At 56.4% G+C, this 45279-nt stretch carries 40 protein-coding genes and 1 tRNA gene; 28 read left to right on the top strand and 13 right to left on the bottom strand.

All coding sequences use genetic code 11. The features are described 5' to 3' along the window. The 6 genes from rsxG to metG form a co-directional block, all read right to left on the bottom strand. Positions 1–581: electron transport complex subunit RsxG (gene rsxG / locus AC222A_RS09665; protein WP_372759018.1), on the bottom strand; the 581-nt coding region annotated here is incomplete at its 3' end. Then, positions 581–1624 (bottom strand): electron transport complex subunit RsxD, encoded by a 1044-nt coding sequence (gene rsxD, locus AC222A_RS09660; RefSeq protein WP_372750300.1) that lies wholly within the window; start codon positions 1622–1624, stop codon positions 581–583. The genes rsxD and rsxG, both read right to left, overlap by 1 nt. 83 nt (positions 1625–1707) lie before the next feature. Then, a complete protein-coding gene (gene rsxC / locus AC222A_RS09655; protein WP_486774906.1) occupies positions 1708–3999 on the bottom strand; it encodes an electron transport complex subunit RsxC in 2292 nt (763 codons plus the stop codon). Then, a complete protein-coding gene (gene rsxB / locus AC222A_RS09650) occupies positions 3996–4625 on the bottom strand; it encodes an electron transport complex subunit RsxB (protein WP_486774905.1) in 630 nt (209 codons plus the stop codon). Before rsxB ends, rsxC begins: the two co-directional genes overlap by 4 nt. 10 nt (positions 4626–4635) lie before the next feature. Further along, positions 4636–5214, bottom strand: a complete 579-nt coding sequence (gene rsxA, locus AC222A_RS09645; protein WP_372750134.1) for an electron transport complex subunit RsxA — start codon at positions 5212–5214, stop codon at positions 4636–4638. Positions 5215–5402: 188 nt separating this feature from the next. Next, entirely contained in the window at positions 5403–7445 is a 2043-nt protein-coding gene (gene metG / locus AC222A_RS09640; RefSeq protein ID WP_486774904.1) for a methionine--tRNA ligase, read from the bottom strand. Positions 7446–7645: 200 nt separating this feature from the next. On the opposite strand from metG, the gene apbC reads away from it, so the two are divergent. Continuing rightward, on the top strand, positions 7646–8743 hold the full coding sequence (apbC, locus tag AC222A_RS09635) for an iron-sulfur cluster carrier protein ApbC (protein ID WP_372764582.1): 1098 nt from the start codon (positions 7646–7648) through the stop codon (positions 8741–8743). A gap of 57 nt (positions 8744–8800) precedes the next feature. Then, complete coding sequence (gene dcd / locus AC222A_RS09630; protein WP_372750629.1) at positions 8801–9367, top strand: dCTP deaminase; 567 nt, start codon at positions 8801–8803, stop codon at positions 9365–9367. Here dcd and AC222A_RS09625 read toward each other — a convergent pair. From AC222A_RS09625 to purM, 3 genes are read right to left on the bottom strand one after another with little or no spacing between them, the layout of a single operon-like run. Continuing rightward, positions 9364–10098 (bottom strand): DUF3108 domain-containing protein, encoded by a 735-nt coding sequence (locus tag AC222A_RS09625; protein WP_372764580.1) that lies wholly within the window; start codon positions 10096–10098, stop codon positions 9364–9366. The two genes, dcd and AC222A_RS09625, sit on opposite strands and share 4 nt — an antisense overlap. Further along, entirely contained in the window at positions 10043–10699 is a 657-nt protein-coding gene (gene purN / locus AC222A_RS09620) for a phosphoribosylglycinamide formyltransferase (RefSeq protein ID WP_486774903.1), read from the bottom strand. Before purN ends, AC222A_RS09625 begins: the two co-directional genes overlap by 56 nt. Next, positions 10700–11746 carry a phosphoribosylformylglycinamidine cyclo-ligase gene (purM, locus tag AC222A_RS09615; protein WP_486774902.1) on the bottom strand — a complete coding sequence of 349 codons (1047 nt, stop codon included), beginning with the start codon at positions 11744–11746 and terminating at the stop codon, positions 10700–10702. Between the two features lie 144 nt (positions 11747–11890). Between purM and AC222A_RS09610 the strand changes: the two genes are divergently transcribed. The 6 genes from AC222A_RS09610 (at position 11891) to AC222A_RS09585 (ending at position 20477) form a co-directional block, all read left to right on the top strand. Further along, the gene (locus tag AC222A_RS09610; RefSeq protein WP_486774901.1) at positions 11891–12964 is read left to right on the top strand and encodes a DUF2066 domain-containing protein; all 1074 of its coding nucleotides are present in this window, start codon (positions 11891–11893) and stop codon (positions 12962–12964) included. Beyond that, positions 12961–14034, top strand: coding sequence for an AI-2E family transporter (locus AC222A_RS09605; RefSeq protein ID WP_486774900.1), 1074 nt, complete (start codon positions 12961–12963; stop codon positions 14032–14034). The genes AC222A_RS09610 and AC222A_RS09605 overlap by 4 nt, the downstream gene beginning before the upstream one ends. Continuing rightward, a complete protein-coding gene (gene hda, locus AC222A_RS09600) occupies positions 14027–14725 on the top strand; it encodes a DnaA regulatory inactivator Hda (protein ID WP_372758802.1) in 699 nt (232 codons plus the stop codon). Before AC222A_RS09605 ends, hda begins: the two co-directional genes overlap by 8 nt. Before the next feature lie 196 nt (positions 14726–14921). Further along, complete coding sequence (locus tag AC222A_RS09595; protein WP_372749964.1) at positions 14922–16046, top strand: OmpA family protein; 1125 nt, start codon at positions 14922–14924, stop codon at positions 16044–16046. 376 nt (positions 16047–16422) lie between these two features. Then, positions 16423–18606 (top strand): molybdopterin oxidoreductase family protein, encoded by a 2184-nt coding sequence (locus tag AC222A_RS09590; RefSeq protein WP_372749717.1) that lies wholly within the window; start codon positions 16423–16425, stop codon positions 18604–18606. A gap of 17 nt (positions 18607–18623) precedes the next feature. Beyond that, positions 18624–20477: a DmsC/YnfH family molybdoenzyme membrane anchor subunit gene (locus tag AC222A_RS09585; RefSeq protein ID WP_372749716.1), complete on the top strand. Its 1854-nt coding sequence runs from the start codon at positions 18624–18626 to the stop codon at positions 20475–20477. A 140-nt stretch (positions 20478–20617) separates the two neighbouring features. Here the strand turns inward: AC222A_RS09585 and AC222A_RS09580 are convergent, their stop codons facing one another. Together AC222A_RS09580 and AC222A_RS09575 are read right to left on the bottom strand one after the other, a co-directional pair. Then, complete coding sequence (locus tag AC222A_RS09580) at positions 20618–20866, bottom strand: hypothetical protein (RefSeq protein WP_486774899.1); 249 nt, start codon at positions 20864–20866, stop codon at positions 20618–20620. A gap of 196 nt (positions 20867–21062) precedes the next feature. Continuing rightward, complete coding sequence (locus tag AC222A_RS09575; protein WP_372749936.1) at positions 21063–21704, bottom strand: urate hydroxylase PuuD; 642 nt, start codon at positions 21702–21704, stop codon at positions 21063–21065. 226 nt (positions 21705–21930) lie between these two features. Between AC222A_RS09575 and AC222A_RS09570 the strand changes: the two genes are divergently transcribed. The 13 genes from AC222A_RS09570 (at position 21931) to ispH (ending at position 36849) form a co-directional block, all read left to right on the top strand. Beyond that, positions 21931–22695 (top strand): hypothetical protein, encoded by a 765-nt coding sequence (locus AC222A_RS09570; protein ID WP_486774898.1) that lies wholly within the window; start codon positions 21931–21933, stop codon positions 22693–22695. Positions 22696–22815: 120 nt separating this feature from the next. After that, complete coding sequence (locus tag AC222A_RS09565; protein WP_372763672.1) at positions 22816–24333, top strand: fumarate hydratase; 1518 nt, start codon at positions 22816–22818, stop codon at positions 24331–24333. 95 nt (positions 24334–24428) lie between these two features. Further along, positions 24429–25853 carry an exodeoxyribonuclease I gene (sbcB, locus tag AC222A_RS09560; protein WP_372750381.1) on the top strand — a complete coding sequence of 475 codons (1425 nt, stop codon included), beginning with the start codon at positions 24429–24431 and terminating at the stop codon, positions 25851–25853. A gap of 32 nt (positions 25854–25885) precedes the next feature. Continuing rightward, positions 25886–26140, top strand: a complete 255-nt coding sequence (locus tag AC222A_RS09555) for a GIY-YIG nuclease family protein (protein WP_372750382.1) — start codon at positions 25886–25888, stop codon at positions 26138–26140. A 49-nt stretch (positions 26141–26189) separates the two neighbouring features. Further along, entirely contained in the window at positions 26190–27965 is a 1776-nt protein-coding gene (locus AC222A_RS09550; protein WP_372758227.1) for an ABC transporter transmembrane domain-containing protein, read from the top strand. Further along, positions 27962–28978 carry an aspartate carbamoyltransferase gene (locus AC222A_RS09545; protein WP_372747297.1) on the top strand — a complete coding sequence of 339 codons (1017 nt, stop codon included), beginning with the start codon at positions 27962–27964 and terminating at the stop codon, positions 28976–28978. Before AC222A_RS09550 ends, AC222A_RS09545 begins: the two co-directional genes overlap by 4 nt. Continuing rightward, positions 28978–29583, top strand: coding sequence for an NUDIX domain-containing protein (locus AC222A_RS09540; protein ID WP_372747296.1), 606 nt, complete (start codon positions 28978–28980; stop codon positions 29581–29583). Before AC222A_RS09545 ends, AC222A_RS09540 begins: the two co-directional genes overlap by 1 nt. Continuing rightward, entirely contained in the window at positions 29583–31172 is a 1590-nt protein-coding gene (murJ, locus tag AC222A_RS09535; RefSeq protein ID WP_372747295.1) for a murein biosynthesis integral membrane protein MurJ, read from the top strand. The genes AC222A_RS09540 and murJ overlap by 1 nt, the downstream gene beginning before the upstream one ends. Positions 31173–31202: 30 nt before the next feature. Next, positions 31203–32144, top strand: a complete 942-nt coding sequence (ribF, locus tag AC222A_RS09530) for a bifunctional riboflavin kinase/FAD synthetase (protein ID WP_372747294.1) — start codon at positions 31203–31205, stop codon at positions 32142–32144. Positions 32145–32156: 12 nt separating this feature from the next. Continuing rightward, positions 32157–34952: an isoleucine--tRNA ligase gene (gene ileS / locus AC222A_RS09525; RefSeq protein ID WP_372747293.1), complete on the top strand. Its 2796-nt coding sequence runs from the start codon at positions 32157–32159 to the stop codon at positions 34950–34952. Further along, positions 34945–35451, top strand: coding sequence for a signal peptidase II (gene lspA / locus AC222A_RS09520; RefSeq protein ID WP_372747292.1), 507 nt, complete (start codon positions 34945–34947; stop codon positions 35449–35451). Before ileS ends, lspA begins: the two co-directional genes overlap by 8 nt. Before the next feature lies 1 nt (position 35452). Continuing rightward, on the top strand, positions 35453–35890 hold the full coding sequence (fkpB, locus tag AC222A_RS09515; RefSeq protein ID WP_372747291.1) for an FKBP-type peptidyl-prolyl cis-trans isomerase: 438 nt from the start codon (positions 35453–35455) through the stop codon (positions 35888–35890). 5 nt (positions 35891–35895) lie between these two features. Continuing rightward, the gene (ispH, locus tag AC222A_RS09510) at positions 35896–36849 is read left to right on the top strand and encodes a 4-hydroxy-3-methylbut-2-enyl diphosphate reductase (RefSeq protein WP_372796559.1); all 954 of its coding nucleotides are present in this window, start codon (positions 35896–35898) and stop codon (positions 36847–36849) included. Positions 36850–36900: 51 nt separating this feature from the next. Here the strand turns inward: ispH and AC222A_RS09505 are convergent, their stop codons facing one another. Beyond that, positions 36901–38184 carry a DEAD/DEAH box helicase gene (locus AC222A_RS09505; RefSeq protein WP_486774897.1) on the bottom strand — a complete coding sequence of 428 codons (1284 nt, stop codon included), beginning with the start codon at positions 38182–38184 and terminating at the stop codon, positions 36901–36903. Positions 38185–38255: 71 nt separating this feature from the next. Further along, positions 38256–38342: transfer RNA gene (locus AC222A_RS09500), tRNA-Leu, on the bottom strand. Positions 38343–38472: 130 nt separating this feature from the next. Between AC222A_RS09500 and rnr the strand changes: the two genes are divergently transcribed. The 7 genes from rnr to dnaB form a co-directional block, all read left to right on the top strand. Further along, entirely contained in the window at positions 38473–40863 is a 2391-nt protein-coding gene (rnr, locus tag AC222A_RS09495; RefSeq protein WP_486774896.1) for a ribonuclease R, read from the top strand. A gap of 18 nt (positions 40864–40881) precedes the next feature. Beyond that, positions 40882–41625 carry a 23S rRNA (guanosine(2251)-2'-O)-methyltransferase RlmB gene (rlmB, locus tag AC222A_RS09490; protein ID WP_372747288.1) on the top strand — a complete coding sequence of 248 codons (744 nt, stop codon included), beginning with the start codon at positions 40882–40884 and terminating at the stop codon, positions 41623–41625. 164 nt (positions 41626–41789) lie between these two features. Further along, positions 41790–42239, top strand: a complete 450-nt coding sequence (gene rpsF, locus AC222A_RS09485) for a 30S ribosomal protein S6 (protein ID WP_372747287.1) — start codon at positions 41790–41792, stop codon at positions 42237–42239. 26 nt (positions 42240–42265) lie between these two features. Then, entirely contained in the window at positions 42266–42493 is a 228-nt protein-coding gene (rpsR, locus tag AC222A_RS09480) for a 30S ribosomal protein S18 (RefSeq protein WP_372747286.1), read from the top strand. Positions 42494–42539: 46 nt separating this feature from the next. Then, positions 42540–43364 (top strand): hypothetical protein, encoded by an 825-nt coding sequence (locus AC222A_RS09475; protein WP_372747285.1) that lies wholly within the window; start codon positions 42540–42542, stop codon positions 43362–43364. A 21-nt stretch (positions 43365–43385) separates the two neighbouring features. Further along, positions 43386–43838, top strand: coding sequence for a 50S ribosomal protein L9 (gene rplI, locus AC222A_RS09470; RefSeq protein ID WP_372747284.1), 453 nt, complete (start codon positions 43386–43388; stop codon positions 43836–43838). Positions 43839–43965: 127 nt separating this feature from the next. Next, the coding region (gene dnaB, locus AC222A_RS09465; protein ID WP_486774895.1) for a replicative DNA helicase at positions 43966–45279 on the top strand (1314 nt) is incomplete at its 3' end.

Raw genomic sequence — 45279 nt, 5'->3', positions numbered from 1 at the left:
AAGTATTGCAGTGCCTTGTGTACCGCGCTGGTGACTGCGCGCGGCGTTATTGTGGCGCCGGTAAACTGGTCAAATACGCCGCCGTCTTTTTTGACGCGCCATTGAGCCGGTTCAGGGTCGGCCAGACTCTTGCCGAGAAATCCGTCGACCCAGTCGCTTTTCTTGCGCTCAACCGCATCGCCAAGCCCGGGAGTTTCGCGGTGAGACAGTACCCGAACACCCGCGATACTGCCATTGCGATTGACCCCTACAATCAGATCGATATCGCCGGTGTAACCTTCCCGCGAGGTGGCAGGAATGATGGCGCCGATGAACTTTCCATTGCGGGTGGCCAGGTAGATAGCCTTGGATTCCCTGAGCCCGAGCAGACTTTCATCGTCGGTGACGAGCGTGGTATCGAGCATCGAATTGTCATGGCGCTCGGCGGGGATTATCTGCAACAAGGCCTTTTCTTCGGCGGCGCGGATATTCGCCTTGATCAAATCGCGGCTCCCCAGATACGTGCCGGCGATGATGGCAGCGGTGATGGCCGCAAAAATGCCGAGCAGAATACTGTTCCGGCTAACAGACTGGCTTAGCATTAGTCAGCCTCCTTTTGCAGCGTTTTTTTCTTGTGGCCGTAGGTTCGCGGCTGAGTGTAATGGTCCAGTAGGGGCGCGGCGAAGTTCATCAGCAGTACCGAGAACGCTACGGCATCTGGGTAGTTGCCCCACACACGTATCAGGTAAACCAATACGCCAATACAAGCCCCATAAATGATACGTCCCCGGTTGGATACCGCCGAGGTTACCGGGTCGGTGACGATAAAAAACGCGCCGAGCATGGTGGCGCCACTGAACAGGTGGAACATGGGCGAACCGCCGGAGGCGGAACTGCCACCGTCGTAGAACAGCGCTGATAGCACAACCAGGGCGATCAGCATGCTGATGGGTGCATGCCAAGTAAAAACGCGTTTGTAGAGCAGGAACAGGCCTCCGAGGAGAAAGCCCACATTGGCCCATTCCCAGCCCACGCCAGCCAGCGTACCGAACTGCGCACTGGAGGCCCACAAGTCTTCCACCAGCAGCGAATCATTCTGTTTTAATACGTCAAGTGGGGTCGCCATAGTGACCGCGTCCACGGCACCGACGCTGAAGGTGCGCACCAGTGCCTCAATGGGGCCCAGTAGATTTCCGTCGAACGTGCCGGCCGGCGCCACCCAGGTAGTGAGCTGTACCGGGAAGGAAATCAACACCACCACATAGCCAATCATCGCCGGGTTAAAAGGGTTGTAGCCCATGCCGCCGTAGAGGTGTTTGGCAAACACGATGGCAAACAGAATGCCGACAGCGATCACCCACCACGGCGAGGCCGGTGGCAGGGCAATACCGAGCAGCACGGCGGTTACCAGTGCGCTGCCGTCATTCAGGTAGAAACCGATGGGGCGTTTTCGCAGCTTCAGGATGGCCGCTTCCATACCGACGGCGAGAATCGAGGCCCACAGGATATTGGTCAGGGTGCCGAAGCCGAAGAAGTAAGTGAGCGCAAACACGCCGGGGACGGTCGCTGCCAGCACCAGCCGCATAACGGTGGCGGTGCTCATGGGACCGTGGGCGTGGGGGGAGCTGACAGTTAATAGGGCCATGCTGAAGGCTCTTTGCAAAGGGTGTGTTCTGCATCTGTGGGGGCTCGCTCCCACAGGGAATGTGCGAAGGAATTGATCATGGCTTAAGGTTCAACTCCTGCTTCTTGGCGCGCCTGCGCCAGTTTGTCTTCGAGTTTGGCCAGGGTGTCGCGCAGCACATCCATGGTATCGGCGCCGCTTTCTTCTGCTTCTGCCAGTTTCTGTCGGGTTTTTTCAACCCGCGCTTCCAGTGATTCCAGGGCTTTTTTGGCCTTGTCTTCCGGGCTGAGTTTGGCGGCGGCTTCGCGGGCGGCCATCGCTTTTTCGATAGCCAGCTGGGCCGGGTCGTTGGTAGAGGCCGCTGCAGCAACGGGCGCTTCGCTCTCGGATAGCTGTGCCAGCTCGCCTCGCGCCGCTTCCAGCTTGTCGCGCAGTTTCGCGGTGGATTGTTCCAGTACCGGAGCGGTATCCGAGCCGCTGTCTCTGGCTTCCGCCAGTTTCTGTTCGGACTTGTGCAGCCGTTTTTCCAGCGAGGCAACCTGGTCCTGCGCTTTTTCCAGGGGGGATTTGTCATCGGCTTTGGCGCGGGCGGCTTGGGCACGCGCGATGGCGGCTGCTGCGGGGTCGTCGGAATTTTCTTGCTCGAACTGCTGTAGTTCGTCTTTCGCCGCCGAGAGCTTTTCCGTCATACGCTGATGGGCAGTCTGCAGCGCGCCGAGATTAGGCGCTTCGGCAGCTTCGGCTTCTTTGAGCTTGCCGGCAGCACTCTCAAGGCGTTTTTCTGCAGTTTCCACCGCCTTCTTCAAGCGCGCCAGTTTTTCGTCTTTTGTTTCTGCAGGCGCTGTACCGCTGCGTTTGGCCATGGCTTTTTCGATGGCGGCCTGGGCGGGATCGACTGCCGACGTTGTCGCTTTTTCCTGTGCGGCTTTGACCGGATCTTTGCCTGCGGCCGCCTTTTTCTTGGCGGCTTCCTGGCGGGCCTTGCGACGAGCCTCTTTCTCGGCCTCCTCGCGCTCTATGCGCAGCTGGCGGGCTTCAAATCGCGCTTTGGCGTGCTCGGATTTCACCTTTTCCTGCTGCTGCTTGCGAATTTCTGCCTTGGAGGCGCGGTAGTACTGCACCAACGGTATGTTGCTGGGGCAGGCATAGGAGCAGGCGCCGCATTCAATGCAGTCGAAGAGGTTGTGGTCTTCAAGTTTTTCGTATTCCTTGCCGCGCGCGAACCAGTACATCTGCTGGGGCAACAGTGACACTGGGCAGGCTTCTGCGCACATGCCGCAGCGAATACAGGCCTGGGCCGGTGGCGGTGGCGGTAGTTCCTTTTTGGTCGGCGCCAGCAGGCAGTTGGTGGTTTTTACCACCGGTACCGACGTATCGCGGAGGGTGAAGCCCATCATGGGGCCGCCCATTACCAGACGAATGCAGTTGTCCTGCTGGAACCCGCCGAGTTTTAGAAGGTGTTCTACTGGTGTGCCGAGCAGTACTTCAAAATTGCCCGGTGCAGTGCAAGCATCGCCGGTGACGGTGGTAATACGGGAAATCAGCGGTTCGCCGTAGTGCACAGCCCGGTGAATGGCCACGGTGGTGCCAATGTTCTGGCAGACGATACCCACGTCAGCCGGCAGGCCGCCCGAGGGTACTTCGCGGCCGGTGAGGATCTGGATCAGCTGTTTTTCACCACCGGAAGGGTACTTGGTGGGAAACACGACAACCTCAATATTGCTGCCTTGGGCCGCCGCGCGCAGGGCAGCGATGCCTTCGGGCTTGTTGTCTTCCACGCCGATCAGGGTCTGCTCGGTGGGCTGTATCAGGTGCTGCAGTATCTTTACGCCAGCAATGATCTGATCGGCGCGCTCGCGCATCAGAATGTCATCGGCGGTGATATAGGGTTCGCATTCAGTGCCGTTGATGATCAGTGTGTCGATAACGGCGTCATCGCGGGTGCTGAGTTTTACTGCCGAGGGGAAGCCAGCGCCGCCCATACCGGCGATGCCTGCATTGCGAATCACGTTGATCAGAGCGGGCTTGTCGAGGGTGGTATAGTCCGCTATGCCCTGATGGTCAATCCATTCGTCTTTGCCATCGGTCTCAATAACGACGCAGGGGGCCAGCAGGCCTGAGGGGTGCGGGATTTCCCGATGTTCAATGGCTGCCACCGTGCCCGAGCTACCGGCGTGAACCGGAACGCTGACAAAGCCCGCAGCTTCGGCAATCATCTGGCCTTTCAAAACCCGCTGGCCCACTTCCACGATGGGTGCGGCTGGCGCGCCGATATGCTGTGACAGGGGGTGAACCAGCACGGGAGGAATGCCCGCCTGGATAATGCCGCGGCTCAGGGATTGTGCCTTGTTTTCCGGTGGATGAACGCCGCCGTGTATGTCCCAGATCTTTCTCATGCGGCCTGATCCTTGTTGTCGCTGTCACTGGCCGGACGATCGCTCGCGATCAAGTCTTCGGTAATGGCCTCTTCGGCGGGCTTGGGCAGTTCCCAGCTCCAGTTCTGCAAGGTGGTGGGCAGTGGAATCATATCGATGCAATCTACCGGGCAGGGCTCCACACACAGGTCGCAGCCGGTACATTCGCTCGCAACAACGGTGTGCATATGTTTGGCGGCGCCAACAATGGCGTCTACCGGGCATGCCTGAATACACTTGGTGCAGCCGATACACTCTTCTTCTCGAATGTAGGCGACCGAGGGCACGCTGGCTTCTTCGGCGTCCAGCGGCAGGGCTTCTACATCGAGCAGGTCAGCCAAGGCGTTGATGGTCGCCTCGCCACCGGGAGGACATTTGTTGATGGCATCGCCGTCGGCAATTGCCTCGGCGTAGGGGCGACAGCCAGGATAGCCGCATTGGCCGCATTGGGTCTGCGGCAGCAGCGCTTCGATCTGATCGGCAATCGGGTCGCCTTCGGTTTTGAATTTGACGGCAGCAAAGCCGAGCAGGGAGCCAAAGGCTATGCCGAGCACCGCCAGCGAGGCCAGTGCAGCGATAAAGGGGTGTTGGGCGAGCAGTTCGTACATGTCGACTCTCCTACACCAGGCCTGCAAAGCCCATAAAGGCCAGCGACATTAGGCCCGCCGTTACCATACCGATAGCGGGGCCTTTAAAGGGTTGTGGAACATCGGCTACGGCCAGCCGTTCGCGCATGGCGGCAAACAGTACCAGCACCAGTGAGAAGCCGGCGGCGGCGCCAAAGCCGTAAAGCGCAGATTCCACGAAGTTGTGTTCTTTGTTGATATTGAGCAGTGCCACTCCGAGCACAGCGCAGTTGGTGGTAATCAGCGGCAGGAACACGCCCAGAACCTTGTATAACAGCGGGCTGGTTTTACGTACCACCATCTCGGTAAATTGCACGACAACCGCGATCACCAGAATAAAGGAGATGGTGCGCAGGTATTCCAGACCCAGCGGCACCAGCAGCCATTCGTAGGTGAGCCAGCTACAGATGGAGGCGAGGGTGAGCACAAAGGTGGTCGCGCTGGACATGCCGATGGCAGTTTCCAGTTTGTTGGAAACACCCATGAAGGGGCACAGTCCCAAGAACTGCACCAGTACAAAGTTATTGACCAGAATCGCACTGATCAACAGAACAGAATAGTCCGCCAACATCGTGGGCCTCGACGATGAAATTCGTAAGTTTTGCGCGCGGCGGGCAAATGCCCGGTAACAAAAAGTGAGCTGAGCTCAAAAAACAGGCGGTTAGTCTATTTTATTTCGAACAAGCGTTCAATTTAAAAGTCCTTGAAAGGACTGGCAAAATCGGCCGTTTGGGTGGGGTTTTGTGGCTATAGCCCCCCTTATTTCACTTGCATTCCCGGTTGTGCTCCGGTGTGCGGCTCCAGCAGATAGATATCGTTACCGCCGGGCCCGGCTGCCAGCACCATGCCCTCGGATACGCCGAAGCGCATTTTACGGGGTTTCAGGTTGGCCACCAATACCGTCAGTTTGCCAATCAGCTGATCTGGCTCGTAGGCGCCGCGGATGCCGGAGAACACCTGGCGGGTCTCGTCGCCCACATTCAGGGTAAGTTTCAGCAGCTTGTCGGCGCCTTCAACGTACTCGGCATTGGCAATTTCAGCAATGCGCAGATCAACCTTGGCGAAATCTTCAAAGTCTATTTCGCCGGCGGGCTCATCGCTTTTGGCAGCCTTTTTGCTGCTCTTCTTCGCGGCTGGAGCATTCTTGGCCTGCGCTGCCGCCGCTTCTTCTCGGCTCTCCGCCAGCATCTTGTCGACGGTGTCCGAATCCACGCGGGTCATCATGGGCTTGAACTTTTCTATGCTGTGATTCAGCAGAGGGCTGAATTCGTTATCCCAGCGCAGCTCGGTGTTGAGAAAGGCCTCTGCCTGCTGTGCCAGTGCGGGCACCACGGGTTTGAGGTAAGTCATCAACACGCTGAACAGGTTGATGCACTGAGAGCTGACTGCAACAGCATCCTGCACGGTCGCTTCGTCCTTGGCCGTTTTCCAGGGCTCCTTCGCGTCGAAGTACTCGTTGACGGCGTCGGCAAGTGCCATGATCTCGCGCACAGCGCGGCTATATTCGCGTTGCTCATAGAAGCCGGCAATTTCTTCACTCTTGCCGGTAACTTGCTGCCACAGCTCTGGGTTGTCCAGCTCCGCACTAAGGTTTCCAGCGTTGCCCTTGTGAATAAACTTGGCACTGCGGCTGGCGATATTGACCAGCTTGCCCACCAGGTCTGCGTTGACTCGCTGAATAAAGTCATCGAGGCTCAGGTCGATGTCGTCGACGCCGCCGGACAGTTTGGCGGCAAAGTAATAGCGCAGATACTCGGGCTGGAAATGCTTGAGGTAAGTGCCGGCCTTGATAAAAGTACCGCGTGATTTGGACATCTTTTTGCCGTTGACGGTCAAAAAGCCGTGCACATAGATGGAGGACGGGGTGCGAAAGCCGGCAGATTCCAGCATGGCGGGCCAGAACAGACCGTGAAATTTGATGATGTCCTTGCCGATGAAGTGATACAGCTCGGTTTTAGAGTCCTTTGCCCAGAAATATTCAAACTGGCGACCTTTCTTCTCACACCAATTGGCGCAGCTGGCCATGTAGCCGATGGGCGCATCCAGCCAGACGTAAAAAAACTTACCTGGTGCGTCGGGAATCTCAAAGCCGAAGTAGGGAGCGTCGCGAGAAATATCCCAGGAGTTGAGGCCAGCTTCCAGCCATTCGCCCAGTTTGTTGGCAATTTGCGGTTGCAGACGGTCGGAGCGGGTCCAGTCTTTCAGGAAGTCAGTGAATTCCGCCAGCTTGAAAAAGTAATGGGTGGACGCTTTTTCAACGGGGGTGGCGCCTGAAATCACGGAGCGCGGTTCGATCAGATCGGCCGGGGTATAAGTGGCGCCGCAGGCCTCACAGTTGTCACCGTACTGATCGTCAGTTTTGCACTTGGGGCAAATGCCCTTGATGTAGCGATCGGCCAGAAACAGGTTTTTCTCGGGGTCGAACAGCTGGGTGATTTCCCGCTTTTCGATATGGCCGTTGGCGTCCAGTTTGCGATAGATCTCCTGAGCGTAGCGCTCACACTCCTTGGAGTGGGTGGAGTAATAATTGTCAAAATTGATCAGGAAACCGTCAAAATCCTTTTCATGGTCGGCCTGTACCCGCTTGATCTGCTCTTCCGGGGTGATGCCCAGCTTTTCGGCGGTGAGCATGATGGCGGTGCCGTGAGCGTCGTCAGCACACAGGTACGTGCAGTCGTGGCCGCGCAGTTTCTGAAAGCGCACCCATATATCTGTCTGGATGGTTTCCAGCAGATGGCCGAGGTGGAGCGGGCCATTGGCGTAGGGCAGGGCGCTGGTGACCAGAATCTGACGTTTCGACATGGGTTTCCTGATGCTGTCTTTTGGCGGTGGTGTGTCTAGGGTTTAGAGGCGGCGTACTATAGCGTTTTTGGTGGCGGGCTGCATCTGCGGTTGGCCGATAGGCCTGTCTGAGACTGAGCCCGTTGAGCGTGTCTTCGTTGAGAGGGTTAGCGCGAGGGCGTATACTCGGCCTCCGTTTTGGTTTACTCCCCCGGATACTCATGTCTGATCTTGAACAGCGCCTGCGCGAGCAATTGCTGGCTTTTAACCTGCCGCAGGTCAACCTGCCGTTAAACCTGGTAGGCCGCATTGAACAGCTCACCGCTGGTCCCAGTGCCGTCGAAGCGGCTATCACTCTCCATTTTCCTGTCCGTTTGCTGGCGAAGGCGATGGAGGCCGCATTGCTGGAACTGCTGCGCTCGGCCTCAGGTATAGAAAAGTGCAAACTGACCCTGAAGTGCGAAGTGCAGGCCACGCCGGCCGTGGGGGAAACCCAGAACCTTGAGCGGGTGAAGAATGTCATTGCCGTCGCTTCTGGTAAGGGCGGTGTGGGTAAATCTACCACTTCGGTCAATCTGGCGCTGGCCCTTGCCGCTGAAGGTGCCAAGGTTGGCATTCTGGATGCGGATATCTATGGCCCAAGTCAGCAGGTGATGTTGGGTGTGAAAGAAGGTCAGCGGCCCGAGCAGTATGGCACGCACTATCTCAAGCCGATTGTCGCCCATGGTTTGCAATCTATGTCGATGGGCTATCTGGTCACCGAGAAAACGCCAATGGTTTGGCGCGGCCCCATGGCCAGTGGTGCGCTGCAGCAATTGCTGTATCAGACCTACTGGGATGACCTCGATTACCTGGTGATTGATATGCCTCCGGGTACCGGCGATATTCAGCTGACCTTGTCGCAGAAGGTGCCGGTGACCGGCGCGGTGATTGTAACGACACCTCAGGATATTGCGCTGCTCGACGCCAAAAAAGGCATTGAGATGTTCCAGAAAGTGGATGTGCCGGTGCTTGGTATTGTGGAGAACATGGCCGTGCACGTGTGTACCAACTGTGGTCATGCCGAACACCTGTTTGGCGAGGGCGGTGGTCAGAAAATAGCGAACGACTACAAAGTGCCGATGCTGGGGGCGCTGCCGTTAACGCTGAATATTCGCGAACAGGCGGATAAGGGCTTGCCGGTGGTGGCTGAAAATTCGGAGTCGGAAACGTCGCTGATTTACCGTGAGGTCGCGATCCGGCTTGCGGCAGAGTTGGCGCGTCGCCAGGCCAGCGGGGCGAACAAGGCCTTCCCCAACATTGTTATCAAGAACGATTAGTGGCGAGCTCCGGTATTTTTAGCCGGCGCACCCAGAGACATAAGGAAAACACCCACAATGAGCATTAAAGCCGACAAATGGATTCGCCGCATGGCCGAAAGCGAGGGCATGATTGAGCCCTTTGAGCCGGGTCAGGTGCGGGAAAATGGAAGTGGTAAGATTATTTCTTATGGTACATCAAGCTACGGCTATGACGTGCGCTGCTCCGATGAATTCAAGGTGTTTACCAATATTCACTCTGCGACGGTAGATCCGAAAAATTTCGATGAAAAGAGTTTTGTCGACATCCAGGGCGAATACTGCATCATTCCTCCTAACTCTTTTGCTCTGGCGCGAACAGTGGAGTACTTCCGCATTCCGCGCAATGTGCTTACTGTCTGTCTGGGTAAATCCACCTACGCGCGCTGCGGGATTATCGTAAACGTGACGCCGCTCGAGCCGGAGTGGGAAGGGCATGTGACGTTGGAGTTTTCCAATACCACCAACCTGCCGGCGAAAATCTATGCCAACGAAGGTGTGGCGCAGATGCTGTTTTTCGAATCCGACGAGGTCTGCGAAGTGAGCTACAAGGATCGGGGAGGGAAATATCAGGGGCAGCGTGGGGTCACGCTGCCGAAAACCTAGAAAGCGGCAATGTCGAGGTTGACGGATTTCAGTTGCATCTGAATCTGTTCGTCATCTTCGTTGCGTTCCATGCGCACAATCAGAAAGTCGAGATCGGGGGCCACCCAGATAAAGGTTTCCCGGTCTTTTCCCGCCGTTGTCTGCCGCAGTTTGACCGTATGAATCTGTCGCTTGCCGGCGCTGATGGTTTGTTCACCGATTTTTTCCACCCGATACTGCTTGTGGCGGCCCCGGTCGACCAGATGGTAGGTCTTGGGCGTTTGCAGCTGGCCGGCGAGTAGGTCGAGTCGCAGCTGAATCTGGTAGCTAAGTTTGTCGTAGCTCGGCACTTTCAGGTCGGCGTGTCGAGTGCCGCTGTCCAGGGAGAATGAGGCGCGTTTTTTCCCCCAGTCGTAGCGAATCACCTGATCTTTTCGGTCGCCCGGTGATTGCTGATACGTGTACTCGAGCGGCACCACATCAACGCCGTTATATTTTACGATGACGGATTCACTAAAGCGGGCAAACAGAATTCGCGCGGAATCTTTGAGGGTCCATTGATTCTCACCACTGTGATGAAGCTCGCGGGTGACTTCGGCCGCGAGGCCATCTCTTACAATGCCATAGGTCGCCCGGTAGGGTTTGAGTGGTACGCCGGCGCCGGCATGGGCGAGGCTGGAGAGCAGCAGACTGCCGCTAGTCAGCAGTAACGCAATGAAAAGGAAAGCCTGTTGGCGGAAGCGCATTATCATCAAGTTCTGCCTGATTGCCATTAAGAGTCAGACGCCCTTCCGCAAACCAGCGAGCGGCCAGCGGATAGATGCGGTGTTCCTGTTCGAGCACGCGTGCTGCGAGAAGTTCCGCAGTGTCACCTGCCTTTACTGGTACCTGAGCCTGCAAAATCGGCGGCCCGCCGTCAAGTTCTTCGGTCACAAAATGTACCGTGGCGCCGGCTTCGGTGTCGCCGGCATCAATGGCTCGCTGGTGGGTGTGCAGCCCAGGATATTTTGGCAGCAGCGACGGGTGGATGTTCAGCATGCGCCCCCGGAAGTGGCGAACAAAGTCGGCACCGAGAATGCGCATAAAGCCCGCCAGGACGACCAGGTCAGGGGCGAAGCTGTCGATAGTGTCGCGCAACGCAGCGTCGAAATCATCGCGATTTGCAAAGCCGGTGTGATCGACCACCGCAGTGGCAATGCCGGCTTGGGCTGCCCGCTCAAGCCCGCCAGCGGCAGGGCGGTTGGAAATGACCGCCGCTATGTCAGCGGGTAGCTCGCCCTGTTTGGCTGCATCGATAAAGGCCTGCAGATTGGAGCCGCTGCCGGAGATGAGAATGACAAGCTTGCAGGGCATTTACAGGCCCTGCAGAACGACGCGCTCGTCTTCCTCCGCGCAGGCTTCGATTTCGCCGATAACACTGGCGATTTCACCCTGCTGTTTCAGCATGTCCAGGACAGCTTCCTCGTTGGCGGCGTCTACGCAAAGGACAAAACCGATACCGCAGTTGAAGGTGCGGTGCATTTCTCGGCTGGTGACGTTGCCGGCCTGCTGTAGCCAGTTGAAAACTTCCGGGCGCTGCCAGGTGCTTACGTCGATGGTGGCGCGGGTGCCCTTGGGCAGTACGCGCGGAACATTTTCCAATAGTCCGCCGCCAGTGATGTGAGCCATCGCCTTGATCGGGTACTCCTTGACCAGGCGCAGAATCTGCTTGGCGTAAATGCGGGTTGGTGCGAGCAGCGTTTCGCCCAGTGTGCTGTCGCCGAAAGCCTGGCTCAGGTCGGCCTTGCTGACCTCAATGATCTTGCGGATCAGGGAATAGCCATTGGAGTGTGGCCCGGATGAGCGGATGCCAATCAGTTTGTCACCCACGCGCACTGAAAAGCCGTCGATGATTTTGGATTTCTCGACTACGCCTACGCAGAAGCCTGCCAGGTCGTAATCTTCACCGTGGTACATGCCCGGCATTTCTGCCGTTTCACCACCTACCAGCGCGCAACCGGACAGCTCGCAGCCGGCGCCAATGCCTTCTACAACCTTGGCGGCTACATCGACATTGAGCTTGCCTGAGGCGTAGTAATCCAGGAAGAACAGCGGCTCAGCGCCAGTAACCAGCAGGTCGTTGACACACATAGCCACCAGATCAATGCCGATGGTGTCGTGAATGCCCAGGTCCATGGCCAGACGCAGTTTGGTGCCAACGCCATCGGTTCCGGACACCAGTACAGGTTCCTGGTAGCCGCTGGGAATCTGGCACAGGGCGCCAAATCCGCCCAGGCCGGACATCACCTCAGAGCGGCGAGTCTTCTTGGCGACGTGTTTGATGCGCTCGACCAGCGCGTCACCTGCGTCAATATCAACACCGGCGTCTTTGTAGCTCAAGGAGGGAGTGGAATCGGTCATCTGGGGCACCCTGTTTTCGAGGGCGGCTATTCTAGCCTGAATGGACAGCAAATTCAGCACGTATTTGGCGCTGATTGCGGCTGTATCGCGGCACACGCCTTGCTACAATGGCCGCTTGCTAACTTGCTGGTTTGCGCAAAGTTTATGAAAAAAATAAGCGTACTTGTGTTGCTGGGCCTATTTTGGGGGCCGCTGCAGGCAGAAGTAGTCAAAAATCTCTACAACGCGCAGGTGCCGGTCGCCCAGCGTGGTCAGGCGGCGTTGAAAGATGCTGCCGCTGAAGGATTGCGGCAGGTGTTGGTGCGCGTGAGCGGGCGTGAGGATGTCGCCAGCTTCGGCGATGTGCAGCGCGCCTTGCCCAAGGCAGAAAGTCTGTTGAACCAGTATCACTACAGTAACAAGCTGGTCGATGGTCGCGATCAGCTGTTTATTGATTTCAGCTTCAGCGAGGTTGAAGTTAATCGTTTGCTGAGTCAGGCGGGGCTGCCGGTGTGGGACAAAAACCGGCCGCAAACCCTGGTTTGGCTGGTGGTGGATGATTTCAGCGGCCGCCACTTTGTTAGCGAAGCCAGTGATCCTGAGATCGTCCAGGCGTTGCGTGAAGCCGCCGCACAGCGCGGACTGCCATTGGTGTTTCCGGTGCTCGATATCGATGACAAGTTGCAGCTCACCACGGGTCAGGTGTGGTCGATGGATCTCGAGGCTGTGCGCAAGGCGGCGGAGCGCTATCGAACCTCGCAAATTCTTACTGGCCGACTCACGCGGCTCTCCACCAGCTGGATCGCCAATTTTGCGGTGATCAGCGGCATCGATGAAGATCTTCTGGATCGGCAGGCGCCAGAGCTGGCTGATATTTTGAGACCCGTGGTCAATTCGGTGGCGGATGAATTAGCCAGCCGTTTTGCTGTGATCAGGTCCGGCCAGAGTGGCGCGCGCGAGCATATCGTGGTTAGCGGCATCGGCAACTTTCGGGATTACGCGCGTCTGTTGACCTATCTGGAAGGCGTGGCTGTTGTTGAGCACGCCAACCCTGTCTGGGTGTCGGGTGCTCAAGCGGTGATTGAGCTGCATCTGGAGGGAAGCATGGATAAAGCCCGGCAGTTTTTCCTGCTTGATAAAAAACTGTTGGACGACAACAACCCCGGGGTGGCGTTTACACAGTCCAACTTGCCGGTTGAGCAGGTTCACAGCTATTACCGGTGGCAGAGCCGGCCATGAGCAACACACGGCTGGCGCTGTTGATTGCCGGGGCTGCGGGTATCGGGCTGTTGATACACTTGCTCAAGCCGATACTGGCGCCGTTTCTCGTTGCTGCACTGTTGGCCTACCTTGGGGATCCGCTGGTGGATCGGCTGGAGGCGCGGCGCATGGGGCGCACCGCAGCCGTGTGTGTTGTATTTCTGGTGCTGACGCTGTTTTCTCTTGTGGTGCTGTTGATTGCCCTGCCGTTGCTTGTCGAGCAGTTTCAGCTGCTTGGTGTTCGCTTGCAGGCCCTGCTCCAGTGGCTGCAAACCCAAGTGCTGCCTGAGCTTCGGGCGAGGCTCGGTGAGGGCGCCACCCTGACCGGAGCAGGTCAGGCGCTAGGTAAAAACATTGGTACCGCCGGTGATGTGTTGTTTCGGCTATGGAACCGAATTACTGGCTCCAGCATGGTTATCATGGGCTGGTTGAGCACGCTGGTGCTGATTCCGGTAGTCACCTTTTACCTGTTGCGTGATTGGGACATTCTGGTCGCTAAAATCCGCGACCTGCTACCGCGCAACATCGAAGGCCGCGCTAGCCTGATTGCCCGCGAGTGCGACGAGATTCTCGGCGCCTTTATTCGCGGTCAGATGCTGGTAATGGCGGCGCTCGCGGTGGTGTACACGCTGGGGCTGTGGATGGTCGGCCTGGAATTGGCTCTGGTGCTGGGTCTGCTTGCGGGGCTTGCTAGCATCGTACCCTATATGGGGTTTGTGGTTGGCATCGTGGCGGCAGTGATAGCTGCCTGGTTTCAGTTTCACGACCCTTGGGCGCTGTTTCAGGTTGGCGTGGTGTTTACCGTGGGTCAGATGCTCGAAGGTATGGTGCTCACGCCACTGCTGGTGGGTGATCACATCGGCCTGCATCCGGTGGCCGTGATCTTTGCCTTGCTGGCCGGGGCACAATTGTTCGGCTTTGTGGGCATATTGCTGGGGTTGCCAGCGGCGGCAGTCATTATGGTCATGTTGCGTCATGTGCATAGCAGCTACCTTGGCAGTGAGCTCTATGGTGGACCGAAGCAGCCGGGGATAATCACCGATGAGTGAGCAGCTGGCCTTGGGGATTGGGCCTGAGAAATCTTTGCGGTTCGACAATTTCTATACCATCGCGGCAAACCGTCTGCTGGTGAACCAGCTTAAGTTGCAGGCCGAGAGCGAAGGCGAGCAGTGGGTGCTGGTGCACGGCACGCCGGAAAGTGGCCGAAGCCATTTGCTGCAGGCAAGTTGCCATCAGGCGGCGAGTCATGGTTTTTCGGCATCTTATTTCCCTCTGCGTGAATTCACGGACGCCAATCCCCAGGCACTGCTAGAGGGCACTGAGCAGGCTGATTTGCTGTGTCTGGACGATCTGGATGTGGTGATTGGACGGCCACAGTGGGAGGAAAGCCTGTTTCACCTCTACAACCGGGCTTTGCTCAGCGGCACTGCGTTACTGCTGGCGTCACGGCTACCCGCGGCCGCTCTGGCCTGTAGCCTGCCAGATCTGCATTCCCGCCTTAAAAGCTTCAGTGTGTATCAGCTGACGGCCCTAAGTGAGGAGCAGCGGTTGGAAGCGCTCATGTTTCGCGCGACTGGCTTGGGCATGGAGCTGGATCGCGATGTGGCTGAATACCTCTATCACCGGGCAGCACGCAATCTGGCGACCCTGTTCGGTATTCTCGACCAGTTGGATCGTGAGTCGCTGAGGCATCAGCGCTCACTGACAAAGCCTTTTGTGAAATCGGTTCTTGGCTGGTAGGCGCACAATCTGTAAACGTGTGTTAAATTGCGCACTTAAGCCATTAAATAGACTGGCATAACCCCGAAATATCAGTTATACCTAGGCGTTATGGCTAAAGGTGTCCGGCGTGAGGTCAAGAATTCAAAACTCAGCGGCGGGCCGATAATGTTAACCAAGTCGATTTTAAAACCACCTAGTACGCGGGGGACGTAAAATGAAGAAATCAATTGCTGTGTCGCTTATGGCCGCAGCTGTTGCCAGTGCGATGTCTGCAACTGTGTCTGCAGAAGGCGCTTGGCGCGCAACGTATATGGGCGGCTATCAGGGCTTTGACGGTGACCGTGATCTGGAAGGCGGAATCACCGATATTGTTGCTCTGGAGCGCAAGCTGTCAGACGAGTGGGGTGTTGAGTTGCGCGCCCAGATAGCGTCGCCTGATAGCGATCGGGACATCCGCGCGGCGGACGTCGATTTACTGCAAGGTAGTGTGGATCTTCTGCGTTACTACGATATTGGCCAGGAACGTTGGGCGCCTTATGCGGCAATTGGTTTGGGCCACGCCGATTTTGAAACTGACACAGCCACCAGCGGCGAGACTCAGGCGAATCTCGGCGGCGGTGTGATGTACATGATCAATAAAGACTGGTCTGCGCGATTTGATGCCCGTTACATCAACGGTCTGGACGTGGAAATGTCTGATTACGTGGTTGGTCTGGGTATCAGCTACTCCTTCGGTGGCGGTTCAACCTCTAAGCCTGAGCCGGCCCCAGCGCCCATGAAGCCTCGTGAAAAAGACACAGACGGTGATGGCGTATCTGACAGCATGGATCGTTGCGCCAACACGCCGGTAGGTGTTGTGGTCAATGCATCGGGCTGTCCGCTGGATACCGACGGTGACGGCGTTCCTGATTACAAAGACAAGTGTCCGCAAACTCCGGCCGGCCGTCAGGTTGACGCCAGCGGCTGTAAGTTTGTGCTGTCGCGAACTGAACAGATCCGGATGGAAGTGAATTTCGCCTCCAACTCTTCCGACGTTCCTGCGCAATATATGGCTGAAGTCGAAAAAGTGGCGAGCTTCCTGAAGAAATTTGGTGGTGTTAGTGCCGTTATTGAAGGTCACACTGACAGCTCCGGATCGGATGCCTACAACAAGACGTTGTCACAGCGTCGTGCTGACGCAGTGAAAGCTGCTCTGGTTAGCAAATATGGTATCAACGCCTCGCGCCTGACAGCGATTGGTTACGGTGAAGAGCGTCCGGTTGCCAGCAACGAGACGCGTGAAGGCCGAAGCCAGAACCGTCGAGTTGTTGCGGTGCTCAAGGCTGAAGTGTCTGAATAAACGATTGCTCTAACGCAATAAGGCCTCCTTCGGGAGGCCTTTTTTTTGGTTCTTCGAATGGGGGCGGATAGGTGCGAGTATAAGGTCAGCTGCACTAAAGCCTATCTTCTTTAATTTACAAAGACCCTTTTTGTCTCGAGATATTCGCTTGTGGTATTGCCGAGAGCTGGCCGCAGCGAACCAGAAGCTAACCCCTTGTTTTTAAACGCCCGGCGAGTTTGGGGTGGCAAGCCTCCCTGATTGGCACGTTTCTTGACTCTTACTCTCCCATAGGTGCAATTGCGTGCGGTAAAACCCTCTTTTGGTGCACCGCGGGTGAAAACGCAATTCCCTGGCCGCACCAAAGTGGTGCTGACGCTTTATCGGGAGACATTAAATGCTGTTCGGGCGCAAAGATCGCAAGCCGATTGTAATTGCCGACAAGAAAGTGGTTGATTGGAAATATGCCGTGTGTGGTTATTGTTCCACGGGATGCTCCATCGAAGTCGGGCTGAATGCTGACGGTAAGCCGGTGGCGAGTCGTGGCAAGGGTAGCGCGCCAGTCAATCAAGGCAAACTTTGCATCAAGGGCATTTTCGAACACGAGCTGGTAACCACCGCAGGGCGCGGTACCGAACCCTTGATGCGCGACAAACCTTATCTGCCCTATCAGCCAACCAGCTGGGATGCGGCGTTGGATCGCACGGCCGATGAGTTCAAGCGAATTCAGGAAAAATACGGTCGCGACAGCGTGGCTGTCGTGTCGACCGGCCAGCTGCTCACCGAAGAGTTCTACACGCTTGGCAAACTGGTGCGCGGAGTCATTGGTACCAACAACTACGATGGTAATACCACGTTGTGTATGGCGTCGGCTGTGTCAGGCTACAAGCGTTCTTTCGGTTCTGACGGTCCTCCTGGCTGTTATGAGGATTTCGAGCATACTCACTGCCTGATGGCCTTCGGCTCTAACCTGCCAGAACAGCACCCTATCATTTACTGGCGTTTGAAAGAGGCGCTGGAAAAGCGCAAGTTTCCCCTGATTGTGGTCGACCCTCGCGTGACCATGATGGCTCAGTTTGCCGACATCCATCTGCCTATTACACCAGGCACGGATCTGGTGCTGCTGAACGCGATGGCCCATGTGATCATCAAAGAGGGCTTGCAGAAGCAGGATTATATCGATGCGCACTGCGGCGGTTATGAAGAGCTGAAGGCCCTGGTAGAGAAATACGATCCGGAGTCTGCTTCGCGTATTTGCGGCATTGACGCCGATACCATTCGTCACGTGGCCCGCATGTACGCCAAGGCGCCGTCTGCTATGAGTATCTGGACGATGGGGATCAACCAGAGCACTCACGGTAGCGATGGTGTGTGCGGTATCAATAACCTGAACCTCATCACTGGCAATATTGGCATTCCCGGAGGCACCTCGCTGTCGATCACCGGTCAGTGCAACGCGATGGGTACCCGTGAGTGGTCATCCTGTTCCGGTTTGCCCGGTTACCGCATGCTGGAGAAAGAGGAGCACCGCGAAGAGGTTGGTAAATTCTGGGGCGTTGACCCCGAGTTTTTCCCGAAAAAGCGTGGCCTCCAGCAAACCGATATTTTTCCGGCCATCGAGTCCGGGGAAATCAAGGCGCTGTGGATTGTTGCAACTAATCCGCTGACCTCCATGCCCAACCAGCCGCGCATCAAGAAGGCGTTGGAAAAGCTGGAATTCATGGTGGTGCAGGATGGCTATGCTGACTGCGAAACCGCCAAGTATGCCCATGTGTATCTACCGGGCGCGGTATGGGGCGAGAAAGAGGGAGTACAGACTAATACCGAGCGCCGGGTAAATCTGGTGCGTAAATTTGTCGAGCCGCCAGGCCAGGCCAAGCCGGACTTTTGGGTGTTCAATGAGCTGGCCAAGCGTTTTGAACAAGGTCGTAGAATCAAGTTTCCGGAAACCACCTCGGAAATTTTCGACGAGATGAAGCATCTTTCCAAAGGTGAAGGGCGGACGCTGGATATCTCCGGTATGAGTCACGATAGTATCGAGGAGCAGCGTGGTATCCAGTGGCCCATGCGCGAAGGTGATGCCACCGGTAATCCGCGTCTGTACAGCGATGGAAAATTCCAGACGCCGAACGGCAAGGCTAATCTGCTGGCCATGGACTACATTGAGAACAATGAAGTTCCCGACACCCAATACCCCTTCTGGTTGAACAGCGGTCGGGTGGTAGAGCATTTTCACACTCGCACCAAAACCGGCAAGATTGGCAACCTGAACAAGTTTAGCCCCACCCCCTATATGGAAATGAACCCGGACGCCGCCCGCGAGCAGGGTGTAGAGCATATGAGCTACGTGCGTCTGGTATCCCGACGTGGCGACGCGGTGGTTATGGTGCAGCTGACCCAGCGTGTGCCGCGCAATATGGTGTTTATTCCCATGCACTACCACGACTGCGTTAATCGCCTGTCGCTGGGATTGCTAGACCCCTATTCCCGTCAGCCCGCCTTTAAACAGTGTGCGGTGCGTATCGAGCATGTGGATCAGAAAGAAGCTGCGCGACTGAATGTAGAGCGCCGGGCGTTTTAAGAGAGAAGGTTTTTACCATGTGGCAAGTACGAGACGACGAACCCCAGTACGCTTTTTTGAAAGAACCGAAAGCGCCTGAAGTTAATTACTACGAGGCGCCGATTGACCTGATTGCGCGTTCCGGTGGCGAAGCGCAGCCGGGGCGGGAAATGTTCATCAATAATGAGCCGGGCGTTGGTACGAATCCCAATCGCAATAAGCAGCATGCCTTTCACTTTACCGCAGACAACTGTATTGGCTGTCATGCCTGTGAGGCTGCCTGTTCTGAGAAGAATGACAATCCTGCGCATATCAGTTTTCGCAGCGTTGGTTATGTGGAGGGCGGAACCTATCCGGATTTTCGTCGGATGAATATCTCCATGGCCTGCAACCACTGCGACAATCCGGTATGTCTTAAAGGCTGCCCGACGCGTGCCTACACCAAACATGCAGAATATGGCGCGGTGCTGCAAGATCCGGAAACCTGTTTTGGTTGTGGTTACTGTACTTGGGTGTGCCCTTACAATGCGCCGCAGCTCGATCCGATCAAAGGGCAGGTGTCCAAATGCAACATGTGTGTAGATCGGCTGGAGGTAAACCTGAAGCCGGCCTGTGTTTCGGCCTGTCTCGGTAATGCGCTTAATTTTGGTGTGGTAGAGGATCTGCCAGAGAATCGAGAGCAGGGTAAGGTATCGATTCCCGGTTTTCCCGACCCTGAAATTACCCACCCGAACATCCGTTTCCAGCAAGTTAAAACTATGCCCGATGAGGTGACGCGTCCCGACGGCATGCCCGTGAAGTACCATCGCGATGAAGATGGCCAGTACCGTCCCGTGGTGGATCAAAAGAAAGGTGTGGAGCGGCACTGGAATCTAAAGCGTTTAAGCTCACGAGAGAATCCGCTGGTCATTTTTACCTTGGTCAGTCAGGCGGCGTTGGGTCTGTTTTTCAGCGCCTTCCTGGGAGCGCAGCTCGGGTTTGAACCCGCGCAAACGCTTCGGGCGTCTGTCATGTATGTGCCGCTGGTAACACTTGCAGTGGCATTTGCGGGCTTGGGAATGCTGATGTCAGCGACCCATTTGGGTAAACCTTTGCGCTTCTATCGCGGCTTCAACAACCTTAGACACTCGCCTGTATGTCGCGAAGGACTAGGAATGCTTCTATTTATGGTGTTTACCGGATTGCACATGTTGGCGGTGCTGCCGGAAAATGCAGTCTTTCAATCGGTGCTGGGAGACTGGGGCAGCTATACAACGCTGGCCTCGGTGTTCGGATGGTTAGCTGTGCCCAGCGGTTTGGTGGGGCTCTACTATATGTATCGCTGTTACCGCATACCAGCACGGCCTTTCTGGGACCACTGGCAGACGGCCACCGCTTTTGTTGGTACCAGCCTTACCTTCGGAGGCTTGTTGCTGGGCCTGGTTGGTGTGCCCACGCTGATGCTGGGTGGGCAGGATGTGAGTACGCTCACAGTGCTGTGTGCAGCGCTGGTGTTTGCCGGCTGCTTACTGGAATCACTGGGTCTGTGGCGCCACGGCAGCGAGATGAATGTGGGGAATAACGAAGGCAGCGCATCGCACTATGTGCAGTGCACGGTGTTTGGCAAGAGCTATGCCTTACGCAATGCCCTGCTGGGGGTAAATCTGGCCGTATCCGGTGGATTTCTGCTCGGGCTGTTCAATGCTGGGCCGCTGATGTTGGTCCTGGCGGCCGTATTGTCGCTGTCTACGTTTGCGGTCGCGGTAATAGGGCGGGCGCTGTTCTATGTGCTGGTTATACCCACAACCATGCCGGGTGCATTTTTCTGGAAGAACAAGGATTTCGAAGAGCACGCTCGGGAAATTGGGCTGGCCCATATGCCGCAGGTGGGTGTGGTCTACCATAATCACTGAGTGGCTACGGGCTCGCTGACGATTGCCGCGCTAAGCGCGGCAATTTTGTTATGGGCGGCCTGTAGTATTGGGCCGTTCAGGCTTGAGGGCGGCTTTGAGTTCTATGCTCGGCTTTTGGGTTTTGCCTAGAGGCTGGGGTGTTAGGCAAAGTAACTAACGGGCTTTCTTCTATTAGAGGGCCGAATCTTCTCGATGTCTCTGTAGTTTCCCGCCTGCTTTTCCGTGCGCATGCGCGCCACAACAGATTCCAATACCCGTTGCTTGTGAGCGGCAAAGTGCTGTGTGCGGTGCTGGTGTTGTTCAGCCAACGCGTGCTCACGCTCGACTGCCTCACCCCGGGGTATATAGTCGCCGCTCAGAATCTGCTGTTTGGTGTACGGCAATTTCACTGGTTTCGTCTTATTGTTCTGTCAGTTCAGGGTGGATGGCTGTTGTCACACCACCAATGACTCGATTGCGGTTAAGTGTGAACTAGGTCGCACTTTATCAATTTCAGGGGGTTTGGTCAAATAGTGATCAGTGCTTGCTCCGGGCACAAAAAACCCCGGGCATGCCGGGGTTTTTGTAGTGCCTAAAGGGCTGGTATCAGACGAACTGGAGAATCGCCAGAAATACAACTGTCAGCGCGATGCTGCAGTGGACCACACCTTTGACAGTAGTCATCGGACCAGTCTTGCCGAAAATGGCATTCAGTTCCAGGGCGGCGATCAGTGCCAGAACAATCCACAGGCCCAGTGGCAGGCTGTTCATGCCGTAGCTGGCAGCGCCGGTGCCGTGGAAAGAGCCCATCATGCCGATCAGCATTGGGCCGGAGAACAGGGTGTTGGTGCGCGATGCCAGGCCGGCTTTCGGGGCGGCAGCGGCAGCATCACCAGGGGTAATACCACACACAATCTTCTGGTTTGGCCAGATGATCAGCCAGACGTTAAGGAACATCAGGGTACCCAGAACCGCGCCCATGATGATGTAGGAGTCCCAGCCGTGAGACTGGCGAACCAGCTCCAGCAGTACCACACCGGTCAGGAAGGTAAACATGGCGCCCCAGCGGAACCACCACAGTGCACGTGGTGCCAGCTTCTTGACAGCGTCGGCTTTGGCGCCAGCTTCCGCTTCTTTGAAGTATTCGGTTTGAACGAAATTGAAGTAGTACAGGAGGCCGATCCACGTGATGCCAAACAGCACGTGAAGCCAACGGAACAGAACGTCGGTGGTAATAAAGTTTTCCATAGCAGTTCCTATCAATAGTGGCAGGTTGAACTTTTATTGGTACCCGACATCACAGGTGAATGGCGGGAGCTTGTAGTGCCGGCAGTATAGCAAAAAGATTGAATGTCTAGAAATATCCTTCTGATGTGTCAGTTTTTTTTGGAGCCCGAAGAGGTGAATTTCACCGCTTTTTCCGGCGCTGTACTGCTGTCATAATGAGCGCCGCACGGCCCACTTAGGAGTTGCCATGACAGACCCGAAAAGACCCGATGGAATCAGGCCAGAGGCAGATGAGATTCAGGCCTACCAGCGCGATCGCCGTACGCGGATGGTCGATCGGATTGGCGATGTCCCCGCCGTGAGCAGTGAGGGAGGCGGCTCAAGGGTCGGCGGTGGCTGGCTGATGTGGCTGGTGATCGTGGTGCTATTGGGTGGCGCTTACTATTTGTACAAGCAGCTGGACATCGCGCTGGCCCAGCAGACCTTGGATCAGCAACGGATTCTTCGCCTTGAGAAGCAGCTTAATGTCACTGATGAAAGCGTCAGCGAGACCAGTGACCAGTTTCAGAAGCAAATGGAATTTCTGGATACCGAAATTCGAAAGTTGTGGGACAACGTCTGGAAGCGCAGCAAGCAGCAGCTCGCAGATCATGAAACCAAGATTGAAGCGATGGAGAAAACGCTGGCGTCACTGAATACGCAGTTTGCCTCGCTGAATACGAAAATTGCGGCAGCAGAAAAAGCGACTGCGGGATACAAAAGCGAACTTGATACGCTTAAAGCCCAGCTCGATAAAACGCGCGCTATGACCGAAGCGCACCGGGGTCAGATTGCCGACCTCAAAGCCGGCGGCAATATGGCGGAGAAAGTTGCGAAGCTGGAGGCGCGGATTCAATCCAATGAAGAGTGGCTTGAATCAGTCAATGCTTTCCGCAAGCAGGTTAACCGTGACCTGGCCAATCTGCGTGATACGGTGAGCCGCTACCACTCTGGAGCGTCGCCCTCGCCATAGCTTGATTGAACAGCACCGGTGAAAGGCTGCTGACTCTGAGGTATACTGCCGCCCCCGAATCGCGCGGGTGGGGCGGCTAGTTTTCTGGATCGTCCGGCTCGCAGTATAGTGAGGCAGCCGATGACCGTAATTCGTAAAGATGACCTGATCAGCACAGTCGCTGATGCTCTTCAATACATCTCCTACTACCATCCCGTCGATTTCATCCAGGGCGTTTACCAGGCCTACCAGCGCGAGCAGAACCCCGGCGCGAAAGACGCCATGGCGCAGATCCTGATCAACTCTCGCATGTGCGCGGAAGGGCATCGCCCGATTTGCCAGGACACGGGTATCGTTACCGTCTTCCTGAAAGTTGGTATGAATGTGCAATGGGAAAGCGATATCTCGGTCACTGATATGGTGAACGAAGGTGTTCGTCGGGCCTACAACAATCCAGACAACGTGCTGCGAGCCTCCATTCTGTCCGATCCTGACGGAGCCCGTCAGAACACTAAAGACAACACCCCCGCAGTTATTCACTATGAGATCGTACCAGGTGACAAGGTCGAGGTTTACGTGGCGGCCAAGGGCGGCGGCAGTGAGGCTAAATCCAAGTTTGCGATGCTCAATCCGTCGGACTCTGTAGTCGACTGGGTGTTGGAGCAGGTGCCCAAAATGGGTGCTGGCTGGTGCCCTCCGGGCATGCTGGGTATTGGTATTGGCGGCACAGCCGAAAAAGCGATGCTGGTGGCCAAGGAAGCACTGCTGGACCCTATCGATATTCACGAGCTGCGTGAGCGCGGCCCGGCGAACCGCTCAGAAGAGTTGCGGCTGGAGTTGATGGAAAAGGTGAACAAGCTGGGTATCGGTGCTCAGGGGTTGGGCGGTCTGACCACCGTGCTGGACGTTAAAGTGAAAGATTATCCGACCCACGCAGCCAACAAAGCCGTGGCAATTATTCCCAACTGCGCGGCGACTCGACACGCTCACGTCACGCTGGACGGTTCAGGTCCAGCCACGCTGACACCGCCGTCACTGGACGACTGGCCTGATATCACCTGGGAAGTTGGTGAAGGTGTGCGCCGGGTTAATCTCGACACCGTTACGGCAGAAGAAGTTAAAGCTTGGAAACCCGGTGAGACCCTGCTGCTGAACGGAAAAATGTTGACTGGCCGCGATGCCGCCCACAAGAAAATGGTCGATATGCTCGCTAACGGTGAAAAACTGCCGGTGGATATGAAGGGCCGCTTCATCTACTACGTTGGGCCGGTAGATCCGGTGCGCGACGAAGTGGTTGGCCCGGCTGGTCCGACAACGGCCACCCGCATGGATAAATTTACTCGCACCATGCTTGAGGAAACGGGCTTGCTCGGCATGATCGGCAAGGCCGAGCGTGGCGATACGGCAATTGACGCGATTCGCGACAGCGAAGCGGTCTACCTCATGGCCGTTGGTGGTGCCGCTTATCTGGTAGCTCAGGCGATCAAGCATGCCGAAGTGGTCGCGTTCCCGGAACTGGGGATGGAAGCCATTTACGAGTTTGACGTAGTGGACATGCCGGTGACAGTGGCGGTGGATACCCATGGCGATTCGGTACACAAGTCTGGCCCGGCCAAATGGGCGAAGATGATTGAGGAGCAGGCGATCGAGGTCGTCTAAGTATCCCGCCTTCTGCCCTCTCCCTGCGGGGGAGGGCATTTGCAATCTCCCGCTGCCCCATGTGAAATACCGCAAACTCAAGCGGAATCCTCATCTTGTCTAACCACACCTTTTATTGGCACGACTACGAAACCTGGGGGGCAGACCCCACGTTTGATCGAGCGTCCCAGTTTGCCGGTGTTCGCACCGATGCGGATCTCAATATCATTGGCGAACCGCTGGTGATCTACAACCGGCCCACGCCGGATGTCGTGCCGCATCCGGAAGCATGCCTGGTGACGGGCATCACGCCGCAAGAGGCCCTGAATAAAGGTGTCAGTGAGCGTGAATTTATCAGTGCAATTCACCGCGAGCTGTCTCAACCGGGCACCTGTGGCGCGGGCTACAACAGTATCCGCTTTGACGATGAGGTAACCCGCTTCACGCTCTATCGCAACTTCATAGACCCCTATGCCCGGGAATGGCAGAACGGCAATTCACGTTGGGATCTTATTGATGTGGTACGTTTGTGCTGTGCTCTGCGCCCAGAGGGAATTGAGTGGCCACGACGAGACGATGGAGAAATAAGCTTTAAGTTGGAGTTGCTTACCGCTGCCAATGGTCTTGCTCATGAATCTGCGCACGATGCCTTTTCCGACGTGCTGGCCACTATTGAGCTGGCGCGTATCATTAAGACCCGCAAGCCCAAGCTGTTCGACTATGCGCTGTCGTTGCGGAAAAAGCAGACCGTTGCCCAGTTGCTGGACCTAAACCGGCAAAAGCCCCTATTGCATATCTCATCTCGTTATCCGGCCAGCCGCTTCTGCTCGGCGCTAGTGATGCCATTGGCGATGCATCCGGTGAATAAGAACAGCGTGATAGCGGTCGATTTGATGGCCGACCCTGAGCCGCTGCTGACACTATCACCCGCCAAAGTTGCTGAGCGGGTTTTTGCTCGCAGCGATGATCTGGCCGAGGGCGTGGAGCGTATCCCGCTCAAGGAAATTCATCTCAACCGCTCGCCCATGCTGGCCACGCTGAACCTGCTCGACGACGCGGCGCAGGAGCGCTTGCAGATTGATATGGCGCGGTGTGAAGCGCATTGGCAAATGCTGAGCAAAGCAGACTTGCGCCATAAGCTGAGCGATATCTACAGTCAACGTGAATTTGCTGAGCATACGGATCCTGAGCGAATGCTATACAGTGGCGGCTTCTTCAGTAATGAAGACCGGCGGCTGATGGACGAAGTTACTCGCAGCTCAGGCGATCAGTTAGCCGACAGGACGTTCCCCTTTTCCGATAGTCGGCTGGCGGAGATGTTGTTTCGTTATCGCGCGCGCAATTTTCCGAACTCGCTCACACCCGAGGAACAGTTGCATTGGCAGGAATTCTGTCACAGCCGAGTTCACGAGGAAGATGGCGGGGGTGGTCTCACCGCGGGGCAATGCCTGGCGCGTATTGCCGAGTTGCGCCCCGGCCAGTCGCCGGCCAGGCAGCAGGTGCTCGATTCGCTGGCGGATTACGTGAAAGGTCTGCCGTGACAGTACCCGTGCAAAGTGCTTGGTGGGTGTATATGATCCGCGCTCAGAGCGGCAAGCTCTACACCGGTATCAGTACCGATGTGGCGCGGCGATTTCGCGAGCACGCCGGTGAGCTGCCCAACGGCGCGCGCTTCTTTCGCGGTGACCCGCCGGAGGCACTGGTCTATCAGGAAGAAGCGATGGATCGTTCCAGTGCTTCGCGTCGAGAAGCTCAAATCAAAGCACTGCGCCGGTCCGATAAGCTACAACTGATCGCCCACTATCAACAGGAAAAAGCCCTTGGCTGATGTAACTGAAGACCGCAAAGCCAGCAAAAACCTTGGTGTTTTAAAGGCCATGCTGCAGTTTTTGCGACCGTATCGACTGCAGGTTGTTGGCGCCAGTATTGCGTTGGTCTTTACTGCGGGCATTACCCTGTCGCTCGGGCAGGGGATCCGGCTGCTGGTGGACGAAGGGTTTTCGTCGGGTACCCCGGCCATGTTGAACCAGGCCCTGCTCATTTTTATGGGGCTGGTCATGTTGTTGGCGCTGGGCACGTTTACCCGCTTTTATCTGGTGTCATGGATTGGTGAGCGGGTCAGTGCAGATCTGCGTAAAGCGGTTTTTGATCATGTGGTCACCCTCCATCCCGGTTTTTTTGAAACCAACGTGTCAGGCGAGATTCAGTCGCGAATTACTACCGACACGACGTTACTCCAGACTGTGATTGGCTCGTCGGTTTCCATTGCACTGCGCAATGCGCTTATGTTCGTAGGCGGCATAATCTGGCTGATTATTACCAATCCCAAGCTAACCAGCATGGTGTTGCTGAGTGTGCCGCTGATTGTCATTCCCATTTTGGTGTTCGGGCGACGGGTGCGGGCATTGTCGCGCAGCTCTCAGGACAGTATAGCCAGCGTCGGCAGCTTTGTTGGCGAGGCCATCAAGAATATTAAAGTGCTGCAGGCCTTTAATTATCAGCAGCGTGACAAGGCACTGTTTGCGCGCCATGTAGAGCATGCATTTGCCATCGCTGTTCGTCGTATTAATCAGCGCGCCTGGCTGTCGACAATCGTGATTTTGCTGGTGCTCGGTGCAATTGCGGCCATGCTCTGGGTCGGCGGTCACGACGTGTTGGCCGGTCGTATATCCAGCGGTGAGTTGGCGGCTTTTGTGTTTTATGCCTTGATGGTGGCGGCCTCTGTGGGTGCTATCTCCGAAGTCTACGGCGATCTGCAGCGCGCCGCAGGAGCCACCGAGCGCTTACTCGAGCTGCTGTCGGCGCGCAGCCTGATTGTTCCCCCAGCGGTACCACGCGAGTTGCCGACAACCGTCACCGGTGAGCTGTGGCTGAAGGATGTGTGCTTTGCCTATCCGTCGCGGCCGGACTACTGGGCCATCAATGCGCTTAATCTGCGCGTGCCGGCGGGCAGTAGTATGGCCTTGGTGGGCAGCTCCGGCGCGGGGAAATCGACGCTGGTGGATTTACTGCTGAGGTTTTATGACGTGCAGTCCGGCAGTATTTCGCTTGATGGTGTGGATGTGCGCGAACTTAACCCGGAAACCCTGCGTGACCAGATTGCGCTGGTGCCCCAGCAGCCGGTGTTGTTTACCGGTACGGTGGCAGACAATATCCGTTACGGAAATCCTGATGCCAGCGAGGATCAGCTGATTGCCGCCGCCAAGGCAGCTTATGCCCACGAATTTATTGAGCGGCTGCCTGAAGGGTACGACAGTTTTGTGGGTGAGGGCGGAGTGCGTCTGTCTGGCGGTCAACGCCAGCGTGTCGCCATTGCTCGTGCCATTTTAAAAGACCCCAAACTGCTGCTGCTGGACGAAGCGACCAGCGCGCTGGATGCCGAGAGCGAGTTCCAGGTACAGCAGGCATTGCAGCGATTAATGAAAGACCGGACTACCATCGTGATTGCGCACCGCTTGGCCACTGTCGTCAAGGTGGATAAGATAGCGGTGCTTGATCATGGCCGGTTGGCGGCGCTCGGCACCCACGGTGAATTGATTAAAGAATCACCGCTCTATGCTCGTTGGGCCAGTCTGCAGTTTGATCACGACCAGGTCGATCCCGCTGCGGTCTCTGACACAGAGCCGCTTTTGAAGAAACAGGAGTCAGAGTGAAGTTTACCGGCAGCCATATTCTGTCCATTACCCAATTTGAGCGCGAACAGATCGAGCAGGTGTTTGCAGTAGCCGATCGCATGCAACCTTATGCCCATCGACAGAAGGTGACGCGCGTGCTCGATGGCGCCATCCTCGGCAATATGTTTTTTGAGCCTTCCACGCGCACTCGAGTGAGCTTTGGCTGTGCGTTTAATCTGCTGGGAGGTGAAGTGCGGGAAACGACCGGCTTTGAAAGCTCGGCACTGGCCAAGGGGGAATCGCTCTACGATACCGCCCGGGTATTGAGTGGTTACAGCGATGTCATTGTCATGCGCCACCCGACCTCCGGTTCAGTCGCGGAGTTTGCGCGTGCCAGCCGGGTGCCGGTGATTAATGGGGGGGACGGTTCCAACGAGCACCCCAGTCAGGCATTGTTGGATCTGTACACCATTCAGAAAGAGTTGCGCCACAAGGGTCGCGAGGGTATCGACGGGCTACGCATTGCCATGATTGGTGATCTCAAATACGGTCGCACAGTGCACTCCCTGTGTAAGCTGTTGTGCCTGTTCGACAATGTAACCGTGACCCTGATTTCCCCTGACGAATTACGTATGCCGCAAGAGATTGTTGAAAGTCTACGCGCTGCGGGCAATAAAGTGGTTGAGAGTGATGCGATGGAATCCAGCATTGGTCATGTAGACATCGCCTATTCCACTCGCATTCAGGCAGAGCGTTTTGCCAGTAAGGAAGAGGCGGACCTTTATCGCGGTCGTTACCGCCTGAATCAGTCGGTATACACACGATTCTGTGAACCAAACACTGTCATCATGCATCCGCTGCCGCGTGACTCGCGGGCTGAGGCCAATGAGCTGGATAACGATCTGAATGAAAATCCGAATCTGGCGATTTTTCGGCAGGCGGACAACGGTGTGCTGGTACGTATGGCGCTATTTGCCCTGATTCTGGATGTGGCAAACGAGGTGGACCGCCACGCCCGCGATGTGAACTGGTACACCGAGCGACGCTTCTGATGAGCTTCTCCCGCGACGACTTTACAGTCTCTTCCGAGCAGACCCTGTGGAAGGGTTTTTTTGAAGTGGTAGACGTAAGCCTGCGTCATCGCCTGTTCGACGGCGGCTGGAGCGGCGACATTCGCCGCGTGGTTGCACGCCGCAGGCAGGCGGTCGGGGTGCTGATCTACGATCCAGCGCTAGATGCCTTGGCTGTGGCTGAACAGTTTCGGGTTGGCGCACTGGCGCGCAATCCTTCGCCCTGGCTGATGGAGTTGATCGCCGGGTTGATGGAAGCCGGGGAGTCGCCAGAAGATGTAGCGCACCGAGAAAGTCAGGAGGAGGCTGGTGTCACCCTGAGAGCATTGGAAAAAGTCGCCTCGTACTACTCGTCACCTGGTGGTAGCGATGAATATTTCCATCTCTACTGCGGCTGCGCAGACCTTTCTGCAGCGGCAGGGGTGCATGGTTTGGCGGAAGAGAATGAAGATATCCGCCTGCATGTGTTGCCGGTAAACGACGTTTTGGCAATGATGGATGATGGCCGGATAGACAATGCACACTCGCTCGTTGCCCTTAACTGGTTTGCTCGCCATCACAACCGTCTGCGCGATCTCTGGCGTTGATGATGGCCGAAAATAAACCGCCTAAGGCTAGCGGTCTGCTGCGTTCCAGTGCCGTGGTGGCCGTGATGACCCTGTTGTCGCGCGTGCTGGGGCTGGCGCGAGACATTGTTATTGCAGCCATGGTGGGCGCAACTGCCAACGCCGATGCCTTCTTTGTCGCGTTCAAAATCCCTAATTTCCTGCGCCGTCTGTTCGCTGAGGGTGCCTTTTCCCAGGCTTTTGTGCCCGTGCTGGCGGAATATCGGGAAAAGGGAAGTTTGGCCACCGTGCAGCATCTGGTGGACCGCGTGGCTGGCGTACTCGGGGGCGTATTGTTGCTGGTCACCACGCTAGCCGTTATTGGTGCGCCGGTGGTGGCCACTATTTTCGCACCGGGGTTTTATAACGATGCGGCTAAATTTGCCCTCACGGCAGATATGATTCGCATTACCTTTCCCTATCTGTTCCTGATCTCCATGACCGGTTTTGCCGGCGCCATATTGAACAGCTATGGTCGCTTTGCGATCCCCGCGTTTACTCCGGTGTTGTTGAATGTTTGCCTGATTGGCGCCGCGCTGTGGATATCTCCACTGATGACGGAGCCTGCCGTGGGCCTGGCTTGGGGGGTCCTGTTGGCCGGATTCTGTCAGTTGGTGTTTCAACTGCCGTTTTTAAAGCGTATTCATCTATTGCCGCGACCGCGCTGGCACTGGCGTGACGAAGGGGTGCAGAAAATCATTGGACTGATGATTCCGGCGCTATTTGGTGTGTCAGTGAGTCAGATCAACTTGTTGCTAGATACGGTTATTGCCTCTTTCTTGCCCACCGGTAGCGTGTCCTGGCTGTATTATTCGGATCGACTGGTGGAGCTGCCACTTGGGGTATTCGCCATTGCCATCGGCACGGTGATCCTGCCGAGCCTGTCGCGCCATAATATTGGCAGCGATGAAAAGTCGTTTTCAGCGACCTTAGATTGGGCCATGCGTGCGGTACTGATCCTGGGTGTGCCCGCTGCGGTGGCGCTGTTCATTCTGGCTGAGCCGGTGCTCATTACGCTGTTCCAGTACGGTGAGTTGTCGATGCGTGATGTGGCCATGGCCACTTTCAGCCTGCGTGCCTATACCCTTGGCCTGCTGGCCTTTATGCTCATTAAAGTGCTGGCGCCAGGCTACTTTGCGCAGCAGGACACGAAAACCCCGGTCAAGATCGGCGTGGTCGCGATGGCGGCCAATATGGTGCTGAATCTGCTGTTTGCCATTCCCCTGCATCACTATTTCCAGTTGGGCCATGTGGGGCTTGCGCTGGCGACGGCAGGGTCGGCCAGTTTGAACGCCGGGCTGCTTTTTGCGGGTTTGCGCCGCAGTGGGACCTATCAGCCGCGCCCGGGCTGGCTGGCTTATAGCCTGCGCCTTGGCTGCGCGACAGCAGCGATGGCCGCCGTGCTTGTGCTATTGTTGGCGCGCGTGCCGGCCTGGGATGCGCTCACTGCGCCGGCCCGGGCTTATGAGATGGCCCTGCTCTGTTTTGCCGGGCTCTTGGCCTACATTGTGACTCTGGGCGCGCTTGGTGTGCGTCTCAGACATTTCAGAGGCCAGACGACTAAGTTATAATCACGCGCTTCTTTATGCAGCGAGCCCCTCATGGAGTTAATCCGAGGATTTAACAGCATCCGCGATCGGCACAAGGGTTGCGTGGCGACCATTGGCGCATTTGACGGAGTACACCTCGGGCATCAGGCGGTTCTGCAACAGCTGATGGCCAAAGGGCGCGAATTGGGCCTGCCAACGACAGTGGTGGTCTTTGAGCCCCTCCCGCGGGAGTTTTTTTCCCCGCACGAAGCGCCGCCCCGCCTGATGAGCTTTCGCGAGCGCTTTCACGCCCTGCGCGAGCTGGGTATAGATCAGATAATGCGGATTCGCTTCAGCGCCAGCTTTCGGGAAATGGGCGCGATGGAGTTTATCCGCAAGCTCTTTGTGGACGGCATTGAAGCCAAATACATTGTGGTGGGCGATGACTTGCGATTTGGTCGTGACCGCAGTGGTGGCTTTGGCATGTTGAAAGCCGCAGGCCAAACATACGGTTTTGAGGTGGTGGATACCGCCACCCTGACGCAGGGCAATGAGCGTGTCAGCAGCACGCGGATACGGGAAGTACTGGCCGAGGCCAATTTTTCCGAGGCTGAGCGCCTGTTGGGGCGCCCCTATAGCATTGCCGGACGTGTCATTGTCGGTCAGCAGTTGGGTCGTACGCTGGGTGTGCCGACAGCCAATATGGAGTTGCACCGGCTGCGATCGCCCTTGGCGGGTGTGTTTGCAGTAGAAGTGGAGTGCCCGGACGGCGTTATTCGCCCAGGGGTGGCCAATGTGGGCACCCGGCCGACGGTGGATAACCTGCCCAAGGCAATCCTGGAAGTACATGTGCTGGATTACAGCGGTAACCTGTACCGGCGTAATATCAAGGTGCTGTTCCGCAAGAAGCTGCGAAACGAAATTCGTTTTGATGGACTGGATGCCCTGAAAACCCAGATTCACAGGGATATTGACGAAGCGCGCAATTATTTCGCTGAGCGCGGCGATGCTTGATTTTTGGATGCTATGAGCGATTACAAACACACTCTGAACCTGCCGCAAACGGCGTTTCCCATGAAGGCTAACCTGGCCCAGCGTGAGCCGGGTATGCTCAAGAAGTGGCAGGAAAGCAAGCTTTACAACGCGATTCGCGAGGCGCGCGCTGGACGTGAGAAATTTATTCTGCACGATGGCCCGCCCTACGCTAACGGCGATATTCACCTGGGGCATGCGGTCAATAAGATCCTCAAGGACATCATTGTTAAGTCGAAAACCCTCGAGGGGTTCGATGCACCTTATGTGCCGGGTTGGGACTGCCACGGTCTGCCTATTGAACTGAACGTAGAGAAGAAGGTCGGCAAACCAGGCCATAAAGTGGATGTGCGTACTTTTCGACAGAAGTGTCGCGATTACGCCAGCAAACAGGTTGCCGGGCAGCGCACCAGCTTTGAACGCCTGGGGGTCCTCGGAGATTGGGACGAGCCCTACCTCACGATGAACTACGCCTTCGAGGCGAATATCATCCGCGCTCTGGGTAAAATCGTGGACAACGGTCACGTGCATAAGGGCTTCAAGCCGGTGCACTGGTGTACCGATTGCGGCTCGGCCCTGGCCGAAGCGGAAGTAGAATACAAAGATAAAACCTCGCCGGCTATTGATGTGGCGTTTGCTGCCGTGGATGCGGCGGATTTCTCCAAGCGCACCGGTGTCACGGTCAACGCAGTGGATTTGGTGATCTGGACCACCACGCCCTGGACGCTACCCGCCAACCAGGCGGTGGCTCTGCATCCTGAGTTGGAGTACGTGGTTGCCGCCTACGGTGACCGTACTGTGGTGCTGGCGCGGGATCTGCACGAAAAAGCCTTGCTGCGCTATGGGGCTGAAAGTTTTGAAATTCTCGGTGATTTCGTCGGAGCTGCGCTAGAAGGCTTACAGCTGCAGCACCCTTTCTACGATCGGCAAGTGCCCGTCATTCTGGGCGACCACGTTACGGTCGATGCCGGTACCGGTGCAGTGCATACCGCTCCAGGCCACGGCGCCGACGACTTTGTGGTGGGCAGCAAATACAATCTCGACGTGCTGAACCCGGTGGGCGGTAACGGCGTGTTTCTCGATGACACGGAGTTGTTTGCCGGGCAGTTTGTGCACAAGGCCAATCAGCCGATTGTGGAATTGCTGGACGAACGTGGGCGGCTGTTGCACAACGAGGCCTACGAGCACAGTTACCCGCACTGTTGGCGACACAAATCACCGATAATCTTTCGCGCCACGCCGCAGTGGTTTATCAGTATGCAGCAAAATGGCTTGCTGAATACCGCCATGAACGCTGCCGACGAGGTGCAGTGGCTGCCTGAATGGGGCAAAGCGCGTATCGAATCCATGATGCAGGAGCGGCCGGACTGGTGTATTTCCCGGCAACGTACCTGGGGTGTGCCCATTGCACTGTTTGTGCACAAGCAAACAGCAGAGCTGCATCCCGATACGCCGGCGTTGATAGAACAGGTCGCGCAGCGTGTCGAAAAAGAAGGCATTGATGGCTGGTTTGAACTCGATGCGGCTGAGCTGCTGGGCGACGATGCTCAGCAATATGACAAAGTCACGGATACTCTGGATGTCTGGTTTGACTCTGGTGTAACTCACTTTGCCGTGCTGAATCAGCGCGATCAGCTGCAATACCCTGCGGATCTGTATCTGGAAGGCTCGGATCAACACCGTGGCTGGTTCCAGTCCTCGCTGCTGTCGGCCATCGCGGTGAACGGCAATGCACCCTACAAAACCGTACTGACCCACGGCTTTACCGTGGACACTAACGGTCACAAAATGTCGAAGTCCCTGGGTAATGTGATTGCGCCGCAGGAAGTGATGAATGACCTGGGTGCCGACGTGTTGCGGCTGTGGGTTGCGGCCACCGATTATCGCGGCGAAATGACGGTCTCCAAGGAGATCTTTAAACGTACCGCTGACTCCTACCGCCGTATCCGCAATACCGCACGTTTTCTGTTGGCGAACATGGCTGGTTTTGATCCGTCGTCAGATCTCGTGGCCAGCGACAATATGCTCAGTCTTGATCGCTGGATTGTGCATCACACGGCGCAGCTGCAGGAAGAGATTCGCGGTGCCTACAACCGCTATCAGTTTCACCAGGTCTATCAGAAACTGCATAACTTCTGCGTGGTAGAGTTGGGCGGCTTCTATCTGGATGTGATCAAGGATCGCCAGTACACGACCGGCGCCAACAGTCTGGCTCGCCGTTCTGCTCAGACCGCGCTGTACCACATCGCGCAGGCCATGACGCGCTGGATGGCGCCCATCCTTAGCTTTACCGCTGACGAGCTTTGGGACAATCTGCCGGGTGAGCAGTCCGGTAGTGTGTTCGTTGCCGAGTGGTACACTGATCTGGCACGTTTCGACGACCCTGAGCGTGGTGAAGGCTTCTGGAATCTAATTCAAGAGGTGAAAGCTTCCGTCAATAAAGCTATGGAAGAAGCCCGCAACAACAAGGTTATCGGCGGCAGTCTGCAGGCAGAGGTTACCCTGTATTGCGACGCTGCGCTGCGCGATGAGCTGGCCAAGCTCGGCGATGAGCTGCGCTTTGTGCTGATTACATCGAAGGCTGTGGTGGCAGATATTGCTGACAGCAGTAATGCGGTTAGCACCGACCTCGACAATCTGGAAGTCGCCATTACAGCCAGCGCCGGCAGTAAGTGTGCACGCTGCTGGCATCATCGTGAAGATGTGGGCTCGGTGGATTCTCACCCCGAGCTTTGCGTACGTTGTGTAGATAATATAGAAGGTGATGGTGAACAGCGCCGTTATGCATAGTCGCCGGATTATCCGGAATCTGGTGGAGACCGGCGTGATGCGCTGGTATCTATTTGCCTTCGCAATGGTGTTACTGGATCAGTGGACCAAGCATTTAGCGGACACCTACCTTTCCTATGGTCAGCCGGTGTATGTGTTGCCGGTATTTAACCTGACACTGCACTACAACACCGGCGCGGCATTCAGTTTTCTCAGTGACGCTGGTGGCTGGCAGCGGTGGTTTTTCATCGTGGTCTCGCTTGGCGTCAGTGTGGCTCTGGTTGTCTGGATGGCATTAATTAAAAATCAGCAGCGACTTCTCACCTTTTCACTGTGCATGATTCTGGCCGGAGCAGTGGGGAACCTGGTCGACCGGGTTGTGCTGGGCCATGTGGTCGATTTTATTTCCCTGCATTGGAATAATCGTTATTTTCCGGCCTTTAACTGGGCCGATACCTGTATTACCGTGGGCGCCGCCAGCATGTTGCTGGATATGGTGCTGCACCCGGAACACCGTTGAGATGACTATCGATACCCAATCGCGTATTACCCTGCACTTTGAGCTGGCCATGGACGATGGCGCGGTGGTGGATTCTACCTTTGAGCGAACACCAGCCACCTTTACCTATGGCGACGGCAGTTTGCTGCCCGGCGTTGAGAAAAAGCTGCTGGGTATGTGCGCGGGTGAGAAAAAGGATTTTGTGCTCAACCCCGAAGACGCTTTTGGCCAACCAAATCCAGCCAACATCCAGCATTTCAAGCGCGATCAGTTTGGCGCTGACATGGAGCTCGCTGAGGGTATGGTGATTTCGTTTGCCGATGCTCAGCGAGCGGAGTTGCCGGGGGTGGTACAGTCGATCAGCGACGATGAGGTTGTGGTCAACTTTAATCATCCGCTGGCGGGGCGTACACTGCGATTTACCGCAGAAATCCTCAAGGTGGAAGCCGTTAGCTCATGAGTGCTATTGAAATCCGAATGGCAAATCCGCGCGGCTTTTGTGCCGGCGTAGATCGCGCTATTGAAATCGTCAATCGCGCGCTGGATGTCTTCGGCGCGCCCATCTACGTTCGACACGAAGTCGTGCACAACAAGTTTGTGGTGGATAACCTGCGTGAGCGCGGTGCGGTTTTTGTCGATGAACTGCACGAAGTGCCAGATGATGTGATTGTCATATTTTCTGCTCATGGCGTTTCCCGAGCGGTGCGCGAGGAGGCGGAAGCGCGTGGTCTCAAGGTTTTTGATGCCACCTGCCCACTGGTTACCAAAGTCCATATGGAAGTGGTCAAATACAGTCGCGAAGGCCGCGAGTGTATTCTGATCGGCCACAAGGGCCATCCGGAAGTGGAAGGCACCATGGGGCAGTATGATGCCAGCGAAGGGGGGGCGATCTACCTGGTTGAAGATGTTGACCAGGTGGCTGACCTGCAGGTTCGCGACTCGGAGCATCTCTCTTTTGTAACCCAGACAACCCTGTCGATGGACGATACAGCAGCGGTTATTGATGCGCTGCGGCAGCGCTTTCCCTCTATCGAGGGGCCGCGCAAAGATGATATCTGCTATGCAACCCAAAATCGGCAGGACGCGGTCAAAACCCTCGCCGAGCAGAGTGATCTGGTGCTGGTCGTAGGTTCACCCAACTCCTCCAATTCCAACCGGTTGCGTGAACTGGCCGAGCGCCGTGGTTGTCAGGCTCACCTGATAGATGCGGCGGGTGATATCAAACCAGAGTGGCTCAAGGGGATTAAATGCGTCGGCATCACTGCTGGGGCCTCGGCACCTGAAGTGCTGGTGCAGGATGTTATTGCCCGTCTGTGTGAGTTGGGCGCATCTGTCCCCGTCGAGCTGGAAGGCCGCCCCGAGAACATTACCTTTTCATTGCCACGCGAACTGCGCTGGGTGGACGCCGCTAGCGAGTAGCGTCGCGCAGCAATGTGCGCGACTTGCTTCGTGTTCGCGAAGGTCGCGGGCTTATTGTGGTCGGCTCTGCTTCTGGCTGTTGCCGTTAGCGCTGACAGGTTTTCGCCGTCTTGAACGGTTTCTATTGCCTGGCGCCGCATTTTGATTTGTGTTGCGACGTGGCTTATGAACCGGGCGAATGGACTGGGAATCGGGCACTTCGTGATTCGGTTCAAAACCGTCCACGTATTCCCGCGGGATATTCTGCTTGATCAGTCGCTCAATCTGTTGCAACTGCTTGGCTTCATCCGCACTCACCAGTGATACTGCCTCACCGTCGGCGCCAGCGCGCCCGGTGCGACCAATGCGATGCACGTAGTCTTCGGCAACATTGGGTAAGTCAAAATTGACAACGTGGGGCAGCTGGCTGATATCGAGGCCGCGGGCTGCGATGTCGGTGGCAACCAGTACCTGAACTTTGCCTTCCTTGAAGTCCTGCAGTGCGCGCAATCGGGCTGCCTGACTTTTATTGCCGTGAATGGCGGCCGCCTTCACACCTGAACCGTCCAGTTTCTTTGCCAGCCGGTTGGCGCCGTGCTTGGTTTTGGAAAATACCAGCACTTGGTGCCAGTTTCGGGTTTGGATCAGCTCGAGTAGCAGGTCGGGCTTGCGCGCCTTATCTACCGGAGCCATCCACTGCTTGATGGTGGCAACGGTGGTATTGCGTGGCGTGACCGAGATTTCTTCCGGCTGGTTCATGATGCCTTTTGCCAGCGTTCGAATCTCGGGGGAGAAAGTTGCCGAAAACAGCAGGTTTTGACGCTTTTTCGGGAGCAGCGCCAGGATCTTGCGAATATCGTGGATAAAGCCCATGTCGAGCATGCGGTCGGCTTCGTCCAGCACCAGAATTTCCAGCTGATCAAAGCGCACGGCATTTTGCTGGTAGAGATCGAGCAGGCGACCAGGCGTGGCGACCAGAATATCGACACCTTTTCGCAAGGCCATCATTTGCGGGTTGATTTTTACCCCGCCAAAGACCACTGTGCTGCGAAGTTTGAGGTGTTTTCCGTAGTCGGCAACGCTTTGCCCAACCTGGGCGGCCAGCTCGCGTGTTGGGGTTAGTATCAGCGTGCGCGCCTGATTGGGCTTGGCGGGCTGTCCGCGGCTGAGCAATTCGAGGATCGGCAGCGTAAAGCCGGCGGTTTTGCCGGTACCGGTTTGGGCGGCAGCCATCAGATCGACACCTTTCAACACGACCGGTACGGCCTGTGCCTGAATGGGTGACGGTTTTTCGTAGCCTTTCTGAGCGATGGCCTGAAGAAGCGGCTCAGAGAGACCGAGGGTGGTAAAGGGCATATGTGTTCCGGAAGCGTTAATTCGACCTGTTAAAGGTAATGTTCGAGTCAGGTGAATCAAGGAAGAGTAAATGGTGCCCAGGAGAGGACTTGAACCTCCACCCCCTTGCGAGGACCAGCACCTGAAGCTGGCGTGTCTACCAATTTCACCACCTGGGCATAGATGGGAAGCGGGGCCATGTGACCCGAGGCGCGCAATTTACTGATACAAGGATGCTTTGTCAATGGCAGTGCGTATAATGGGTTTAAAATTTTGTTAATTCGCTATCAGCTGAGGTAAGCACTTTATATGGCAAAACGCCGTCCACCGGCCGACCCCCATGCCGAGCGGGAAGCCTCCCGCTATGAAAACCCCATCCCTAGTCGCGAGGCCATTCTTGAGGTTCTGGACGAAAAGCCACTCACTGAACAGCAACTGGCCAAACGCTTGGGACTCCGCGATGCGGATGCCGAGGAGGCGCTGCGGCGGCGAGTGCGTGCCATGCTTCGTGATCGTCAGCTTTCCGCCAGCAAATCAGGTCGTCTTGAGCCGGCGGCACTGGAAACGTGTGAAGGACTGGTGCAGGCCAACAAAGACGGGTTTGGTTTTGTGCTGCAGGAAGGTCAGGATATTTTTCTGACTGCATGGCAGATGCAGCGGGTGTTTGACGGTGACCGGGTGCGAGTTGCCATTGAAGGTTACGACCGTCGCGGTCGCGCTATGGGCAATATTGTTCAAGTGCTAGAGCGCAATACCCGACAGATAGTGGGGCGCTTTGATGTTCAGGAAGGCGAGCCATGTGTGTTGTGCGAGGGCAAGGTGTCCCATGTGGTCGCACTGGAAGATCTGGCGGGAACACAGCCGGAAATTGGCGACTACCTGACAGTGGCGATTACCCGTCAGCCGGAAATTAAAAAGCCGCCGCTGGGGCGTGTTGTCGAGATGCTGGGTGACATCAATCGGCCGGGGGTTGCTACCGATGTGGCGGTTCGCCAGCACGATATTCCTTATGAATGGCCGGAAGATGTTGAGCGCGAGGCGCGACGCTTCGCGGCTGAGCCCGGCGAGGAGGACAAGCAGGCGCGGGTGGATCTGCGCGAGCTGCCGCTGATTACCATTGATGGTGAAGATGCCCGCGATTTTGATGATGCGGTTTTTTGTGAGCCCAAGAAATCCGGTGGCTGGCGCCTGTGGGTGGCCATTGCCGATGTCTCGCATTACGTAAGCATTGGTTCAGCTCTGGATGAAGAGGCGCAGAAGCGCGCTACGTCAGTCTACTTCCCGGATCGCGTCGTGCCGATGTTGCCCGAGGCGCTCTCGAACGGTTTGTGTTCGCTCAAGCCGGAAGTTGAGCGTTTGTGCATGGTCTGTGAGATGACCATCAGTGCGCAGGGACGCCTGAGTGGCTATACCTTCTATGAAGGTGTAATGCGCTCGCATGCTCGGTTCACCTATAACGAAGTGGCCGCGCTGTTGACGGGTGAGGCAGATGCTGAGTTGCAGTCGCGTCGCAAAAGTTTTTTGCCGCAACTGCGCGATCTGCACGACCTGTATAAAGCCTTACGGTTTGCCCGTGATCAGCGTGGTGCCATTGATTTTGAAACCGTTGAAACCCGGGTGATCTACGACAAGCAGCACCGTATTGCCGAGATTGTGCCGGTTCAGCGTAATGACGCGCACAAGATTATTGAGGAGTGCATGCTGTGCGCCAATGTGGCAACGGCACGCCTGCTTGAGAAGAGTGAAATGCCCGCGCTTTACCGGGTACACCAGAGGCCCAGTGGCGACAAACTGAGCAACCTCCGCGCTTTTCTAGGGGAGATAGGGCTGGATCTGGGGGGCGGTGAGGAGCCCACGCCGAATGATTTTCAAGCGCTGTTGTCGAGTGTTGCTGAGCGCCCGGACGCCAGTGTGATTCAGGTGATGATGCTGCGCTCGCTCAAGCAGGCTATGTATCAGCCTGACAATCACGGTCATTTCGGTTTGCACTATCCGGCGTATGCGCACTTTACGTCGCCTATCCGTCGTTATCCGGATCTGCTGGTGCATCGCTGTATTCGTTATCTGCTGCGCAGTAACGCAGCGTTACCCCAGCTTGCGCCACAAAAAGGCGCCAAGAAACTCAAACCACAGGATATCTACCCCTACGATATGGGTGCCATGGTTGCGCTCGGTGAGCACTGCTCAATGGCTGAGCGCCGCGCCGATGATGCCAGTCGTGATGTGATGTCCTGGCTTAAGTGCGAGTACCTGACGGAGAAGGTAGGGGAGTCTTTTGAGGCGGTGATTACAGCGGTGACGGGGTTTGGGTTCTTCGCGGAAATGAAGCCGCTCTATATGGAGGGGTTGGTCCATATCGGCGCCCTCGGCAAGGACTTCTATCAGTTTGATGCCGCGCGACAGCGTTTGGTGGGCGAGCGCAATCGTGAGGTCTTTGCTCTGGGCGATACGGTCACCGTTCAGATCCTGCGGGTGGATGTTGAAGACCGCAAAGTGGATCTGGGGTTGGTGGGTGTTGGTACGAGCGCGGCCGGTAAGCCGCGCAAGTTAACGCGTCGGGAGCAGATCGCCAAGGGGATCTTTGACGACAAGCCGGGCGGTCAAAAAAACAAATCAGGTCGTGGCAAATCAAATGCAGGAAAGTCGTCGGAGAAAAGCGGTTCACGCAAGTCTCGCTCATCGCGGCGCCGGAAGAAGTAACGTGCAGGGGATGCAGCATTGAAAGAAACGGTATTTGGCCTGCACGCAGTGACGACTGTGCTGGAAAAGCGACCTGCGGATATTTCGCTGTTGCTGGTGCAGAAGGGGCGTCAGGACAAGCGTTTGCAAAGTGTTCTTGAATTGGCGGCGGCCAACGGCGTGGCAGTGCGTGCCGTGCCCCGAGATGCTTTGGATGAGCAGGTGTCCGGGCGTCATCAGGGGGTGGTTGCCGAGGTAAGTGTCGAGTCGTTGATCACTTACAGTGAAAAGCAGATTCCGGAGTTGTTGGCGGGCATTGCCGGTGCGCCTCTGGTATTGGTGCTGGACGGGGTGACCGATCCGCACAATCTGGGCGCCTGCCTGCGCAGCGCGGATGCGGCTGGTGTCGGGTTGGTGATCGCACCCAAAGACAAAGCGGTTGGCTTGACGGCTACCGTGCGCAAGGTGGCCTGCGGTGCCGCTGAAACCGTGCCCTTTGTGGCTGTCACAAATCTGGCGCGCACACTCAAGCAGCTGCAGGAAGCCGGATTGTGGCTAGTTGGCCTGGCGGGTGAAGCGGATCAGTCATTGTACGACGTAGATCTGACTGGCCCGGTCGCCATTGTGATGGGGGCGGAAGGCAGCGGCCTGCGTCGATTAACCCGTGAGCATTGTGATTTTCTGGCCAAGTTGCCCATGGCGGGGAGTGTCAGCAGTCTGAATGTGTCCGTGGCGACTGGTGTCAGCTTGTTTGAGGCGGTGCGCCAGCGCCAGCCTCAGTGATCACTGCCGCTGCTGTAGGCTAAAAATCAGCCGATTGTTCTTGCATCGGGCGGCGTACTTGCCTAAAATCCCGCGTCTTTATTTTCCGCCAGAGCCGTCTTTCGGCGCTGGCCTCCTTGCTGCACCGCTTGAGCGGGTGGCTTAACCCACAAGGAGATGCATTCATGCGTCACTATGAAGTTGTGTTCATGGTCCACCCGGACCAGAGCGAACAGGTTCCGGGTATGATCGAACGCTATACCCAGACAATCGAGAAAGATGGCGGCAAAGTACACCGTCTTGAAGATTGGGGCCGCCGTCAACTGGCCTACCCTATCGAGAAAATCCACAAAGCTCACTATGTTCTTATGAATGTTGAAGCTTCTGCTGAAGCCATGGAAGAGCTGCGCACCAACTTCCGCTTCAACGACGCTGTTCTGCGCGACATGATCATTCGTTGCGATGAAGCCGTGACTGAAGAGTCGCCCATCATGAAGGCTGAGAAAGAAAGCCGTGACCGTCGTGGTCGCAGCGATCGTCCACGTCGTGATGACAACGACAACAGCGACAGCAGCTCCTCTGATGACGACAACACGTCTTCAGATGAAAAATCGACAGCTGACGCTGACGAATAACAGCGGACAGCATTGGGAGAGTAAACATGGCACGTTTTTTCCGTCGTCGTAAGTTTTGCCGCTTTACAGCGGAAGGTGTTCAGCAGATCGACTACAAAGATCTGGACACCCTGAAAGCCTATATTTCTGAGACTGGCAAGATTGTTCCCAGTCGCATTACCGGTACCAAAGCCAAGTATCAGCGTCAGCTGGCCTCAGCGGTCAAGCGCGCGCGCTATCTGGCTCTGCTTCCTTACACTGACAGCCACCAGTAAGGGTTAGCGCGCCACGCTCATTATGCGCACTCTGGCTGAATTTATAATGCGAGGGCGCACTCAGGCCATAGCGGTCTCAGTGCTGAGCGTGGGTACCGTGTTTTTCGCGTGGGTTGGCGCCGCCGCAGTGGCGCTGGTGACCCTGCGCAAGGGAAGTTCCGAGGGTGGTTGGTTGCTGGCATGGACAATGGTGCCGGCGGCCTTTATCGCGCTCCAGGGCAGTGATCTGGGGCCAATTACCACCCTGATCGGTGTGTATATTGCGGCCTGTGTACTGCGGCTGGGAAGCTGGCCTCTGGCATTGCTGGTAATCAGTGCGTCGGGTTTGATTCTGGCGTTGCTGATGAATACTGTGGCCCAGGCTCAGTCGCAGCAGATTGCCGATATGCTGGCGATGTTGTCAGAGCAGTTGAGAGCTGGCAATCCGGACGTGCAGATGCCCGTTCTGTCGGCGACTGATGTAGCTGGCATGGTGGGTGCAATCAATGCCTGGACGGTGGTTCTAGGGTTGGCTCTGGCCCGCTGGTGGCAGGCGATGCTCTACAACCCGGGTGGATTTCGCAGTGAATTCCACGCGTTGCGATTGCCGCAGGCCTTGGCTGTCGGGTTGGTTCTGGGAATGTTGTTGCTGGCCAGCAGCGGCGCTTGGGCCAACTGGGCAATGATATTGCAAATGCCGCTGAGTGTGGCGGGATTTGGGCTGGTACACGCATTGGTGGCGCGCAGTCGCTTGGGCGTAGGCTCGCTGGTGATGTTTTACATGCTGTGGGCTTTGTTGTTGCCCTTGCGCTGGGTAGTGCAGCTACTGGCTGTAACCGACAGTTTTATTGATGTGAGAAAGCGTTTGCCTGTACGCCAAAGCGGCGAGTAAGCGCGAATAGAGGATGAAATCATGCAAGTCATTTTGCTGGAAAACGTAGGCAAGCTGGGCGAACTGGGCGACCAGGTCAATGTGAAGTCCGGCTATGGCCGCAACTTTCTGATTCCCTTCGGCAAGGCAGTTCCCGCCACCGAAGCGAACGTCAAGGAATTTGAACAGCGCCGTGCTGAGCTTGAAGCCGCTGCTGCTGAGAAGCAGGCAGCTGCTGAGAAACGTGCCGAGGCTTTGAGTGAGCTGGTTGTGACCATCGAAGCCAATGCTGGTGACGAAGGCAAACTGTTTGGCTCAATCGGTACTCGCGACATCGCTGAAGCCGTATCTAAGGCTAGCAACAGCGAAGTGGCCAAAAGCGAAGTACTGCTGCCAGAAGGTGTTATTCGTGAAGTGGGTGAGTATGAGATTGACCTCAAGCTGCACCCCGAAGTTACCACCACTATCAAGCTGACAGTCGTAGCTGAGCAGTAATCCGGCGCGCTGAGCAGACTGCCGCCATGGCTCCAGTGGGCGGCTGTTAAAAAGCATCCGTTCGCGGGTGCTTTTTTTTTGGTTGGTTATCCCCCAAAATGGTCGCCCGACCCCGATAATAAGATTCATGCAAAGCGAAACCTACGACGAAGCACCGCCGCCGTTTGACGATCTCGACGTGGCCTCCCTGAAACTGCCGCCCCATTCGCTGGAGGCGGAGCAGTCGGTGCTGGGTGGCTTGCTGATCCGTGGCGAAGCCTGGGATTCGGTCGCCGACCTGGTTAAAGAGTCGGATTTCTTTCAGCCGCGTCATCGCCATATATACGCCAAAATGGCGGAGCTGGTGGAAAGCGAACAACCCATCGACGTGGTAACGCTGGCAGAAGCTCTGGACAAGAGCGAGCAGCTGGAGAGCTCCGGCGGTATTGCCTATCTCGCCGAGCTTGCCGCCAACACGCCTGCGGTAGCGAATATCCGCGCCTATGCTGAGGTGGTTCGAGAGCGGGCGACCTTGCGCTCATTGATTGAAGCGGCCCAGCGCATAGCGGACAGCGGATTTCATCCGGATGGTCGCAACAGTGCCGACCTGCTGGATGCGGCCGAGCGCGAGATCATGCAGATTAGCGAGGATCGCCCAAAAGAGGGTGGGCCTCAGGCGGTTAACCCGCTGCTGAGCACGGCGGTAGATCGTATCGATGAACTGTTTCGCAGTGACGCTGCGCTAACGGGTCTCAGTACCGGCTTTAACGAACTTGATGATATGACATCCGGTTTGCAGAAATCGGATCTGATCATTGTGGCGGCGCGACCGTCGATGGGTAAAACCACCTTTGCAATGAACCTGGTGGAGCATGCGGTGCTTAATGACGACCGGCCCACGCTGGTGTTCAGTATGGAAATGCCGGCCGAGCAGTTGATGATGCGGATGCTGTCTTCCGTGGGGCGTATCGATCAGACGCGGGTGCGCACCGGCAAGCTTGATCAGGAAGACTGGCCGAAACTCAGTGCGGCGGTTAACAAGCTCAAGGACAGGCCCTTGTTTATAGACGACACCGCGGCGTTGACGCCCACCGAGGTGCGTTCCCGTGCTCGCAAGATCGCGCGTGAACATGGCGATCTGGGGATGATCATGCTCGATTACCTGCAGTTGATGCAGGTGGCCGGTCGCGCTGGCGAGGGTAGAACCGCCGAGATTTCTGAAATCTCACGCTCTTTGAAGGGGATTGCCAAGGAGTTCAATTGCCCGGTAGTTGCTCTGTCACAGCTTAATCGCGCCCTCGAGCAGCGCCCTAACAAGCGCCCGGTAAACTCGGATCTACGGGAATCCGGTGCGATCGAGCAGGACGCTGACGTGATCATGTTTATCTATCGCGATGAAGTTTACAACGAAGAGACTGATCAGAAAGGTGTAGCGGAAATCATTATTGGCAAGCAGCGTAAC

The sequence above is a fragment of the Litorivivens sp. genome, from assembly GCF_057445395.1.
Note: the sequence above shows the minus strand (reverse complement) of the source record. Positions and strands in the feature narration are given on the sequence as shown.

Excerpts from the sequence above, each read along its gene's own strand:
- purM (WP_486774902.1), bottom strand. The coding sequence starts at position 11,746 with ATGACCGATTCCACTCCCTCCTTGAGCTACAAAGACGCCGGTGTTGAT.
- hda (WP_372758802.1), top strand. The coding sequence starts at position 14,027 with ATGAGTGAGCAGCTGGCCTTGGGGATTGGGCCTGAGAAATCTTTGCGG.
- AC222A_RS09590 (WP_372749717.1), top strand. The coding sequence starts at position 16,423 with ATGCTGTTCGGGCGCAAAGATCGCAAGCCGATTGTAATTGCCGACAAG.
- rplI (WP_372747284.1), top strand. The coding sequence starts at position 43,386 with ATGCAAGTCATTTTGCTGGAAAACGTAGGCAAGCTGGGCGAACTGGGC.
- purN (WP_486774903.1), bottom strand. The coding sequence starts at position 10,699 with ATGCCCTGCAAGCTTGTCATTCTCATCTCCGGCAGCGGCTCCAATCTG.
- apbC (WP_372764582.1), top strand. The coding sequence starts at position 7,646 with ATGTCTGATCTTGAACAGCGCCTGCGCGAGCAATTGCTGGCTTTTAAC.
- AC222A_RS09595 (WP_372749964.1), top strand. The coding sequence starts at position 14,922 with ATGAAGAAATCAATTGCTGTGTCGCTTATGGCCGCAGCTGTTGCCAGT.
- rpsR (WP_372747286.1), top strand. The coding sequence starts at position 42,266 with ATGGCACGTTTTTTCCGTCGTCGTAAGTTTTGCCGCTTTACAGCGGAA.
- AC222A_RS09575 (WP_372749936.1), bottom strand. The coding sequence starts at position 21,704 with ATGGAAAACTTTATTACCACCGACGTTCTGTTCCGTTGGCTTCACGTG.
- rsxB (WP_486774905.1), bottom strand. The coding sequence starts at position 4,625 with ATGTACGAACTGCTCGCCCAACACCCCTTTATCGCTGCACTGGCCTCG.
- AC222A_RS09570 (WP_486774898.1), top strand. The coding sequence starts at position 21,931 with ATGACAGACCCGAAAAGACCCGATGGAATCAGGCCAGAGGCAGATGAG.
- ribF (WP_372747294.1), top strand. The coding sequence starts at position 31,203 with ATGGAGTTAATCCGAGGATTTAACAGCATCCGCGATCGGCACAAGGGT.
- AC222A_RS09605 (WP_486774900.1), top strand. The coding sequence starts at position 12,961 with ATGAGCAACACACGGCTGGCGCTGTTGATTGCCGGGGCTGCGGGTATC.
- rsxC (WP_486774906.1), bottom strand. The coding sequence starts at position 3,999 with ATGAGAAAGATCTGGGACATACACGGCGGCGTTCATCCACCGGAAAAC.
- rpsF (WP_372747287.1), top strand. The coding sequence starts at position 41,790 with ATGCGTCACTATGAAGTTGTGTTCATGGTCCACCCGGACCAGAGCGAA.
- AC222A_RS09610 (WP_486774901.1), top strand. The coding sequence starts at position 11,891 with ATGAAAAAAATAAGCGTACTTGTGTTGCTGGGCCTATTTTGGGGGCCG.
- rsxA (WP_372750134.1), bottom strand. The coding sequence starts at position 5,214 with ATGTTGGCGGACTATTCTGTTCTGTTGATCAGTGCGATTCTGGTCAAT.
- fkpB (WP_372747291.1), top strand. The coding sequence starts at position 35,453 with ATGACTATCGATACCCAATCGCGTATTACCCTGCACTTTGAGCTGGCC.
- AC222A_RS09565 (WP_372763672.1), top strand. The coding sequence starts at position 22,816 with ATGACCGTAATTCGTAAAGATGACCTGATCAGCACAGTCGCTGATGCT.
- metG (WP_486774904.1), bottom strand. The coding sequence starts at position 7,445 with ATGTCGAAACGTCAGATTCTGGTCACCAGCGCCCTGCCCTACGCCAAT.
- murJ (WP_372747295.1), top strand. The coding sequence starts at position 29,583 with ATGATGGCCGAAAATAAACCGCCTAAGGCTAGCGGTCTGCTGCGTTCC.
- AC222A_RS09625 (WP_372764580.1), bottom strand. The coding sequence starts at position 10,098 with ATGATAATGCGCTTCCGCCAACAGGCTTTCCTTTTCATTGCGTTACTG.
- rsxD (WP_372750300.1), bottom strand. The coding sequence starts at position 1,624 with ATGGCCCTATTAACTGTCAGCTCCCCCCACGCCCACGGTCCCATGAGC.
- AC222A_RS09475 (WP_372747285.1), top strand. The coding sequence starts at position 42,540 with ATGCGAGGGCGCACTCAGGCCATAGCGGTCTCAGTGCTGAGCGTGGGT.
- lspA (WP_372747292.1), top strand. The coding sequence starts at position 34,945 with ATGCATAGTCGCCGGATTATCCGGAATCTGGTGGAGACCGGCGTGATG.
- AC222A_RS09555 (WP_372750382.1), top strand. The coding sequence starts at position 25,886 with ATGATCCGCGCTCAGAGCGGCAAGCTCTACACCGGTATCAGTACCGAT.
- rnr (WP_486774896.1), top strand. The coding sequence starts at position 38,473 with ATGGCAAAACGCCGTCCACCGGCCGACCCCCATGCCGAGCGGGAAGCC.
- AC222A_RS09550 (WP_372758227.1), top strand. The coding sequence starts at position 26,190 with ATGCTGCAGTTTTTGCGACCGTATCGACTGCAGGTTGTTGGCGCCAGT.
- AC222A_RS09505 (WP_486774897.1), bottom strand. The coding sequence starts at position 38,184 with ATGCCCTTTACCACCCTCGGTCTCTCTGAGCCGCTTCTTCAGGCCATC.
- AC222A_RS09585 (WP_372749716.1), top strand. The coding sequence starts at position 18,624 with ATGTGGCAAGTACGAGACGACGAACCCCAGTACGCTTTTTTGAAAGAA.
- ileS (WP_372747293.1), top strand. The coding sequence starts at position 32,157 with ATGAGCGATTACAAACACACTCTGAACCTGCCGCAAACGGCGTTTCCC.
- dcd (WP_372750629.1), top strand. The coding sequence starts at position 8,801 with ATGAGCATTAAAGCCGACAAATGGATTCGCCGCATGGCCGAAAGCGAG.
- AC222A_RS09540 (WP_372747296.1), top strand. The coding sequence starts at position 28,978 with ATGAGCTTCTCCCGCGACGACTTTACAGTCTCTTCCGAGCAGACCCTG.